This is a genomic window from Streptomyces oceani (assembly GCF_001751245.1).
Taxonomy (GTDB): domain Bacteria; phylum Actinomycetota; class Actinomycetes; order Streptomycetales; family Streptomycetaceae; genus Streptomyces; species Streptomyces oceani.
Genome location: NZ_LJGU01000112.1, coordinates 1 through 57671 on the forward strand (window position 1 = coordinate 1; position 57671 = coordinate 57671).

Below are 57671 nucleotides of genomic sequence, written 5' to 3' on the forward strand. Positions count from 1 at the left end.
GGGGGGAGCGCAGGCCGGCGGGCGGGGCGACTCACGCGGGGGCGCCGAGCGGCGGGTGCTCGAGCACGCGGGGCTTGTACTCGACCAGTTGGATGCGGCCGTCGAAGGTACGGTGCTCGATCATCTCGAGGGCGACGTCCGGATATCCGTCGTAGACGCGTTCCGCGCCCGTGGCCCCGGTGATCACCGGGAACATCACGACCCGGAAGCGGTCGACGAGTCCGGCCTTGAGCAGGGACCGGCACAGGCTCAGGCTGCCGATCGTGCTGAGGAGCCCCGAGCCGTTCTCCTTCATCGCGCGGACCGCCTCGACGGCGTCGTCGCGAACGAGCGTGGAGTTGGCCCACGTGAGTGGTTCCTCGAGTGAGGAGGAGAACACCACCTTGGACGCTTGCGTGAGCTCGTCCACGGATGCCTCTTCCTCCGCCCTGAACTCGTCTTGACCATCCGGGACCTCGCCGGCGGCGAAGCCGGACATCTGGCGGTAGGTGTTCGCTCCCATCAGGTAGGTGGCCTCGGGCTGCTTGCCCTCCCAAGCGAGGTACTCCGGACCCTCGAGGCCCCACCAACCGGGCCAGCCCTCTCCCGACGCGTTGCCGTCGAGAGAGGTGATGAAGTCGACGAGAAGCTCTGACATGATCGTGTCCTTTCCTGGGGTGTTACGAGCATGGACCGGCCGGGAGCCGCAGACTCATCGGTCGCGCTGTGGGTAAACGAGGCCAGGCTTGCGGTCCGGACGCGACGCTGGCAGAGGCCACGGAGATGCTGTCCCGAGCTGACGGGGTCTGCTCACCGAGTTGCGGGGGGTCACCCTGGTGAGGGAGAGCCCGACGGTCAGGGAGCAGTTGGCGCGGATCCTCGCCGTGCCCGGTGACCGTGAGCGCGCTGAGAGGATGGGGAGATGGCTGGGAACGTAGCTTTCGCCGAGCACGTCTTCGACGCCCTGGGGGTCGCCCCGGCAGTACACTCCGACCCGATCGGCGGCGCCGTCCGAGTGGTCGAGAAACGTACGGCAGGTGGCCCGGTCACAGTGATGACATCCGGGGCGTCGCGGCTGCCGACCGATGCGGGGGACAGCGTCGAGCTGGCCGTCGAGGTGATCGACGGCCAGCTGGGTGCGGCACGGATCGCGCTGGAGATCGTCTGCGAGGACATGGCGTCGCGTCGGCGGACGCCTCCTCTCGGGACCCCGTGGCGCAACAGTGAGCCTTTCCTGGTCGGCACCCGGATATCGGCGATCATGGTGACGCCGTCACGCTGGGGTGCGCCGTTCGACGAGGTGAGGTCCGCCGAGGGTGCTGTGCTCGGGTGGGTACGGACGCTTCGTCTGCTCACGGACGCCGAGGCGGCTTTCGCGGCGGCGAACGGCTGGGACGCGCTGGTTGAGGCGGCCGGGGCAGTTGACGCGCTGTTGGACGTCACCAGGGACGACTCCGTCGCCGGCGGGGGTGTGCCGGGCAGTGCACCAGTCTTCCTGTCGAAACTGCACGCCGAGCATCCACCGCGCTGGGTGACCTTCACCGGCACGGACCTGTGCTCGGTCACCGGCCTGGAGTCCGATGCGTACATGGACGACGCGGCCAACCACGAACTGTGGTCGGTCGACACGTTCGTTGCCCGCTTCCCGCGGGTCGCGGACTTCGTACGGCAGGCTCGGCCGGGCCAGACGGCGCTGTTCAGCGACGCCTCCGGAGCTTATGTGCTGGAAGACGACTAGGGCTCGAACGATGCGCATCGCGGGAGGAACCCGGGACCGACGGCCGTGCCGGCCCCCGAACCGGGTCCTCGTGCCCGCTACGGGACGTCGGGGCTCAGCCGACCGGGACGCGTTTGTCGGTCGTCACCGCGACCCGGTGCATCACGCGCCGATGAGGGAGGTAGTCGGCGACGGCGTAGTGCTGCGTCCCGCGGTTGTCCCAGAGGACCACCATGCCCGCCTCCCACTTGACGCGGACGTGGAAGTCGGGCCGGTTGACGAGGTCGAACAGGTAGGTCAGGATCCTGGCGCTCTCCGGAGCCGACAGACCGATCACGAACCGCGTGAACGACTCGCTCACATTGACGTACGGGCGGCCGGACACGGGATGGTGCGCGATCACCGGATGCACGGCGGTCCCAGCCCGGGTGAGAGCCTCGCTGATCCCCTCGTCACCTCCCTGCCGGTACGCGCCGGTCCGGAACGCTCCCATGTCGTGTACGGCCTCGAGTTGTTCGAGGTCGCGACGCAGCCCCGGGTCCAGGGCGTCATGCACGGCGAACATGCTCGCCCAGAGGGTGTCGCCACCGACCTCAGGGACCTCGATCGCCTGCAGGATCGAGGCGAACGGCGGTTGGCGCCGGTAGGTCATGTCGGAGTGCCACTCGGCGGCATCCGGTTTGTCCTCGCCTCCCCAGGTCAGGACGACGACGTCCGCGGAGTCCGGATGGGTCGTATAGGAGTGGTGCCGGGCGCCGAGGGTGCCCAGCGCCTCCCCGAGCCGCACCATGCGCCTCGCGTCGAGGCCGGCGTTCGGGAAGACGAGGACGGAGTGCTCGGACAGGGCGGAGTGCACCAGGTCGGCGGTCTCTTCGGAGATTTCACCGTCCTCCAGGGGCAGCGTGGCGGTCGCGCCGAGTGCGGGTGTGAGCCGCGTACAGGAAAGCTTCATGCTGGGAGGCTAGGAGGCCGACGGCGGCTCTGACAGACGTCGATTCGCTGGCCTGGCCCAACCACGGGTTGGGGTGGACGATCGAGGGGAGGTCGCTGTGCGCTTGCTGGTCCGCGACGTACGACAGTTGCAGCGGCTCGTCGTTCTCGAAGCGGTGGGCCGGCTCGGCAGCTTCGCGGCGGCGGCAGCGGAGCTGGGCATGTCCCAGCCCGCGGTCTCGAAGCAGATGAAGGCGTTGGAAGGCTCGTTGCGGACCGCGCTCTTCGACCGGGGAGCCAACCGGTCGAAGATGACGCGCGACGGGGCGTTCCTGCACCAGACCGTGACCGAGGCGTTCGACACCCTGGAGGCTCGGCTGTCCCGGTTGCGGGGGCGCGTCGACCAGTTGCGGGTCGCGGTGCAGCCGTCGGTTGCCGAGAGCTGGTTCGTACCGCGTCTGAGGGACATGCGAGCCGCCGTCGCGCCGACGGACGTACAGCTCGTCATCTTCGACTCCGAGGGCGAGCTCGCCGACACCGATCACGACGTGAGCGTGCGGTTCGGAGACGGTCCGTCTTCGGGGTTGTACTCGGAGCAGCTGGTCCCCGAGTCGGTGGTCCCCGTCGCCTCTCCCGACCTGGCCGGCAGGCTGGGGCTGACGCCGCGGTCCGAAGCCGAGGCCCTGCTCTCAGCTCCCCTGCTGCACGTCGACCAGACCGGGCGGAGCTGGCAGGACTGGCCGTCCTGGTTCGCCGGGAAAGGCCTGACGTACGTCGCCCCTGACCACGCGGTGGTGTACCCGACGTACGGGAGCGCCATCCCGCTCGCCATCAGCGGCAACGGCGTCCTGCTGAGCTGGCGCACGCTCATGGGAGACCATCTGCGGCGCGGACTGCTGCTTGAGGTGGGCCCCGTGGTCACGGAGCCCGACCGAGGCTACTTCCTGCGGTGGCCGTCAGCTCTCACGCGCGACGACGGATTTCAGCGCTTCAGGGCCTGGCTGAGAACGACGGTCTTCGACCAGGGAAAGGAGGACGTCCGGCGCCAGACGGACTGACGGCCGCCAGTAGATGGCTGGTGCCCTGCACGCCAGGATGTCGCACTACGTGCACGCGCGGACCGTTGTCGAGCGAACCGGACAACCTCCCGGAAGCGCCAGGGCGCGCGCCAGTATTCGATGGCGAGCGCGTCGGCTCGCGTGCAAGGTGACGGCCATGACTCTCCCGACCCCGACGTTGATGACCGAGCGCCTGCGGCTGCGCCCCTTCGCCGACGCCGACGCCGACGACCTCTTCGCGCTGCACAGCAACGCGTACGTGCTGCGCTACTGGGACTCCCCGCCGTGGGTCGACAGGGCCTCGGCCACGCGATTCCTGGACAGATGCCAACAGATGGCGCGGGAGGGCAGCGGTGCGCGCGTGGTGATCGAACGTACCGCCGACCAGGCGTTCGTCGGCTGGTGCAGCTTCAACGGTTGGAATCCCGAGTTTCGCAGCGCCTCCCTGGGCTACTGCCTCGACGAGGCGGCATGGGGGCACGGCTACGCGACGGAGGCCGCGCGCGCCCTGCTCCGCTGGGCGTTCGAGACGCTCGACCTCAACCGGGTGCAGTCGGAGGCTGACACCCGCAATGTGGCATCGGCCCGTGTACTCGAGAAGCTTGGCTTCGTGCTTGAGGGAACACTGCGCGAGGACTGCGTCGTCAACGGTGACGTGTCCGACTCCTGGGTCTACGGCTTGCTGAGGCGCGACTGGACGGGCTGATGGCCAGCGTCGAAGGCGCGCTCGGCCCACGGGGCCGTAGGGAACGCACCGCACCCGTACAGGCTCGTACCCGGCCCCTCCGTACGGGCGTACGCCCTGGTCAGCGGGCCAGTGCGACGTGAGGGTCGGCGCATGGAAACGGAACGCCCTCGCCTCTCCCCCGCTCACGCGACCGCCGCGAAGTCAGCCGCCGGCCCGTACCCGAAGCCCTGCACCACGCAGCTCAGTTCGACCCCTCGCCGGGCCTGCCTGTCCGGTTGCGGGTGGCGCTGGAGACGGGCAGGGGCGTCCGGATCGAGGTGACCGACCCTGCGCGGACCGTCCGCTTCCGCCGGGACCACCCGCGCCCTTTCCGCCCCTGGCCGGACCCGGAGTTCATCGGGGCCCGTGCCCGGGTCAGCGACTAGATCGCGTACGGCGGCATGATGGTCGACGGAGTGAGCGGGCAGGGACGTGGGGCCTTCCCGGCGGTGACCGCAGCGTGTGGTGGCACGTCGCGGGAACCGAGGCGCGCGAGCACTGGGTCCCCGGGGAGGGGCGGGTACTGGCGGACGGGGTGGCGCGGCTCCGGGCACAGGGGCTGCCGGAGGACGAACTGTTCGTACTCATCCCGTTCCGGATGGTATCGGCGGAGGCGGCGAAGGTGCTGCGGGGCACAGTCCCCGGGGAGCGGATCGGCACGGTGCACACGGCGCAGGGCAAGGAGTCGGACGTGGTGATCCTGGTGTTGGGCACCGCCCGCCAGGCCGTGGGAAGCCGCGCTTGGGCGTCCCAGAGCGCCAACCTCCTGAACGTCGCCGTCAGCAGGGGCCAAACGCCGGCTCATCGTGATTGGCGACCACGAGTCCCGGAACGGACACCCTTCTTCTCCACACTCTCCGAGGAGCTGCCACGCCACGCGGCCGGTGAGCCGTCCCCGTCCGCCACATGGCGTGGGGTTGACCATGTGCGTTGACCCACGCACCCTGCCCGCGGCCGTTCCTGCGCCCAGGGCGAACTCGGCGGGAGAGCATGAACACTCCAGCGATGCGAAGGGGCATCGCCATGTCCATCAGCGCCAGCGAAGCGCGCAAGACGCTGTTTCCGCTCATCGAACTCATGCCCGCCGACGGGTACGCGGCGTGGCAAGAGACCGCCTACCTGTTCCGCTCACCCGCCAACGCTCGCAGGCTGGTCGATGCCTACGAGCGTGCCCGTACGGGGAAGACCGAGGCGCGCGATCTCGATGAGGCCCGTGACCGTCGAGAACGCCCATCCGACGCCGCGGTTCCTCGCACCAGCGCGAGCAGCGGGTGGGCCTGGATCTCCAGGTCAGGGTAGCGACACGGGAAAGCGACCCGTTGGCGTGTGTCGTCCTCTCACCGACGGGGCAGCAGTTCCCTGGCGGTCTCGGTGATGGTCTCCACGGCTCGGATGAGGACGGGTATGTCCCGGGCCCCGCTGCGGGTGACCGCCATGATGCGGCGGGCGGGGGCGGGCTCACCGTGCAGGGGGATACGGGTCACCGGCCAGTCCTCGCGCAGCTGCGCCAGCCGGGGCACGAGGATCACGCCGAAGCCGTGCGCGACCAGGGCGGTCCCGGTGTCCCACTCGTCCGCGTGGTGGGCGATGTGCGGGGTGAAGCCCGCGCTCATGCAGGCCGCGAGCACCAGCTGGTGGTACGTGGTGTCCGGGTTGCCGACGATCCACGGCTCCTCCGCCGCGTCGGCCAGCGTGACCCGCGGCTTGTCCACGAGACGGTGCTCCCGGGGCACGACCAGGTCCAACGGGTCGTCCAGCAGCGGCCGTTGGTCGAACCGCCGGTCGGTCATGGGCGGTGAGTCCGCGGTGACCACCAGAAGCGCCAGGTCAGCCTCCGCCGAGAGCAGAAGGTCGAAACAGCGGTCGGGCTCGGCCTCGACGATGCGCACGGCCAGCTTGGCGTGGGCGTCCCGTAGTGCCGCGGCGGCCGGTGGCAGCAGCCGGCTGGCGGCCGTGGAAAAGCCGCACAGCGTGATCCGTCCGGTGGGCTCGCCGCCCAGGGCGGCCAGTTCGGCACGGGCCTGCTCCCACTGCGCCTGGAGACCCTCGGCGTGCTGGAGCAGCGTACGGGCCGCGTTCGTCAGGCGGATGCCCCGACCCTGGTGCGTCATCAGCTCGACCCCCAGGTCGGCGGCGAGCTGGCGCAGTTGGTACGAGACGGCGGAGGGCGTGTAGTGCAGCGCGTGCGCCGCGGCGGTCACCGTGCCGTGCTCGGCGACCATCTGGAGGATGCGGAGTCGGGAATCGATCATACGAATATTTTGCACGGTAATACTGAGGACCGTTTGATTCCGCTTGCGTTTGTTCGGATGCAGACTGGCCTCGTGATTGCTCAGCGTTATTCATGGCACCGGAGCGCGTCCGGGCTCCGCTTCGTCCTGCGGTGGCAGCCGGCCCACACGCGGCACGACCGACGGGACGAGCGTGCCGACCGCCGGGCGGTACGGACCGCGGGGCTCCTGGTGATCGTGCTGACCGCCGGCGCCTACCTCCCCAGCCCGCTGTATCCCGACTACCAGCGGCTGTTCGGCTACGACGATCTGGTGATGACGCTGCTCTTCGCCACCTTCGCCCTGGTCAGCGCTCCCGCGCTGTTGTTCCTCGGCCCGGCCGCGGACGCCGTGGGCCCCCGGCCCCTCCTGCGGCTGAGCGTGCTGATCGCCGCAGCCGGTTCGGGTTGCTTCCTCCTCGCGGACGGCCCCGGCTGGCTCTTCGCCGGCCGTGTCGGGCAGGGCCTAGCGCTGGGCGCGGCGACCGGGGCCGCACAGGCGTTCATCAGCTGGCACCGCGGTCCCACCACGCGCTTCAGCGGGCCGTTGGTGATGAGCCTGGCCTTCGTGGCGGGCACCGCCGCCGGGCCCGTACTGGCCGGCACGCTCGCCCAGTACGGGCCCGCGCCGCTGGCCACCCCCTACCTGCTCCATCTGGCCCTGCTGGCCTGGGTCTGGCTCCGGCTGAGTCGGACCACACCGACGGCGACGGCGGCACCCTCACCGAGGACAGCGACCACGCCGACGGCCGCACCGCCCACCACGGGGGCGTCATCCCGCCGGTGGCGTTTCGTACGGCCGCACATACCGCGCGGCATACGTGCGCTGTTCGCCGTCGCGGGACTCAACGGATTCCTCGCGTGGGCGGTCGTCGGCATCTTCCTGGCCCTGCTCCCGGCGCTGCTCGTCCGGGAGTTGCCCGACGCCGATCCGGCCCTGACGGGCGCGGTGCTGGGTTCCCTCCTCGTCTGGTCGCTGCTGGCCCAACTCCTCGGCGCGCGCTGCACCGTACGTACCGCGCAGCGACTCGGCGTGGTCGCGCTCACCGGCAGCCTGTTGCTGCTCGCCAGCACCGGCGGCGGCTCGCTCTCCGGCACGCTGGGCTCCGCCCTGCTCGCCGGCACCGGCCACGGGCTGGCCTTCAGCGGAGCCACCAGGGCCGTGGACGCGGCGACGCCGGTCGGACGGCGCGCGGGGGTCGGGGCCGCCCTGCACCTCCTCTTCTACCTCGGCTCCGGAGCACCGGCCGTCGCCGTCGGCCTGCTGACCGCCTGGATACCGCTCACCACCGCCGTCACGCGACTGAGTTGGGCCGGGGCCGCGCTGGGTGTCCTCGCGCTGTACGTCACCACCCGCACCACCGCCGTACGCCAACGAACGGAGCCGCTCCTCACCTCACACCCGCACGACCCGCTCGCGGCCCGCACCAACGGGACCTGACGCCCGCCGGGTCCGGGGCCGCGGCAGCAGGCGCCACCGGACACCCGAGTCCGGCAGGGCGGCGAGAGTCCGGCCCCCGCCGTCGATCAGGACACGGGAATGCCGGCCACGGCCAGAAGACGCGAGACCGTCGCCGAACGTGCCCAGCCCAGCCCAGGCCAGGCCAGCGGAACGAGCTCAGGCTATGTGCCGAATCCGCGCGTCGTCCTGGCCGGTCGGCGCCGAGCGACGTCGGCGCGCCAGTAGTACGCGGCGCTCGGCCGCGGTCAGGCCGCCCCACACGCCGTACGGCTCCGGCTGCACCAGGGCGTGCTCCCGGCACTCGCCCACCACCGGGCAGCCGGCGCACACCCGCTTCGCCGCCTGCTCGCGGGTGAGCCGGGCGGCCGTCGGTTCCTTGGAGGGCGCGAAGAACAGACCCGCCTCATCCCGGCGGCAAACGGCCTCCGAGTGCCAGGGGCTGGCCTCATCGTCACGCGCGGGTGCGCGCTGGGCGGGGACGCTGGCGGCCTGCAGTGACTGATGCGGCGATTGCAGCACAATCTACTCCTGACGACGCTGCTACGGCGGGTCGGTCTGACGCGTGGTTAACCTTCGTCGCCCCACAGCGCACAGCAGGCGGCGCACTGCCGTACGAGAGAGACGTTGCCGAAGCAATACCCGGTGTGCGCACGCTTACTCATACTGTGGCTCACGTCTGCCACCGCTGTGGCAGCCGCCAGTCAGCCGGCCGCGGAGCCCTCGGTCAGCCGCCGAGGAGGTTCCGCAGGCGCTTGCCCCGCTTCGGCTTCGCGTCCACCCCGCCGAAGACCGCCGCGCCCCGCAGCCGTACGACGGGCGCGTCGGCGTCGTCGGCCTGGTTGGGTCGCACCTCGAAGGCGCCGAAGACGCCGGTGCCGCTACCCGTCAGCGTGACGTTCTCCGGGACGCGCACGTCAACGCCGCCGAAGAGCGCGGTGACGTTGATCACCACCTCGCGCCGCTCGAAGACCGCCTCGGTCAGGTCGATCTCCACCCCGCCGAAGAGCGCGAAGGCATTCACCCGGCCACCGACCAGCCAACGCCCCTTGCGGGTCGCGCCGCTGAAGATCGCCACCACGTTGTCCGTCTCGCCGGAGTCGCCGGCACCCGCCGGGGCGCCCACGGGCCGCTGATTGGCGCTGGGCTTGCTCTCCCCACGCGCCTCCGGCAGATCCCGCACCAGGGGCTCCAACTCCCCACGGGTCTTCGCGGCGTACGCGGCGTCGATCCGCTCGGAGTGCTCATCCGCGTCCAGCCGCCCGGCCGCCAACGCCTCCCGCAGGATGTCCGCGACCCTGTCCCGGTCCGCGTCCGAGACCCGTACGTCGGCCTCGGGCGCCAGGCCCCTCTCCGGGCCCCCCTCCGAGCCCCGCTCGGGAGCGGCGCTCTTCTCCAGGCTGTGTCTCGAACTCTTCTCCTGCGGCGCGTCATTCACGCCCCCACATTACCCAGACGCGATAGATCGCGACCACACCTCGGCGCCCTCCAGCACCCCGGCACCGCCCGGTGCCCCCGCCGTTCTACGGTGGTAGGCGCTGACCCCCGAGAGGAAGTAGCCCCAGATGTCCGCCAGCCCCCGCCCCACTCGTCCGGATTTCGCGTACACCGACCTGCTGCCGCTGGGCCCGGACAGCACGCCGTACCGACTGGTCACCGCCGAGGGCGTGCGCACCTTCGAGGCGGACGGGCGGACCTTCCTCTCCGTACGGCCCGAGGCGCTGCGGCGGTTGGCGGCCGAGGCGATGCACGACATCTCGCACTACCTCCGGCCGGCGCATCTCGGCCAGCTGCGCCGCATCCTGGATGATCCGGAGGCGAGCCCGAACGACCGGTTCGTGGCGCTCGACCTGCTGAAGAACGCGAACATCGCCGCCGCCGGGGTGCTGCCCATGTGCCAGGACACCGGCACCGCCATCGTGATGGGCAAGCGCGGGCAGCAGGTCCTCACCGAGGGCGGGGACGAGGAGGCGCTCTCCCACGGCATCCACGACGCCTACACCGAGCTGAACCTCCGTTACTCCCAGATGGCCCCACTGACCATGTGGGACGAGCGGAACACCGGCACCAACCTGCCCGCCCAGATCGAGCTGTACGCGACCGACGGCGAGGCGTACAAGTTCCTGTTCATGGCCAAGGGCGGCGGCAGCGCCAACAAGTCCTTCCTCTACCAGGAGACGAAGGCGGTGCTGAACGAGGCGTCGATGCTGAAGTTCCTGGAGGAGAAGATCCGTTCGCTGGGCACCTCCGCCTGCCCGCCGTACCACCTCGCCGTGGTCGTGGGCGGCACCAGCGCGGAGTACGCCCTCAAGACCGCGAAGTACGCCTCCGCCCACTACCTGGACGAGCTGCCGGCCGAGGGGTCCGCCGCCGGACACGGCTTCCGGGACCGGGGGTTGGAGGAACAGGTCTTCCAACTGACCCAGCGCATCGGTATCGGCGCTCAGTTCGGCGGCAAGTACTTCTGCCACGACGTACGGGTGGTGCGGCTCCCCCGGCACGGCGCCTCCTGTCCAGTCGCCATCGCGGTGTCCTGCTCCGCCGACCGGCAGGCGCTCGCGAAGGTCACCTCCGAGGGGGTGTTCCTCGAGCGGTTGGAGACCGACCCCGCGCGCTTCCTGCCGGAGACGACGGAGCGCGACCTGGCGGCCGGTGCCACCACGCTGACCGCCGGCGCTGCGACCGCCGGCACGGAAGCCGCCGACGCTGCGACCGCGGGTACGGAGGATGTCGTACGGATCGACCTGACCCGGCCCATGTCCGAGATCCGCGCGGAGCTGTCCAAGCACCCGGTCAAGACGCGGCTGTCGCTGACCGGACCGCTGGTCGTCGCGCGCGACATCGCACACGCGAAGATCAAGGAGCGGCTGGACGCCGGTGAGGAGATGCCCGAGTACCTACGCGAGCACGCCGTCTACTACGCCGGTCCGGCCAAGACCCCGGAGGGTTACGCCTCGGGCTCGTTCGGCCCGACGACCGCGGGGCGCATGGACGCGTACGTCGAGCAGTTCCAGGCGGCCGGCGGCTCGTACGTGATGCTCGCGAAGGGCAACCGCAGCAAGCAGGTCACCGACGCCTGCCGGACGCACGGCGGCTTCTACCTCGGTTCCATCGGCGGGCCCGCGGCGCGGCTGGCGCAGGACTGCATCAAGCGGGTGGAGGTCCTGGAGTACGCGGAGCTGGGCATGGAGGCGGTGTGGAAGATCGAGGTGGTGGACTTCCCGGCGTTCGTCGTGGTGGACGACAAGGGGAACGACTTCTTCACCGACCCCGCCCCGCAGCCCCTGATCACCTCCATCCCGGTCGGCGGACCGGGCGCGGGAGCGGCTGCGGAAGCGGGAGCGCCGGCCGGCGGGTGACCCGGCGCAGTAGATTCGAGGCATGACGGATCACCTTGCACAGCCGGGACGGACGACCGAGCAGTCAGCGCAGCCCGCCGCTGGCGGCCACCGCGTCGAGCACGACTCGATGGGCGAGGTACGCGTGCCGGCGGACGCGAAGTGGCGGGCGCAGACCCAGCGAGCCGTGGAGAACTTCCCGGTCAGCGGACAGCGGCTGGAGCGCGCGCACATCGAGGCGCTGGCCCGGATCAAGGCCGCCGCCGCGGTGGTGAACGCCGAGCTGGGCGTGCTCGACCCGGAGCTGGCGACGGCCGTACGAGACGCCGCCGCGGAGGTCGCCGAGGGGCGCTGGGACGCGCACTTCCCGGTGGACGTCTTCCAGACCGGTTCCGGCACCTCGTCCAACATGAACATGAACGAGGTCGTCGCGACCCTGGCCACCGAACGGCTGGGCGCGCCCGTACACCCGAACGACCACGTCAACGCCAGCCAGTCCTCCAACGACGTCTTCCCCTCCTCCATCCACATCGCCGCCACCGCCGCCGTCACCCGCGACCTGATCCCCGCGCTGGACCACCTCGCGGCTGCGCTCGGCCGCAAGGAGACGGAGTTCGCGCGGGTGGTGAAGTCGGGGCGGACCCATCTGATGGACGCCACTCCGGTCACCCTCGGCCAGGAGTTCGGCGGCTACGCGGCCCAGGTGGCGTACGGCGCCGAGCGGCTACGAGCCGCGCTGCCGCGGTTGGCGGAGCTGCCGCTGGGCGGCACGGCGGTCGGTACGGGCATCAACACGCCGCCCGGTTTCGCGGCGGCCGTCATCGGGGAGACCGCCCGCGCCACGGGGCTGCCGCTGACCGAGGCCCGCAACCACTTCGAGGCGCAGGGCGCCCGGGACGCGCTGGTGGAGACCTCGGGGCAGCTGCGTACGCTCGCGGTCGGACTGACCAAGATCTGCAACGACCTGCGCTGGATGGCCTCCGGGCCGCGTACGGGACTCGCCGAGATCGCCCTGCCGGACCTCCAACCCGGCTCCTCGATCATGCCCGGCAAGGTGAACCCGGTGATCCCGGAGGCGGTGCTGATGGTCGCGGCGCAGGTCACCGGGAACGACGCCACGGTCGCGACGGCCGGTGCGGCGGGCAACTTCGAGCTGAACGTGATGCTGCCCGTGCTGGCCAAGAACCTGCTGGAGTCGATCCGGCTGCTCGGCAACGCCGCTCGGCTGCTGGCGGACCGCACGGTGGACGGCGTCGTCGCGGACGAGCGGCGAGCGCGGGAGTACGCCGAGTCCTCCCCCTCCGTGGTGACACCGCTGAACCGGTACCTCGGCTACGAGGCCGCCGCCGCCGTGGCGAAGAAGGCGCTCGCGGAGCGCACGACGATCCGGCAGGCGGTCCTCGACGCGGGGCATGTGGAGCGGGGCGACCTCACCGAGGAACAGTTGGACGAGGCGCTGGACGTGCTGCGCATGACCCGCCCGTGAGCCGGCTCCCGAGCCGCGCGCCCGAACCGGGCACCGCTCGGGCCCGCCGGCCGCGTCCCGACCCTGTCCCGACCGCCACACCACCGCTGGGCGCCCGAACGGGTGCCCAGCGTACGGCTCGGTTCAGCGAAACCCAGCCCCCCGGCGCCGGCGCGTACGATACGAACAGCGGCTGGTCCGCCGGCGGCCCACGAGGACCGGCAGGTCAGCGCCGGAAACCGCGAGGGATCCGTCCCCGTCCACAACCCCTTGCCGCCACCCCCCGCGCCGATCGTAGGATCAACGTCCGAATGTGCCACCCTGCCGCACAACTCCCGCCCCCACTCGGGTACTTGTCAGACAGCCGGAGAGGAGCCCCAGATGGGCAGCGCTGACGTACCGAGAGCGTACGACGCGTTCGACCGGTCCCTGATGGACCGGAGTGGTCAGGCCGAGGCTTTCGACGTCATCGGGGACCGGTACGACGAGGCGTTCCCACACAAGGAGGGCCAGCTCGCGGCGGGGGCCTGGCTGGCTCGGGAGCTGCCCCCCGGCTCCCGGGTGCTCGACCTCGGGTGCGGTACGGGCCTGCCCACCGCACGGCAGTTGGTTGACGCGGGACACCGGGTGGTGGGGACGGACCTGTCCGCCGAAATGGTGCGACTCAGCCGGGAGAACGTGCCGGAGGGTGAGTTCCACCGCATTGACTTCGCCGACATGGAACGGCACGATCTTGGTCCATTCGACGGCGTCGCAGCCTTCTTCTCGTTGCTGATGGTCTCCCAGGAGGAGGTGCCGTACGCCCTGCGTATGCTGCACGGTCAGCTGCGGGAGGGTGGGCTGATGGCGCTGGCGATAGTGGAAGCCGACGTAAACGATTTCTCGATACCGTTCCTGGGTAACACGATCCGGGTGTCCGGCTATCTTCGGGAAGATCTGCGCCGGCTCGTGCACGACGCCGGCTTCGAGATCCGCGGGGAGGAGGCGTACGCCTTCGCCCCGCTGAGCACAGAGGTACCTCCTGAGATTCAGCTCTTTCTGCACTGCCGACGACGCCCCTAGGACGACTTCAGGGTGCGCCCGACGCGCTGCCCCGGACGGATGGAAACCCAACGCGTGACGGAGCACGAATCGCCTGCGGCGAGCCAGGCCGAGCCACCGGGCCGGCCGACGGAGCAGGCTGCCGGAGATCCGGCGCCGATGACCGGCGGCCGGCTCGACAGTGGTGCGCCGCGGGCGCAGGGCGCTGCCGGCCGGCCAGGCACCGACGGGTCCGCGCCGCACCATCGGGCGACGGCGCACGCGGCCGTACCAGACCCGCGGGAGCAGGACGTGTCCCCAGTACGCGAACCGGACCCGACGCGCACGTCGGAACCACCGCGCGCGCCGGAGTCGCCGGGCGGCACGGCGGAGCCGAAAGCCGCCGCGGACCCGGCCGAGGGTGAGTCGGCGACTCCCGCGGGTGACCCGGGCAAGCCTCTGAACGCCATAGCCGAGGACGCCGAGCACACGGAGCGGGAGCGGCGCGGCGGCGACCGGCTCCGCTTCGTCGGTGCCGCCACCCGTCGGATCGCGCGTGGGGTCGACCTGGACGAGACCGTGTTGGGCCTGTGCCGGGCGAGCGTGCCGGCGTACGCGGACGCCATCCTGGTCTACCTGCGCGACCCGCTACCGGTGGGTGACGAACGGCCGTCGAGTCCGTTCACCCTGCGGCTGCGACGCAGTGACCGGGTGCCGAGTGCGCGACTCCACGGCGGTGACCTGCCGCTGGCCGGCGGCGTGGCCGAGGGCGCGGCCGAGCACACCGACGTACGCGCCGGCGGCCCGCTGGCGGAGGTGCTGCGCGGGGTGCGTCCGGTGTTCGCCGACCCGGACACCCCTGACTCCCCGTTGCCGGAGCTGCTGGGTCCGGACTGCGACCTGCCCGAGGACCATCACGCGGTGCTGGCGCCGCTGCGTGGCCGGCGGCGGGTCACCGGCGCGGCGGTCTTCCTCCGCCGGCCCGAGCGTCCCGCCTTCGAGTCCGAGGACCTGCTCATCGCCGCGCAGTTGGCGACCCATACGGCCCTGGGTGTGGACAAGGCGGTGCTGTACGGCCGAGAGGCGTACATCGCCGACGAGTTGCAGCGCACCATGCTGCCGGACGCGCTCCCCCAGCCGACCGGCTGCACGCTGGCCAGCCGCTACCTCCCGGCGGCCGAGACCGCGCGGGTGGGCGGTGACTGGTACGACGCCATCCCGCTCCCGGGCAGCCGGGTGGCGCTGGTGGTCGGCGATGTCATGGGGCACTCCATGACATCGGCGGCGATCATGGGCCAGTTGCGTACGACCACGCAGACGCTGGCCGGCCTCGACCTGCCACCCCAGGAGGTGCTGCACCATCTGGACGAGCAGGCGCAGCGGCTGGGCAGCGACCGGATGGCCACCTGCCTGTACGCCGTGTACGACCCGGTCGCGCATCGGTTGCTGATCGCGAACGCCGGTCACCCGCCGCCCGTCATGCTGCACCGGGACGGCCGCGCCGAGGTGCTGCGGATACCAGCGGGCGCGCCGATCGGGGTCGGCGGCGTCGACTTCGAGGCGGTGGAGCTGGACGCGCCGGAGGGCGCGACGCTTCTGCTCTACACCGACGGGCTGGTCGAGTCGCGGGCCCGTGACGTGTGGACCGGCATCGACTTCCTGCGCGGGAAGCTGGCGGACACGGCGGAGCTGACCCGGCCGGGCACGGCGCCGCCGCTGGAGCCGCTGTGCGACGAGGTACTGGACATTCTCGGGCCCGGTGACCGGGACGACGACATCGCGCTGCTCGCCGCCCGTTTCGACGGCATAACCCCCAGCGATGTCGCGTACTGGTATCTGGACCCCCGGGCGCAGACCGCCGGTCAGGCCCGCAGGTTGGCCCGGCGGGCACTGGAGAGGTGGGGCCTGGAGGAGCTGTCGGACGCGGTCGAACTGCTGGTGAGCGAGGTCGTGACGAACGCCGTGCGATACGCCGAGCGCCCGATCACCCTGCGGCTGCTGCGGACGGACGTGCTGCGCTGCGAGGTCGGCGACGACGTGCCCCAACTCCCCCGACTGCGTCAGGCCAGGGCGACGGACGAGGGCGGGCGCGGGCTCTACCTCGTGAACCGCATCGCCCGGCGCTGGGGAGCCACCCGGCTGTCCACCGGCAAGGTGGTGTGGTTCGAGGTCGCGTTGCCTTAGGCCGTGTCGTTCGGACCGGCTGCGGGGATCGCTCTGGCGGCGCCCGGCTGGCACGCGCGTCTGCCGCGTTGTCGTCGCGGGCAGTGCCGCTGCGCTCGTTTCCCCCAACCTCCGGCCCGCGGAGGCCCCACACCAGTCCCGGTCCCTGGTCCCCGAAGATCCGAATGAAACGGCCCGGGGGAAGCAGCGGCCGGTCGCGTACGGACGACGGGGCGGCTCCAGGACGTACCGGGAACCGCCCCGTCGACGTTCACTCTTCAGGCCCCAGGGCAGGAGGTTTCAGCCGGGAGGTCAGCCGGCCAGGGTGGCCTCGGCCTCCAGGGTGGCGCCCACGGCCTGCACCACCGAAGCGATCTTGACGGCCTCCTGGATGGTCTCCCGGTCCACACCGGCCTTGCGCAACACCTGTTCGTGCGAGTCGAGGCACTGGCCACAGCCGTTGATGGCGGAGACCGCGAGGGACCACAGCTCGAAGTCGGTCTTCTCGACACCGGGGTTGCCGATGACGTTCATCCGCAAGCCGGCCCGCAGCGTGCTGTACTCCGGGTCGGAGAGCAGGTGACGGGTGCGGTAGAAGACGTTGTTCATCGCCATCACCGCCGCGGCGGACTTGGCCGCGGTGTACGCCTCGGTGGAGAGGTTCTCCCGTGCCTCCGGCTCCAGCTCGCGCAGCGCGATCGGCGAGCGGGAGGCGATGGCGCAGGCGAGAACGGTACCCCAGAGCTGCTGCTGCGGGAGCTGGGAGTTACCGATCACCGAGCCGAGGTTCAGCTTCAGGTCCTTGGCGTAGTCCGGCAGCGCGGACTTCAGCTCGCCGAGCGCCACGTCACGCACCGGCCAGCAGCTGGACCGGGTCGAGCGTCTCCTCGCCCTGCGTCCAGTTGCACGGGCACAGTTCGTCGGTCTGCAGCGCGTCGAGCACCCGCAGCACCTCCTTGGGGTTACGCCCCACGGAGCCGGCGGTCACCATGGTGAACTGGATCTCGTTGTTCTGGTCGACGACGAACACGGCGCGCTGCGCGTAACCGTCGGCGCCCTCGACGCCGCAGGCCCGCATGAGCTCGTGCTTCGGGTCGGCGAGCATCGGGAAGGGCAGGTCACGAAGGTCGGGGTGATCCTTGCGCCAGGCATGGTGCACGAACTCGCTGTCCCCGGACACGCCGAGGATCTGCGCGTCGCGGTCGGCGAACTCCTCGTTCAGCTTCCCGAAGGCGGCGATCTCGGTCGGGCAGACGAAGGTGAAGTCCTTCGGCCAGAAGAAGACCACCTTCCACTGCCCTTCGTGGGTCTTGTGGTGGATCTCCTCGAACTCCTTGCCCTTCTCCAGCGACACGCAGGCGGTCAGCTCGAACTCAGGGAACTTGTCACCGACAGTGAGCACGTACTCTCCTTGCACAGAAGGAAGTCCCCTGGTGGGGGACTTCCCTGGGTTGGACAGGCCCTACGTTGCCACAGTCCGCATAGAACGTAGAAATCCGGTCACGCCTCCCTCCCGACCCACTGTCGGGAGGGTGACACGCGCCTCATCCGCTCAGGGACAGATGAGCGGATCGACCTCCACCAGCGGGAGTTGCAGCAGCGGAGCGCAGGACTCGGGCGTACCCGAGGGCTCCGCCGAGCCCTCGGCACCGCCGCGTGCGCGGTCCGGCGCCTCCGGCGTGTGGCCACTGTCACGTCGGTCCCCGGACGTGTTGCCCCCGCCCGGCTCAGTACTCTGCCGCGCCGGCCCGTCATCGTCCGTACCGGACTCCTTGATGGCCGGGCTGCTTTCGGCAGTGCGGGGACGGTCGTCCGCCGCGGCGCCGGGCCGCTCGACCGTCCCGCCAGGGTGCCGTACGGAGCCGGTGCCGGAGCTGGTGGGCTCGCTCGGATGCTGCTCCTGCGAGGGCGGACGTACCTCCGCGGGGGGCGTCTTCCGCGGACCGGAAGTCGGCGGCACCGCGTCGGGGCCGGCGACCTGCCCGGAGGACTGCGGTGCTGGGCGGGCCAGCATCCACAGGAGATATCCCAGGGTGAAGGCGGCGACCGTGACCAGCGCGCCCCAGAGGAGGAGCGAGGGCGTGCGCTGCCACGCCCGCTTGGTCCGCTGCTCCGCCGGCGCGTCCTCCGGCACGCCGGCCTTCGCGAAGCGCTTCCGCAGCAACCGCACGGCGGTGTTGCCCAGTTGCCACAGGATGAGGCTCACACCGGCGAGTGGCAGCAGCAGGAAGAGGATCTGCACGCAGGCGGAGGCCGTGCTCAGCACCGGCGTGTCGCTCACCGCGGCGACCGACATCAGGGAGTCCGCGGTGTCCCAGGCGGTGCCGGCCATCCGGGGCAGTTGGGTGAGGACGAAGCCCAACTGCAGGAGAAGCGCCGGCAGAACCGCGAGCACCCAGACCGTGACGACGATCTGCGGCCACCGCTTGAGTGCCTGGAGCCGCTCCTCGGCGGGCCTGCGCAGCACCTTGTGACGCAGGATCGGGCCGATGTACTTGAACAGGTCAGGGATACCGACGAGGTCGGAGATGATGTAGTAGCCGTCGAACCGGAGGGTCGGGAGGAGCTGTTGTACCGCCTCCAGGTTGATCAGGACGATGGCCACCAGCACCACCGGCGAGGGGCTGTGCAGGTACAGCCCCATCAGCCCGAGGATGAACAGGCCGTTGAAGTAGACCCCGCCCAGGTCCGTACGCAGTCGGCCGCTGCGACCGAGCCGGTAGGAGTTCGTCACGTCGGTGTAGAAGGCCGGCCAGACCAGGTAGATCCCGCAACCCATGGCACCGGGGCGCACCTTGCCGTACCGGCAGGCGGCGGCGTGCCCCACCTCGTGGAACGCCGCGGAGGCCAAGGCCAGCCCCACCACGATGAGGACTCCCGCCGGGTCGGCCATGACCTGTGTGACGGCGAGGCTGGTGCTCTGGGTGGTGAACATCCAGACCTCGGCGACCGTCAGCGTGCTCACCGCCAGCAGCAGGATCAGCGGCTGGAACAGCCAGGCGAACATGCCCGCGATAACCCAGGTGGTCTGCTCGGAGATCAACGCGGCCCGGTGGCGCAGGCCGAGGATCGGGTGCTCGGCCTTGGCGACCTCCGGCTGAGTGCCGTCGCTGTGCGTGCTGATACCGAGCGGGGCCAGCTTGTTGTCCAGCAGGAAGGCCACGTGCTCGGCCGCGAACGTACGACCGGTGGCGCGGGTGAGGTCCCTGGCGACCCGCTCCAGCACCCGCTCGCTGGTGGTTCTGGCGCCGATGGCCTGCCGCTCCAGGCACTTGGCAGTCTGGTAGAGCAACTGCGGCAGGTGGATCACCTGACCGTCGAACCGGTGGACGAGCTTGGGCGGGTGACGGTACCCGGACCCCGTGTACTCGCCGACGAGTTCGGTCCCCTCGGTGAGACCCGGCATCGCTCCGGGAGGGGCTGGCGGTGCTTCGCGTACGGGCGTGGGCGCTTGGGTGCTGATGACGATCTCCCGGGGGATGGAACGCACGCCCGGCTCGGCTGAACCGGCCGGGCTGCCGGTCTCTCTCAGTGGCTGGTGACCGTCCCGGGCACGCACGTGATGCCGCTGCTCGGGTTGTTGGAGCCCAGGCCCAGCGAGCCGAGGGCGCCCGGGGTGCCGTGCACCCGCTCCGACTGGCAGGCGTAGGCCACCGTGGTGCCGCCGCCGTCGCCGCCCTTGCCGTCGCCTTCGGGGAAGTTGTACGTGTGCCTGCTGTTGTCGACGTTGAATGTCACGAGGGAAAGCAGGGTCTTTCCGGGGAGCACCTCACCGGAAAGCGCGTCGAGTTCCTGATAGCTAATGCCAGTCATGGCTATGGCTTCCCTTTCTCATGGCCGGAATTGCCATGGGCACCTTCAGCCGAGGCGTCACGCGCCCGGCACCGGCGCCGCACGCCCGCACCGGGCGGGGTACGTGTGATGGGGGCGGCCGGGGAATGGCGGAAATCCCTCGGGGAGAAAGCCGTGCCATTCCCCGGCCGTCGAGGAGGGGCCTATCAGAATACCGAGGTCGCACCCGGCACGCAGGTGACGCCGGAGCTCGGGTTGTTGGAGCCCAGACCCAGCGAGCCGGTGAGGCCCGGGGTACCGTGCACCCGCTCCGACTGGCAGGCCGCGCTCTGAATGCCGTTCTGGTCGCCGCCGCCGTGGCCGCCGCCGGCCGCCGCCGCGGCGGCGGAGGACGAACCGCCGTCAGCGGCGTCCGCCCCGCCCATGTTGTTGAACGGGACAACGGTGGAGAGCACCGAACGCTCCGGGAGCATCTCGCCGGTCAGGCCGTCCAGCTCTTCGAAGCTGATCTTCGACATGGAGTTTTCCTCTCGGTTTTGCTAGCAGCACAGCTCATGCTGATGTGCGGTGTCCTATCCGGCGGTCACCAGATGGACACCGGGCTAACGGAGCCGCGAGAGGATTCGTTTCGGCTCGTCACTCATCCTGATGAGAGACGACTCCACGTGACTGACGTTTCGGAAGCCGCCGAGCCACCGTGCGTTTCCTGTAGTGAAGTCAATTCCCGGAATTTCCAGGCCACTTCGAAATGCGCCCCGAGCACCCGAGGCCGGCCGTCGAAGCGGAGCCGGTGTGGAGCGCCCGAGGTGCGTATGTGGTACGGCCGCTCGTCGGTTGTGTGCGGGCGAGGCGCGGACGTCTCCCCGAGCGCCCCGTCAGTGCGCCTTGAGCAGGCCGCACAGGTCCTCACCGTCGGTGTCGCTCTGCATGTGCACCTGGCTGAGGAGGTACTGGACCGGTTGGTAGAAGAAGCCCGCCACCCAGCGGCGTACGGCCTGCCAGAAGTGCGGTCGGCCGCCATCCGCCATCCGGATCATCCGCACGTTGAAGAGCAGCTTGCCCAGGCTGGCCCGCACCGGCACGGTCAGCAGCACGTGGTTCACGAAGGAGACCGCCAGCAGGCAACCGACCGCCGGAAGCCAGTAGTCCGGGCCGGTCTTCTCCCGCAGCAGCAGCGTGGCGAGTGTGAAGCCGCCTATCACCGTCACCAACGCGTCCACGGAACCCGCGAGGAGGCCCCGGATCTGTCCCACCTCCTCCCACTCCCCTCCGGAGGCCGTAGCGGCGGGCCGTGCCGGCTGGCACCGGGCCGCGGTCCCTGCGGCGGCCCGTACGGAGCCGGCTGACCCTGATACGGCTGCCCTTGGTATGGCTGACCCTGATAGTGCTGATGGTTCATGGCACCATCCTCCCGAGGATGCCGTGCCCCTTCCATGGCTGCCCGGTAACAGCCCGGCCACCGCCGCTCACCAGGCCGAACGGATGCGGAGACGACAGCGCCTGACTGGGCACTAGGCTTCTCCCTACCCCTTTCCCGGATAGCGTCCGTGGCGTCGGCGGCGGTCCACCGCCTCTGGGAACAACGCGCCAAGGATGCCGCCACGGTTCTCGGCCGACCGGCCATCGCCCGTCACCGGAATCCCGGGGGTCCAGCACCAGTGGTCCTTGCAGCCGAGGAGAGCCAGAACGAGGAGCCAGGGCCCGCGGCCCCGGTCACCATGTTCGGGCCCGATTTCCCCTTCCCCTACGACGACTGGCTTCGCCACCCGGCCGGGCTCGGCACGATCCCCTCGAGATGGCACGGCACCGAGGTCGCGGTGGTCGGGGGCGGGATCGCCGGCATGGTCGCCGCGTACGAGCTGCTGCGGCTGGGCCTGCGCCCCGTGCTGTACGAGGCGGAGGAGATCGGCGGCCGGATGCGCTCCGTGCCGTTCGCCGAGCATCCGGACGTACTCGCCGAGATGGGCGCGATGCGCTTCCCGCTCGCCGCGACCACGCTGTTCCACTACATCGACACGGTGGGCCTGCGGACGCGGCACTTCCCCAACCCGCTGGACCCGCACACCTCGAGCACGGTGATCGACCTGGAGGGCGAGCGGTACCGGGCACGCACCCCGGACGAACTCCCCAACGTGTTCGCCGAGGTTGCCGACGCCTGGGACAAGACCCTCCAGGAGGGGGCCGCGCTCTCCACCATGACGCAGGCGATCGCCCACCGCGACGTGCCGACGATCAAGAGCATCTGGAACCAGCTGGTGCCGCGACTCGACGATCAGTCCTTCTACGGCTTCCTCGCCGCCTCACCGGCCTTCACGTCCTTCCGACACCGGGAGATCTTCGGCCAGATCGGCTTCGGCACCGGCGGCTGGGACACCGACTTCCCCAACTCCGTGCTGGAGATCCTGCGCATCGTCTACACCGAGGCCGACGCGGACCAGCGCCTCATCGTCGGTGGCTCCAACCAACTGCCGCGCGGCATCTGGTCACACGAACCGGCGGATTCGGCGCACTGGCCGGCGGGTACCTCGCTGGCCGGTCTGCACGGCGGTCGTCCGCGCGGGGCCGTGACCGAGCTGCGGCGGACCCCGGAGGGCATCGCGGTCACAGACGCCGACGGTACGCGGCGTACGTACCCCTGCGTGGTGTTCACCGGCCAGCACCGGTTGCTGCTCTCCACGGTGCGGTGCGACCAGTCGCTGCTGCCCCGGCCGCACTGGACGGCTCTGGAGCGCACGCACTACATGAGCTCGTCCAAGCTGTTCGTGCTCACCGACCGGCCGTTCTGGCTGGACACCGACCCCGAGACGGGCGAGCAGGTGATGGGCATGACCCTCACCGACCGGCTGCCGCGGGGGGTCTACGTCTTCGACGACGGGCCGGACCGGCCAGGGCTGATGTGCCTGTCGTACACCTGGAACGACGACTCGCAGAAGATCGCCGCGCTGGACCCCGAGGAGCGCCTGGAGGTCCTGCTCTCGGCGCTGGAGGACATCTACCCCTCGGTGGACATCCGTTCGCACGTCATCGCCGGGCCGGTGGTCACCACCTGGGAGAACGAGCCACGCTTCATGGGCGCGTTCCGGGCGAATTTGCCGGGCCACTACCGCTACCAGCGCCGGCTGTTCACACACTTCATGCAGCGGGACCTGCCCGCCGAGCAGCGGGGCCTCTTCCTCGCCGGGGACGACATCTCATGGACCGGCGGCTTCGCCGAGGGCGCGGTGACGACGGCGCTGAACGCGGTCTGGGGGGTCGTACGACACCTGGGCGGCGCGTGTCATCCGGACAACCCCGGCCCGGGCGACCGGTACGACGAGCTGGCGCCGCTCGAGCTCCCGGAGGGCTGAGCGGAGTCCACGGCCGGCGGTGTCCCCGGGCCGGGCAAACCCGGGGCGCCGAGGCCGTGGTGGTGGTCCAGGGTATGGGTCGGCCCGTCGTCAAGGGCTGTCCGGGACCAGCCAGGATCAGCCGCGCCCGCGTACCCTCGGCGGCACGAGATGCACCAGCTCGAAGTGCTCCCGGGTGCTGTCCACCCGCGTGAACAGGTTGTCCGGGCCGGAGACGCACATCCGGCGGACTCCCCGCTCGCGCAGCGTCGCGACGATGTCCGGCCAGTGGATCGGGCGGTCGAAGGTGTCCAGCAGCATCCGCCGCACGCCGGCCGCGTCGGTGAGGACGGAGCCGTCCTGGTCGGCTACCACGGGCAGTTTCGGGTCGGACACGGTGATCTCGCCGAACACCTCCGCCTCCGCCTTCCGGCGCAGCCCGTCGAACGCGGGCGCGTGCACCGGCGGCCACATGGTGTACATGTTGTAGCCGCCGACGTCGCTGATCCGGCCCTTGAACCAGTCGAGCACCGGCTCCCGCAGGGACACCAGGTGGAAGCCGCGGTCGATCCGGCCGGAGATGTCGTACCACTCGCCACGCTCGGCCAGCTCGGCCAGTACCTCCTTGAGGACGTCCTCGGGAGTGTGCACCACGCAGTGGGTCACGGCCTCACGGTGCTCCTCGGCGAAGAACTCCTCCTCGCAGCGGGCCAGTCGGGCGGTCAGCAGCACCGTGTCGGCGAAGGACAGGGACTGCGCGTACGCCGCCGCGGCGCGCTGTCCGAAACTCGGGCCGGTCACCAGCTCCGGCACCGCGCCGAGTTTGCGCTCGGCGGAGTCCGCGAGGGCGAGGCACGCCACCAGGAAGGCGATCTGTGCGTACTCGGCGTAGTCGTCCGGCGCGGAACGGTAGCGCTCGTAGACCGAGTAGCCCAACACCTCGTCAGCGGTGGCCAGTCGGCGGCGGGCATGCCGGTTGGTCGCGAGGAACTCCGCCATGTCGGCGAAGCGGGTCGGGCCCATGCCGGGGAACACGAGGGCGGTGCCGCCCTGCTGCTCGGCGGTCATGCGGTGGGCGCTCCTGTCTCCTGTACTGCTGTGGCCTGTACTGCCGTGTCCTGCGCTGCCGTGGCCCGTGCGGGGGTCTCACCGGCCGCCGTGTCCGGTGCCGTCGCCTGGGCGGCCAGCGACTCCAGCTGCTTCTTGTCCGGCTTGCCGTTCCGGTTGAGTGGGAAGCGGTCCAACACGCGCACCTGGTTGGGTCGTTCGTAGTCCGGCAGCAGCTCGGCCAACCGCCCGCGCCAGTACTGCGCTTCGCGCTGGTCCTCGTCCTCCACGAAGAAGACCAGCTGACAGCCGTCCCGCTCGTCCGGTACGGGTATGATCCGGGCCCGGCAGCCCCCGGCGGCGGCCTTGTGCTCGATGATCTCCGGGTGCAGCGTGTAGCCCTTACGGTGCACCGCGAGCTTGCGGCCGGCCACGAAGAGGTTGTCGCCCGCGTCGAGATAGCCGAAGTCCCCGGTGGCGAACCAGCCCCGGGGCGTCTCCCGCAGGGTGCCGTCGGCGGCCAGGTACCCCTCCATCAGGTCGGGCGTACGAACCTGTATCTCGCCGACCGAGCCCGCCGGCAGGAAGGCGCCGGTTTCGTCGACGACGCGCAACGCCAGTCCGTCCATCGCCCGTCCGGTGCCGACCGGGTTGTCCAGCGTGGCGAAGGCGACGTTGCCCGCCTCCGTACTGCCGTAGCTGTCCAACAGCGGCAGTCCGAAGGCCCGCTCGTACTCCTCGACCAGCCCGGGGTCGAGTGGCGCGGCGCCACTGCAGAACATCCGTACGCTCCGCACGTGCGCGGCGGCGGCCGGCTTGCGGCGGATGATGTTGAGCATGCTGCGGTAGCTGGCCGGCGTGGCGTCCACCACGGTGGCACCGGTCTGGCTGGCCATCACCAGCGCCCGGTCGATGCGCCGGTACGGCGCGATCACCAGCGAGCAGCGCACCAACCAGGCGATCAGCACCATGGAGATGCCGTACTGGTGGTTGAACGGCAGCAGGGGCAGCAGCACGTCGTCCGGGCGGTGGCCCATGTGCGCGGCGTTCCGCTCGAGGTTCCCGAGGAACCGTTGGCCCTGCTTGACGACGCCCTTGGGCTGCCCGGTAGAACCGGAGGACCACATGATGATCGCGTCCGACCGCTGCCGCCAGGTGTCCAGCGTCACCCGCGACTCGGAGGGGTGGATCCCGGCTCCCGCGACGAGCAGTTCGTAGATCGGGGTCCGCGGCGTCCCGTCGGGCATCGGCGCGTCGTCGTCGACGAGGCAGAGCTTGACGCCGGACTGGGCGCAGACCACCCGGGTGTCCTCCGCCCGCTCCTGGTGGTCGACCAGCACGATCGAGGCGCCCAGGTGCATGAGGGCCAGGAGCGTGCTGAGGTAGCCGGCGGAGTTGCCGGCCTTCAGCAGCACCCTGGTGCCGTCGTTGACGCCGCGTTCCCGCAGCGCCTCGGCGACTCCCAGGATGTTCCGCTCGAATTCGGGATACGTCCACACCGAATCCGCTGCGAAGAGCTTCGGGGTCATCGAGTCTCACTCCTCCTTTCTCCGGTTGGAGACTTCACGTGCGTGGGTGGATGATCGAGTGGCCGGTCAGCCGTCCAGCGCCTCGCCCATCTTCTGGGCGAGGTGACCGGCCAGCGCGATCGGTGACTTGCTGTCGAAGACGACGGTCGGCTTCAGCTTCAGACCGGTCGCCCTGTCCAGCTGGTTGCGCAGTTCGAGTGCGGTGACGGAGTCCAGACCGAGCTCCCGGAAGGCCCGTTCGGTCTCGACCTCCTCCGGGTCGCCGTGCCCGAGCACCCGGGCCACCTGTCGGCGTACGACGTCCAGCAGGACCGTCTCGCGCTCCTCGGTGGCGAGGTCGGCCAGTTCGCCACGCAGCCGTGCGACGGACTCGCTCTCCTCCTCGCTGGCGACGTCGACCGCCTGCCCGGCCAACATCTGCCGCACCTCCGGGAGTTCGTTTAGCAGCGGGCGGGAGCGGGTCGCGGTGAAGGTGGGGAGGAAGCGCTCCCAGTCCATGGCGGTGACGACCAGGTAGGTCTCGTCGTCCTCCAGCGCCTGCCGGAGTCCCGCGATGGCCTGGTCCGGGCTCATCTCCAGCACGCCACGGCTGGCCATGTAGTCGCTGATCCCGTCCATGCTCATCAGCCCGCCGGACTGGTCCGTCGCGCCCCACGCCCCCCAGGCCAGGGAGGTGGCGGTCAGCCCGCGCGAGCGACGGTTCTCGGCCAGCGCGTCCAGATACGTGTTGGCTGCGCCGTACGAGGCCTGCCGGCCGCTGCCGTACGCCCCGGCCGCCGAGGAGTACAGCACGAAGGCGTCCATGTCCGCCCGGTCGAAGAGGGCGTCCAGGTGGGTCGCGCCCAGCACCTTGGCCGCGGCGTCGGAGGCGAAATCAGCCAGCGAGGTGTCCGCGAAGAACGGCGCGTCCTCGACGACCGTGGCCGCCGTGTGCACCACGCTCCGTACCGGTCCGTGCTGGCTCTCCACCGTCCGTACGAGCTCGGCGAGTTGCTCCCGGTCGGTGACGTCGCAGGCGGCGATGGTGACGCCCACGCCCATGCTCTCCAGCTCCGCCCGCACCTCGTCGGCACCGGGGGTGTCCGGGCCACGGCGTCCGGTCAGCACCAGGTGCTCGGCACCGCTCCCGACCAGCATCCGGGCCGCGTACCGGCCCAGGCCGCCCAGACCGCCGGTCACCAACGCGGGGCCGCTGGTCCGCCAACCCTGCTGGTCACCCTCCACGCGGGGGGCCCGTACGAGCCGCCGGGTGTACACCCCGGCCGAACGCACGGCCACCTGGTCCTCGGCGCCGGGACTGCCCAGCACCTCGCGGAGCCAGCGTGCGCCGCCCTCGTCCAGCGTCGCGGGCAGGTCGACCAGCCCGCCCCACAGTTGGGCGTGCTCCAGACCGAAGACCCGTCCCAGTCCCCAGACGGTCGACTGGCTCGGCCGGCGTAGCTTGTCGGTGGCGCCGTAGGCGACGACCGCCTCACTGGTGACCAGCCACAGCTGGGTGTCCACCTCGGTGTCGACCAGCGCCTGGCCGATCTCCAGGGTGTGCACGAGGCCCCGGCTGACCTGGGGGTAGGTCTCGTGGTCCCGTTCGTCGAAGGCGAGCAGCGAGAGCACGCCCGCGATCGGCCCGTGCTCGACGGCCTCCTCGGTGAGCCGGTCGGCGAGGGTCCGCCGGTCGTCGTCGTCCGACACCGTGAGCGGGACCACCTCGGCCGCACGTTCCCGCAGCGCCTGGCACACGTCCCGTACGAGGACGTCGTCCGTGTGCTCCGCCGGCAGCGCGACGATCCAGTTGCCGACGGCGGCCCGACCGCCGAGCCCGGACTGGCGCCGCCACTGCACCTGGTAGCGCCAACCGTCCAGCATGGTGGCGTGCTGGCGCCGCTTGCGCCAGGAGGACAGCGCGGCCAGCGGGAGCAGCCTGCTCCCCGACTCCTGGCCGTCCAGCCCGAGGGTCGAGGCCAGGGACTCCAGGTCCTCGCGCTCCACGGCCTCCCAGAACCGCGCCTCGACCGGGTCGACGGCACCGCCGCCGGCACCGACCGACGGGGCGGGCGGGGCCGGCGGTTCGGCCTCCAGCCAGTAGCGCCGGCGCTGGAAGGCGTACGTCGGCAGAGCCACGCGGCGTACCTCCCGGCCGGCGAACACCGCGGCCCAGTCCACCGGTACCCCGCGCACCCACGCCGCCGCGAGCGAGGCGAGGAACCGCTCGGGTCCGCCCTCGTCGCGACGCAGCGACCCGAGTACCACCGCCGAGCCCTCACCGACGCACTCGGAGACCCCCAGAGTCAGCACCGGGTGCGCGCTGACCTCGACGAACGCGCCGTGCCCGGCGGCGAGCAGGGACTCCACACCCTCCGCGAACCGGACCGTCTGCCGGAGGTTCGTGTACCAGTACTCGCCGTCGAGTTCGGTGCCGGTCAGGAAGTCGCCGGTCACCGTCGACATGAACGGCACCTGTGCCGCCCGCGGTTCGACGCCGGCCAGCGCCTCCCGTACGTCGGCGCGGATCTCCTCCACGAACTCCGAGTGCGAGGCGTAGTCCACCGCGATGCGCTTGGCCCGTACGTCCTGCCGCGCACACCGCTCCAGCAGGTCGTCCAGGGCCTCCGCCGGGCCGGCGACCACCGTCGACCCGGGCCCGTTCACCGAGGCGACCGAGATCCCCTCGGGACACTCGGTCAGCAGTTCCCGCACCTCGTCGGCCCCCAGCGGCACCGACACCATGCCGCCCTTCCCGGCCAGGCTCACCAGGGCCTGTGCCCGCAGGGCCACCACCTGGGCGGCGTCCTCCAGGGACAGCGCGCCCGCCACGCAGGCCGCAGCGATCTCCCCCTGGGAGTGGCCGACAACCGCCGCCGGACGCACTCCGCACGCCCTCCACAGCTCGGCCAGGGACACCATCACCGCCCACAGCACGGGTTGTACGACATCGACCCGCTCCAGCCCCGGCGCGTCGTCCGCGGCACGCAGCACCTCGGTGAGCGACCAGTCCACATGGGCGTTCAGCGCGACCTCGCACTCCGCCATGCGCCCGGCGAACACCGGGGACGACTCGAGCAGTTCCACCCCCATCCGCACCCACTGCGAACCCTGCCCGGGGAAGACGAACACCGGATCGGCGGCGCCCTCGACGACCGCGCCCTCCAGGACGTTCGTACCGGGCTCGCCCTCGTCCAGGGAACGCAGACCGTTCAGGAAGCCCTCGCGTTCACTGCCCAGGACCACACCGCGGCGCTCGAAGGCGGACCGGCCGGTCAACGACCATCCGATGTCCACCGGGCGCAGCTGAGAGGCCATCGCGACGTGCGCGGCGAGGCGTTCGGCCTGCCCGCGCAGCGCGGCGGCGGTCCGCCCGGACAGCGGCCACGGCAGCACGCCCCCCGTGGTGGCGAAAGCCGCCCCGCCCTCCGGCGCCGCGAGTACGCGTTCGCGCTTGACCCGGTTCGTGTCCCTGGGCGGCTCCTCGAGGATCACGTGCGCGTTGGTGCCGCTGATGCCGAACGACGAGACACCCGCCCGGCGCGGCCACTCGCCCGCCGGCCAGTCCCGTTCCTCGGTCAGCAGTCGTACGGTCCCCGGCGACCAGTCGATGTGCGGCGAGGGCTCGTCCGCGTGCAGCGTCCTGGGCAGCAGGCCGTGCTCCAGCGCCTTCACCATCTTGATCACGCCGGCGACGCCGGCGGCGCCGGCGGTGTGCCCGATGTTGGACTTCAGCGAGGCGAGCATCAGCGGACGGCTGCTCGGGCGCTGGCCGTACGTCGCGAACAGCGCCTGGGCCTCGATCGGATCGCCCAGCTCGGTGCCCGTGCCGTGCGCCTCGACGACGTCCACCTGTGCCGCTTCCACCCGGGCGTTCGCCAACGCCTGCTGGATAACGCGCTGTTGGGCGTGCACGTTCGGCGCGGACAGCCCGTTGCTGGCCCCGTCCTGGTTGGTCGCCGTGCCCCGCAGCACGGCCAGCACCTCACGCCCGTCGCGCTGTGCCTCGGACAGCCGCTGCAGGAGTACGACCCCCGCGCCCTCGCCCATGCCGTACCCGTCGGCGGAGGCGGCGAACGCCTTGCTGCGGCCGTCCACGGAGATGGCCCGCTGTCGGCTCATCTCGATGAAGCCCAGCTGGGTGGACATCACGGTGACGCCTCCGGCGACCGCGAGTCGGCACTCGCCGTGCCGCAGCGCCTGGGCCGCGAGGTGGATGGCGACCAGGGAGGAGGAGCACGCGGTGTCCAGGGTCACCGCCGGGCCCTCCAGCCCGAGGCTGTAGGCGACCCGGCCGGACAGCACGCTCGTCATGTTGCCGGTGCTGCCGTGCGACTCGACGTCGTCCGGCACCTGGGGGAACTGGTCGAGGTAGTCCGAGGAGACGGCGCCGACGAACACGCCCGTCTGACTGCCGCGCAGGCTCGTGGGATCGACACCCGCGTGCTCGAAGACCTCCCAGGCGGTCTCCAGGATCAGCCGCTGCTGCGGGTCGGAGGCGACGGCCTCCCTCGGTGAGACCCCGAAGAAGTCCGCGTCGAACCGGTCCGCGTCGTGTAGGAAACCGCCGCCGTGCACGTAGTGCCTGCCCGGCCGGTCCGGGTCCGGATCGTAGCTGCCCGCCAGGTCCCAGCCGCGGTTCGTGGGGAAGGGTGTGATGGCGTCGCCACCGGCCGCCACCAGCCTCCACAGGTCATCCGGGGAGGCCACGTCGCCCGGGAAGCGGCAGGCCATGCCGACGATGGCGATCGGGTCGTCGGTCGCCGAGGTGGCGGCCGTGACCGCCGGCGCCACCTGGGACTCGGCCTCGCCCGCCTCCGCACCGGTGCCGGACAGGCTGGCCTGGAGGAACGCGGCCAGCTTCACGGCGGTCGGGTGGTCGTAGACGAGCGTCACCGGGAGCCGCAGGCCGGTCGCCTCGGCCAGCCGGTTCCGGAGTTCGACGGAGGTGAGCGAGTCGAAGCCGAGGTCGCGGAAGGCCCGCTCCGGCGGCACCGCGTCCGTCCGCTCCGGGTCGTGCCCGAGCACCACGGCGACCTGTTCGCGTACGAGACCCAGCAGCGCGGCGCGTTGCTGACCGGCGTCCTTCTCGGACAGTCCCGCGACCAGCGCGGAGCCCGTGGCGGCAGCACCCGTGGCGGTACCCGCACCGCCCTCCGCCGCCGCTCGCGCCTCCGGGAGGTCGCGCAGCGCGGTGTCCGAACTGCCCGGCAGCACGCTCCAGTCCACGTTCGAGACGACCAGGAAGATCTCGTCCTGGTCGAGTGCCCGCTCCAGCGCGCCGATCGCCCGCTCGGCGTCCATAGGGAGCACACCCTGCGACCGCAGGGAGCCGGCGACCCGCTCGTCGACCATCCCGTCGCCGCCCCACTCGCCCCAGGCGATGGACGTCGCCGGCAGGCCCTCGGCTCGGCGAGCCCGGACCAGCGCGTCCAGATAGGCGTTCGCGGCGGCGTAACTGCCCTGGCCGGGCGCGCCCATGGTGCCGGCCATGGAGGAGAAGACCACGAAGGCCGACAAGTCCAGGACCCGGGTCGCCTCGTGCAGTACCAGCGCCGAGTCGGCCTTGGCCCGCAGCACCCGCGCGGCACGGCTCGGAGTGAGGAAGTCGATGGGCCCGTCGTCCAGTACGCCCGCCAGGTGGAACACCGCGGCCAGCTGGCTCTCGGCGGGCAGCTTGTCGAGCATGCGGCGTACGGCGCGGGGATCGGCGACGTCACAGGCCTCGAGGGTCACCTCCGCGCCCAGCTCGCCCAGTTCGGCGACCAGTTCGTCCACGCCCGGGGTGTCCGGCCCACGGCGGCTGGCCAGCAGCAGGTCGGAGACGCCGTTACGGGCCAGCCAGCGCGCGACGTGCGCGCCGACACCGCCCGTGCCGCCGGTCACCAGCACGGTGCTGCGGCCCCGGCGGCGCTTGGGCCGCCATCCGCCCCCACCGGCCAACCGGGGTTCGTCGGCGGCCCGTTGGACGCGGCGTACGAAGATCCCGGCGGCGCGGATCGCCAGCTGGTTCTCCCCGTCCAGTCCCGCGAGGGCCGCGACCAGCCGGCGACCGGCACGCTGGTCGAACTCGGCGGGCAGGTCCACGAGACCGCCCCAGCGCCGCGGGTACTCCTGTGCGGCGATCCGGCCCAGCCCCCAGGTCATCGCCTGCAGCGGGCTGCGTAGCAGGTCGGTGTAGTCCACCGAGACGGCGCCGCTGGTGAGGCTCCACAGGGGCGCGGTCAGCGCGGCGTCCCCCAGGGCCTGCAGGAGCACGGTGTGCAGGACGAGTCCGCCGGGCATGGTGCCGCGTCCGGTGGCGGGACGCTCGTCCAGCGCCGCCAGGGACAGCACGCCGGTGATCTCCTGGCTGTCGGCGGTCTCGGAGGTGAAGCGTTCCGCGAGCCAGCTCCGGTCGGCGCCGTCCAGCCCGCCGACGACCATCACGCGTGCCTCCGCGCCCGCCCGCTCGAGCGCATCGGACACCCGTGACACCAAGGGGTGCTCCTGGTGTTCCAGTGGCACGATCAGCAGCCAGGTGCCGTCCAGGTGGGACCGACCGGGCTCGGCCAGGGGCCGCCACGCCACCCGGTAGCGCCACTGGTCCACGGGGTCACCCGTGGCCGGTCGCGGCGCGGACTGGTCCTGTTCCAGCCAGAAGCGTTCCCGCTGGAAGGCGTACGTCGGCAGCGGTACCGTACGTCCGCCCTGCGCGGCGGCGAGCGCGCCCCAGTCGACCCGTACGCCGTGCGCCCAGACCTCCGCCAGCGAGGCGCGGAACCGCGCCGCGTCACCCTCGTCCCGGCGCAGCGAGCCGACGGCGACGGCCGATGCCTCCGCGTCCGCGGCGCACTCGGCGATGCCGACGGTGAGCACCGGGTGCGGGCTCACCTCGACGAAGGTCTGGTGTCCGGCGTCGATGAGGGCGCGCACCGACTCCTCGAAACGGACGGTGTGCCGCAGATTGGTGTGCCAGTAGGTGGCGTCGAGTTCGGCGCCGTCCGCGAACTCGCCGGTGACCGTGGAGAAGAACGGCACCCGGGCGGTGACCGGTTCGATGCCGGCCAGCGCCTTGGTCACCTCCTTCTTGAGCTTCTCCATCTGCGGTGAGTGCGAGGCGTAGTCCACTGCGATCCGCTTGGCGCGTACGTCCGCCGCCTCGCAGGCGGCGATCAGCTCGTCCAGTGCCTCGGGAGTGCCGGAGACGACCGTGGACATGGGGCCGTTGTTGGCGGCCACCGCGAGCTTCCTGCCCCACTTGGTGAGGCGCGCGGCCACCGCCGCGGCTGGCTCGGCCACCGAGACCATGCCGCCCTCCCCGGCGACGGCCAGCAGCGCCTTGGCGCGCAGCGCGACGACCTGGGCGGCGTCCTTCAGGGACAGCGCGCCGGCCACGCAGGCGGCCGCGATCTCGCCCTGCGAGTGGCCGAGGACGGCGGCCGGTTCCACCCCGTGGGAGCGCCACACCTCGGCGAGCGAGACCATCATGGCGAACAGCACCGGCTGCACCACGTCCACGCGGTCCAGTGTCGGGGCGCCCTCGACCTCCCGCAGCACGTCCAGGAGCGACCAGTCGACGTGTGGACGCAGCGCCTCCGCGCACTGTTCCAGCCGCTCGGTGAACACCGTCGAGCTGTCCAGCAGTTCGACGGCCATGCCGGCCCACTGCGAACCCTGTCCGGGGAAGACGAACACCGGCTGTTCGGACGTACCGGCGGTGCCGCGTACCGTCCGTGTGGTGCCGCTGCCGTCGGCCAACGCTTCGAGGCCGCGTACGGCGTCCTCGTGGGTGTCGGCCAGCACCACGGCACGGTTCTCGAAGGTGGCCCGGGTGGCGGCGAGCGAGCGGCCGAGGTCGGCTGGGGTGATCGGCGCGACCGGGGTGCCTGTGGCGGCGGTGTCGGTGGCGGCGGTGTCGGTGGCGGCGGTGGCTTCGACGAACTCCCGCAGCCGTGCGGCCTGGCCGCGCAGCGCCTCCGGTGTGACGCCGGAGAGCACCAGGGCGGCGGGGCCGCCGAGCGGCGTCCCGGTCCTGGGTCTCGTGGGCCCGGATGCCGCGGCTCCCTCCCCGGCCTCCCCGGTCTCGCCGGCCTCCCCGGTCTCGCCGTCCTCGGCGGCCCGTTCCGTCCCCTCGGGCGAGGACGCGGGGTCGGGGGCGTCCTCCAGGATGACGTGGGCGTTGGTGCCACTGATCCCGAACGACGAGACACCCGCCCGGCGCGGCCGCTCGCCCGCCGGCCAGGGCTGGGCCTCGTCCAGCAGCTTGAGCACGCCGTCCGACCAGTCGATGTGCGGCGAGGGCTCCTCGGCGTGCAGGGTCCTGGGCAGCAGTCCGTGCTCCATGGCCAGGACCATCTTCAGTACGCCCGCCACGCCGGCCGCCGCGGAGGTGTGTCCGATGTTGGACTTCGCGGAGCCGAGGTAGAGCGGCTGCTGCGGGTCACGGTCCTTGCCGTACGTCGCCAGCAGCGCCTGCGCCTCGATCGGGTCACCGAGCGAGGTTCCGGTGCCGTGCGCCTCGACGGCGTCGACGAGGTCCTCGTTGGTGAGCCGGGCGTCCGCCCGGGCCTGCTCGATGAGCCGGGCCTGGGCGATGTCGTTGGGCGCGGTGAGGCCGTTGCTGGCGCCGTCCTGGTTGGTGGCGCTGCCGCGTAGGACGCCGAGCACCCGATGGCCGTTGCGCTGCGCGTCGGAGAGGCGCTCCACCAGCAGCATGCCGACGCCCTCGGAGGGGCCGAAACCGTCGGCCGTCGCCCCGAACGCCTTGCAGCGACCGTCCGGCGACACCGCTCGCTGCCGGCTGAGGCTGGTGAAAAGGTCGGGTGTCGACATCACGGTGACTCCGCCGACCAGCGCCATCGAGCACTCGTCCCGCCGCAGCGCCTGCATGGCGAGGTGGATGGCCACCAGGGACGAGGAGCACGCGGTGTCCACGGTGGCCGCGGGGCCCTGCAGGCCCAGGGTGTAGGAGACACGTCCGGACAGCACGCTGGTCTGCGTGCCGGTGCCGAGGTAGCCCTCGACCCCGTCCGGGACACTGCCCAGGCGGGAGGCGTACTCGGTCGCCAGCGCACCGACGTAGACGCCGGTCTGACTGCCGTTCAGCGACTGCGGGTTGATACCGGCCCGCTCCAGCGCCTCCCAGGAGGTCTCCAGGACCAGCCGCTGTTGCGGGTCCATGGCCAACGCCTCGCGGGGGGATATGCCGAACACGGTGGGGTCGAACTCGGCCGCCTCGTGGAGGAATCCGCCCTGCTTGGCGTACGTCGTGCCGGGCTTGTCCGGGTCCGGGTCGTACAGCCGCTCCAGGTCCCAGCCCCGGTCGGTGGGAAAGTCGGAGATCGCGTCGGTCCCCGACTCGAGCAGCTCCCAGAAGCGCTCCGGGGTGTTCGCACCGCCCGGATAGCGGCAGGCCATGCCGATGATCGCGATCGGCTCGTGACCGACGGCGAGCCGCTGCCTCGCCCGCCGAAGCTCAGAGGTCACCCACTTCAGGTGGTCAAGCAACTTCTCTTCGTTGGCCATCCGGGACGAACTCCTTCGACTGATCACGTGCGGGCGTGCGGGTTCCGCGTCCGCGGCTAGGACTTTCCGAGCTCGTCGCGGATGAGGTCGAAGACCTCGTCCGCCGACGCCGACTCCAGGTCACCGCCAACGGGCGTGGCATCCCCCGTGGCCCAGCCGCTCAGCGAACTCCACTTCCACAACAGCGTCTCCAGCCGGCTCACCAGGATGTCCCGCAGGTCATCGTCCGGTTCCGTGTCGGCGAGCGCGCTCTCCAGTTGGTCCAGATGTCCCAGAAGCGGCGCGGAGGCGGCCTTGGCCCGACGCTCGGAGGCGTGGTCCGCGGACTCGCCGACGCCGAGTTCGTCCCGCAGGTGGCGGGCCAGCGCCGTCGCGTTCGGATAGGTGAAGACCAGGGTGGCCGGCAGCCGTATGCCGGTGGCCGCGCTCATCCGGTTACGCAGCTCGACGGCGGTGAGCGAGTCGAAACCGAGGTCCTTGAAGGCCCGGTCCGCCCCGATGGCCCCCTGCCCGCCGGCATGCCCGAGCACGGCGGCGGCGTTGCTGCGTACGAGGTCGAGCAGCACCCGCTCCTGCTCGGCCGCCCCGAGGCCGCTGAGCTGCCGGGTCAGCGACGAGGAGTCGGCGACCTCCGCCGTCTCCACGGCCCGTCGGGCGGGAGCCCGGACCAGGCCCCTGGCCAGGCTCGGCAGGTTGCCCTCGGCGGCGAGAGTCCGCAGCGCGGCGGTGTCCAACCGTACGGGTACCAGCAGGGGTTCGTCCCGAAGCTGGGCTGTGTCGAAGAGCCGGATGCCCAACTCGGTGGACAGCGCCGGGAAGCCGGACTTCCGCATCCGGGCCAGGTCGGCCGCGTCGAGGTGGCCGGTCATACCGCTGGCCTCGGCCCAGAAACCCCAGGCCATCGAGACCGCCGGCAGGCCGTCCGCCCGCCTGCGGTGGGCGAGCGCGTCCAGGAAGGCGTTGGCGGCGGCGTAGTTGCCCTGCCCGGGGCTGCCGAGGACGCCGGCGGCCGAGGAGAACAGCACGAAGTGCGTCAGGTCCAGCCCCCGGGTCAGCTCGTCGAGGTGCGCCGCGGCGTCGACCTTCGATCGCAGCACCCGGTGGAGTTGTTCCGCGCTGAGCGAGAGCGTGGTGGCGTCGTCCAGCACCCCGGCCGCGTGGATCACCGCGCGCAGCGGACGCTCGGCCGGTACCGCGGCCAGCTGCCGGGCCAGCGCGTCCCGGTCCGCCACGTCACAGGCGGCGAACGTCACCTCGGCGCCGTGCTCGCGGAGTTCCGCGGCCAGTTCCTCCGCGCCGGCCGCCGAGCCGCCCTGGCGGCTGGTGAGCAGCAGGTGGCGTACGCCCCGCTCGCGTACGAGATGCCGGGCGATCATCCCGCCCAGCGTGCCCGTACCGCCGGTGAGCAGCACCGTGCCGTCCGGGTCCCAGCTCCGCGGGATGGTCAGCACCAGCTTGCCGGTGTGCTTGGCCTGGCTCATGAAGCGGAAGGCCGCGGGCGCCTGGCGGATGTCCCAACCGCGCACCGGGAGCGCGCTCAGCTCCCCGGAGTCGAAGAGCGCGGACAGCGCCGCCAGCATCTCCGCGGTGCGGCTCGGGCCGGCGTCCACCAGGTCGAACGCCTGGTAGTGCACGCCAGGGTGGTCCCGGGCGACCTGCTCGGCCTCCCGGATGTCGGTCTTGCCCATCTCCACGAACCGGCCGCCGGACGGCAGCAGGCGTAGTGACGCGTCGACCAACTCCCCCGCCAGGGAGTCGAGTACGACGTGGACGCCCTGTCCTCCCGTCTCGGCCAGGAAACGCTCCTCGAAGGAGTCGTCCCGGGAGGAGCCGATATGCGCCTCGTCCAGGCCCATCGCCCGCAGGTGGTCCCACTTGCCCGCGCTGGCCGTGGCGTAGACCTCGGCGCCGAGGTGGCGGGCGAGCTGGACCGCGGCCATGCCCACGCCGCCGGTGGCCGCGTGGATGAGGACTCGCTCGCCGGGCCGGAGATTGGCCAGGTGCACGAGGGCGTAGTACGCCGTCAGGAACACCGTGGGTATGGACGCGGCCTGCTCCCAGGTCCACTGCCGGGGCACCCCGGTGACCATGGCACGGTCGGCCACCGCCAGCGGCCCGAAGGCACCGGCGATGACTCCCATCACCCGGTCCCCCACCGCGAGGTCCGAGACCCCGGGGCCGACTTCCACCACCGTCCCGGCGCCCTCGTTGCCCATGGACGCCTCGCCCGGGTACATCCCCAGCGCGATCAGCACGTCCCGGAAGTTCAGGCCGCCCGCCCGCATGGCGACCCGGACCTGGCCGGCCGCCAACGGCCGCTCGCCGGCTTCCGTCGGGGCGATCCGCAGGCCCTCCAGCGTGCCGCCGCCCTCGGAGACCAGCTCCCAGGCGCCCGGGTGACCGGCACTGCCGGCACTGTCGGGCACTGCCAGGGACTCGGCCGAGTCGGCGCGGGCGAGGCGCGGCGCCAGCAGCACGCCGTCCCGTACGGCGAGTTGCGGCTCGTCGAGCGCCTCCGCCGCGGCGACGGCCTGAGCGACCGCGGCCAGCGAGCTGTCCGCGCCGTCCAAGTCCACCAGCGTGATACGGCCCGGGACCTCCGCTTGGGCGGCGCGCAGCATGCCCCACAGGGGCGCGTACGCGAGGTCGCGCGGGCGTTCCCCGCCGTGCGCGGCCACCGCCCCGCGCGTGACCACGACCAGTCGCGCGGGCTCGAGGGCGTCCGCGCCGAGCAGCGCCTGTGTCTCGGCCAGGACGTGCGCCGTCGCCTCGTGGGTCGCCGCCGGCAGGTCGGACCGCTCGGCCAGCGGCTCGCCCAAGTCTCCCGTGCCGCAGGGCAGCAGAATCACCTCGGGGGGCTTTGACCCGTCCGCCACGGCCCGTACGAGGTCCTCGGCGGCGCTGAACGGGCCGCCACGGGCGGCGTGTCCGGCGCCGTCTTCGGTGCCGGGGGCGCCAGCCGGGGCGAGCGCGGCCGAGTCCCGCAGGCCCAGCCGGTCCTCTCCCAGCACGAGCCAGCGGGCGGGGTCCGGTTCGGGCACCGCGCCCGTGGGCGCGATCCAGTCGATCCGGTGCAGCGCGTCGCCCGTCGTGTCCGTGCTGGTACGCAGCTGGGCCGCCGAGACCGGGCGGGAGACCAGGGAGTCGACCGAAGCCACCGGCCGCCCGTCGGCGTCCGTGAGACTCAGCGCCATCCCGTCCGGGCCGGCCGGTGCGATCCGTACCCGCAGCGTGGAGGCGCCGGAGGCGTACAGGCTGACCCCGTTCCAGGCGAACGGCAGGCTCACCGACTGCTTCTCGTCCCGCTTCTCCCGCCGCTCCTCATCGGAGTCGTCCGCGGCACCCACGGCGTCCCGCGCCAGTTCCGCGTGCAGCGCGGCGTCCAGCAGCGCCGGGTGCATGCCGAAGCGGCCCGCCTCCCGACGCTGCTCCTCCGGCAGCGCCACCTCGGCGAACAGTTCCTCGCCCCGCCGCCAGACGGCGTGCAGGCCCTGGAAGGCCGGGCCGTACGCGTAACCGGAGTCGGTCAGCCGGGCGTAGAAGTCCTCCAGCACGATCGGCTCGGCGTCGGCTGGCGGCCAGGCACCGCCGAGGTCGTGCGAGTCCGACGGCTCGGGGGCGCTCGCGCTGAGCGTGCCCTCGGCGTGCAGGGTCCACTCCGCGTCCGGCTCGGCGTCCTCCGGCCGCGAGTGGACACCGATTCCGCGCCGGCCGGCGCTGTCCGGCGTGTCCACCACGATCTGCAGTTGGATCGCCGACTGGTCCGGGAGTACGAGCGGGGCGTGCAGGCTGAGTTCGTCGACGCGGGCGCATCCGACCTCGTCGCCGGCCCGTACCGCGAGTTCGACGAAGGCGGTGCCGGGCAGCAGTACGGTGCCGGCCACCGCGTGGTCCGCCAGCCAGGGGTTGCCGCGCGGCGTGAGCCGGCCGGTCAGCAGTACCTGGTCGCTGCCCGCGGGTCGTACGGCGGCGCCGAGCAGCGGGTGGTCGGGCTCGGCGAGGCCGGCCGCGGCGACGTTCCCGGTCGCGGTGTCGGCCGACGGCGCGGCCCAGTACCGCTGGCGTTGGAAGGCGTAGGTGGGCAGGTCGAGGGTACGGGCCTGCCGGCCGCGCAGCACCGTGCTCCAGTCGACCCGGACACCTCTGGCCCACGCCTCGGCCAGGGAGGTGAGGAACCGCCGCGGTCCGCCCTCGTCGCGGCGCAGCGAACCGAGCGTGGCTGCCCGCGAACCGGCCTCCTCGACGCTCTCCTGCACCCCGATGGTGAGCACCGGGTGGGCGCTGCACTCGATGAAGGCGCCGTGCCCGGCGTCCAGCAGGCCCCGGACGGTCTCAGCGAAGCGCACGGTCTGCCGGAGGTTGGTGTACCAGTACTCGCCGTCCAGGGTGTGCCCCGGGGTGAGCTGCCCGGTGACCGTGGAGTGGAACGGCACCTCGGTGGCCCGTGGTTGGATGCCCACCAGCGCCTTGAGCACGTCCTCCCGGATCTCCTCGACATGCGGCGAGTGCGAGGCGTAGTCGACCGCGATCCGCTTGGCACGCACGCCGTCGGTCTCGCAGGCGGCCATCAGCTCGTCCAGCGCCTCCGGGTCGCCGGAGACCACGGTCGACTCGGGTCCGTTCGTCGAGGCGACGGCGATACGTCCCTCCCAGCGGCTGATCCGCTCGCCGGCCCCCTCGGCGCCCTCCGCCAGCGAGACCATGCCGCCCTTGCCGGCGAGCTTCAGCAGCGCCCGGGCCCGTAGCGCGACGACCTGGGCGGCGTCCTCCAGGGACAGCGCGCCGGCCACGCAGGCGGCGGCGATCTCGCCCTGGGAGTGCCCGATCACCGCTGCCGGGCGCACACCGGCAGCACGCCACAGCGCGGCCAGCGAGACCATCACGGAGAACAGCACCGGCTGCACCACGTCCACCCGCTCCAGCGAGGGCGCGCCGGGGGCCGCACGGAGCACGTCGAGCAGGGACCAGTCCACGTGCCGGCGCAGGGCCTCGTCGCACTCCCGCATCCGTCGGGCGAACGGCTCGGAGCAGTCCAGGAGTTCGACGGCCATACCGGCCCACTGCGAGCCCTGGCCGGGAAAGACGAAGACGGGGCGGTCGGCGCCACCGAGCACCTCGGACCGGACCGTACCGGCGGCAGCAGCGGTGCCGGCACCGGCCGGGTCCTGCCGCAGCGCCTCCAGCGCGTCCAGGAACTCCTGCCGGTCCCGCGCGACCACCGCGCCGCGGTGTTTCAGCGCGGCCCTGCTGGTCGTCAACGACAGTGCGACGTCGGCCGGTTCCAACTCCGGGTCAGCGCCCGCGAAGGAGCGCAGCCGGTCGGCCTGCCCGCCCAGGCTCTCCGGGCTCGCTCCGGACAACGGCCAGGGCAGCGTCGCACCACGGATGACGGGCTCGGCGCCGTCCGCTCCGTCCACGGCGGACGAGGGCTCGGCGGACGAGGGCTCGGGCAGTTCCAGGATGAGGTGGGCGTTGGTGCCGCTGACACCGAACGAGGAGACCGCACCACGGCGCGTGTGACCGTAGTCGGGCCAGTCCCTGGACTGCCGGAGCAGCTCCACGGAGCCCTGTGACCAGTCGACGAAGTCCGAGGGCTGATCGGCGTGCAGCGTCTTCGGGAGCAGACCGTGCCGAAGCGCCATCACCATCTTGATGACCCCGCCCACCCCGGCCGCCGCCTGGGTGTGGCCGACGTTCGACTTGAACGAGCCGAGGTACAACGGCTGCTGGCTCGGCCGCCCCTTGCCGTAGGTGGCGAGCAGCGCGTGTGCCTCGATCGGGTCACCGAGGCTGGTGCCGGTGCCGTGTGCCTCCACCGCGTCCACGTCCCGGGTGGTCAGCTCGGCCTGCTCCAGGGCCTGTTGGATGACCCGCCGCTGGGCCGGTCCGCTCGGCGCGGTCAGGCCCTGGCTGGCGCCGTCCTGGTTGACCGCCGAACCACGCAGTACGGCCAGCACCGGGTGCCCGTTGCGCCGCGCGTCGGACAGCCGCTCCAGCAGCAGCATCCCGGCGCCCTCGGACCAGGTGGTGCCGTCCGCGCCGGCGCCGAACGCCTTGCAGCGGCCGTCCGGTGCCAGGCCACGCTGCCGGCTGAAGGCGACGAAACCGACGGGCGTGGCGATCACCGTGGCACCGCCGGCGAGCGCCATCGAGCACTCCCCCTGGCGTAGCGACTGCGCGGCCAGGTGCATGGACACCAGTGAGGAGGAGCACGCCGTGTCCACGGTGACGGCGGGCCCCTCGAAGCCGAAGGTGTACGACACCCGGCCGGACGCCACGCTCGAGACGGTGCCGTCGATGAGGTACGGCTCGACCTCCGCCGGAGCGTCCCCGAACTTGAAGCCGTACTGGTTGTCGATGACGCCCGCGAAGACGCCGGTGTCGCTGCCCTTCAGCCCGGTGACGTCGATACCCGCCCGCTCGAAGACCTCCCAGGAGGTCTCCAGCAGCAGCCGCTGCTGCGGGTCCATCGCCACCGCCTCACGCGGTGAGATACCGAAGAACGCCGGGTCGAACTGGTCGGCGTCGGTGAGGAAACCCCCTCGCTGGGTGTACGTGGTGCCGGGGTTCTCCGGGTCCGGATCGTAGAGCCCCTCGATGTCCCAGCCCCGGTTGGTGGGGAAGTCCGATATCGCGTCCGTGCCCTCGGAAACCAGCCGCCACAGCGCCTCCGGGGAGTCGGCCCCGCCGGGGAAGCGGCAGCTCATGGCCACCACCGCGATGGGCTCGGCGCCGCCCGGGCCCTCTCCGTCCCGTCCGGCCGCCTGGTGTCCCGACGACGCCGTGTCGGCGGAGTCGAGCCGGCCGGCCCCCTTCACGGACTTGCGCAACGCCTCGATGGCACGCTCGTTGACCGCGCGCAGCCGCTCGTTCTCCTTGAGCGACTTACGCAGCGCCTCAACGGCCCGCTCGTTCTGAGTTGCCGACATCAGGTTTTCCTCACTCCACGCCGCATCAGGACTCGGAGTCCTCCAGCACCATCCGGATCAGGTCATCGGCGTCCATCGAGTCGACGTCCACCTTCTCGGGCCGCTCGGCTTCCACCGCCGCACCGGGCTCGGCCGGCTGACCCGGGCCGGCCGAACCGCCCGGAGCACCGGGGCCGGTGGTGACGGAGACCTCCGCGCCCTCCGCCAGGCCGACGAGCGCGTCCAGCAGCCCGGAGCCGCGCAGTTTCGCCAGCGGGATGCTGGCCAGGGTGCGCCGGACCCGGGTCTCCTCCGCCTCGTCCTGGGAGGCCGGGGCTGTGGCACCGGTGTCCCCGGCGACGTCGGCCTCGGTGGCGACCTCGTCGCGCAGGAACTCCGCCAGCGCGACCGGCGTGGCGTACTCGAACACCACGGTGGGCGGCAGGTGCAGACCGGTAGCGGGGTTGAGCCGGTTCCGGAACTCCACGGCCGCCAGCGAATCGAAGCCCAGGTCACGGAACGACCGGTCCGGCTCCACCGCCTGCGGTCCGCTGTGTCCCAGCACGGTGGCCGCGCACGTACGCACCAGCTCCAGCAGCGCGTGGTCCAGCTCGGCTCCCGTGAGGCCCGCGAACTGGCCCGGGCTCGCCTCCGGAGCCGCCGCGCCGCTGTCCGCCGTACGCCGCACCTTGGCGCGTACGAGACCGCGCAGCAGCGGCGGGACGGCCGTCTGACCCTTGAACGCGCTGGTCTCCAGCCGCATCGGCACCACCGCCGCGTTGCCCGAGTGCCGTGCCTCGTCGAAGAGTTGGGCACCACGGGCGTGCGTGACCGGGGCCATCCCCTCGCGGGCCATCCGGACCATGTCGGCCTCGCCGAGCGTGCCGGTCATGCCGCCGGCCTGCTCCCACGGCCCCCAGGCCAGCGAGACGGCGGGCAGGCCGAGCGTACGCCGGTGCGCGGCGAGCGCGTCCAGGTAGGCGTTCGCGGCGGCGTAGTTGCCCTGGCCGGGGCTGCCGAACACGCCGGCGACCGAGGAGAACAGCACGAACTGCGACAGGTCCAGGTGCCGGGTCAGGTCGTGCAGGTGACCGGCGGCGTCCACCTTCGGGCGGAAGACCCGGTCGACGCCCTCCGGGGTGAGCGAGGCGACCGTGGCGTCGTCCAGCACGCCGGCCGTGTGCACGACCGAGGTCAGCGGGTGCTCCGCGGGCACCGAGGCGAGCAGCCGGGACAGCGCTTCCCGGTCGGTCACGTCGCAGGCCGCGATGGTCACCGAGGCACCGGCCGCGGCCAATTCGGCACGCAGCTCCGCCGCGCCCGCCGCCTCCTGGCCACGCCGGGAGGCGAGCAGCAGGTGGCGTACGCCGTGCTCGTGTACGAGGTGCCGGGCCATCAGCGCGCCCAGCGCGCCCGTACCGCCGGTCACCAGGGTGGTGCCCTCGGGGTCGCTGGGCACCGGCAGGGTCAGCACGTGCTTGCCGACGTGCTTGCCCTGGCTGAGGAAGCGCAGCGCGTCGGCGGAGCGGCGGATGTCCCAGGCGGTGACCGGCAGGGTGTGCAGCTGCCCGCTCTCGAACAGCTCGACGAGCTGGCCGAGCATGTGCCGGATACGGTCCGGGCCGGCGTCGATCAGGTCGTACGCCTGGTAGGCGACGCCGGGGTGCTGGGCGGCCACGACCTCCGGGTCCCGGATGTCGATCTTGCCCATCTCCAGGAACCGGCCGCCCCGGGGCAGCAGCCGCAGCGAGGCGTCCACGAACTCCCGGGCGAGCGAGTCCAGGACCAGGTCAACGCCCTCGCCGCCGGTGGCGCCCAGGATGCGGTCCTCGAACTCGAGGGTCCGCGAGTTGGCGATGTGCGCGTCGTCGAAGCCGTTCGCCCGCAGGGTGTCCCACTTGCCGGGGCTGGCCGTGGCGTACACCTCGGCGCCCAGGTGCCGCGCCAGCTGCGAGGCGGCCATGCCGACGCCACCGGCCGCGGCGTGCACCAGCACCTTCTCGCCGGGCCGCAGCCGGCCGAGGTCGACCAGCCCGTAGTAGGCCGTCAGGAACACGATCGGCACCGAGGCGGCCTGGGCGAAGGTCCAGTGCCGCGGCATTCGCGCGACCGTACGGGCGTCGGCGACCGCGAGCGGGCCGAAGGCCGCGTCGAACATGCCGAAGACCGGGTCTCCTGGCCGTAGTTCGGTGACATCGGCACCGACCTCCGCGATCACGCCGGCGCCCTCGATGCCCATCCGGGCCTTGTCGTCCGGGTACATCCCGAGCGCGATCAGCGCGTCGCGGAAGTTCAGGCCGGCGGCCCGCACCTCGACGCGTACCTCGCCGGGTTCCAGCGCGGAGGCAGCCGTCGGGTTCTCGACCAGCGCCAGACTCTCCAGCGTGCCGCCGCCCAGCGTGTCCAGCTGCCAGGCCGAGAGGGCCGGGGGAACCAGCTCGCTGCCGGCCGTACGCGTCAGGCGCGGGGTGAACAGCTCCCCGCCACGGACGGCGAGTTCGCTCTCGCCGCTGGCGACCGCCGTGATCACGGCGGGCAGCGAGCCCTCGTGGCGGTCCAGATCAAGCAGCAGGAAGCGGTCCGGGTTCTCCGTGACGGCGGAGCGGATGAGCCCCCACAGCGGGGCGTTGGGCAGGTCCGACACGGGCTCGCCGGGGCCGGTCGCGACGGCGCCCCGGGTGCCGATGACCAGCTTCGCGGAGCCGAACCGGCTGTCCGCCAGCCACTGTTGCAGCAGCTCCAGCAGCTCGCGGGTGTTCCGCCGCGCCGTGTCCGGCAGCCCGGCCGCGCCCGGCGCGGTCAGCTCCGCGGCGACCGCCGGCTCCGTGCCGTACGACGCCCACACGACGGCGGGTGCCGCGTCGCCCGCGGCCACGGCAGCGCCGAGCGCGGCGAGATCGGCGTACGGAGTGCTGACCACGCCGGCGCCGGACAGTGCCGGGGCGAGCCCGAACGTGTCGGTGCCGAGCAGCGCCCACGCGCCGACCGGCACGTCCGCGCCGGCGGAGGCCGGCACCGGCTCCCAGTCGAGGTGGAACAGCGAGCCGTCGGCCCGGTTGCGCTCGCTCGCGCCCAGGCTGTCGGTGGAGATCTCGCGCACTATCAGGGAGTCCACGGAGGCGACCGGTTCGCCGGTGGCGTCGGCCACCGCCAGAGACACCGCGTCGGGCCCGCTGGAGCGCAGGCGTACCCGCACCCGGCCCGCGCCCACGGCGTGCAGCGACACCCCGGAGAAGGCGAAGGGGAGGGTGACGGCGCCGGCCGGGGCGTCGACGAAGTCGCCGTGCTCCAGCACGTGCAGGGTCGCGTCCAGTACGGCCGGGTGCAGTCCGAAGCGTTCGGCGTCGCCGGCCGCCGCGTCCGGCAGCGCGACCTCGGCGTAGACGTCCTGGTCGAGCCGCCAGGCGGCCCGTACGCCCTGGAAAACCGGGCCGTAGCCGTATCCGCTGGCCGCCAGCTCGCCGTACAGGTCACCCAGTTCGATCTGCTCCGCGCCGGCCGGCGGCCACTGCCGCAGGTCCGTACCGGCTGCGGGGTCCGCCGCCGTCAACGCGCCGCTGGCGTGCCGGGTCCACTCGCCGTCCACGGCGTCGTCCAGCGGCCGCGAGTACACGTTCAACGCCCGGTGTCCGCTGGCGTCCTCCTCGCCGACGACCGCCTGCACCTGCACACCGCCCGGTTCGGGGATCAGCAGCGGCGCCTCCAGCGTCAGGTCGGCGAGCCGGTCGCAGCCGGTCTCGTCGCCCGCGCGCAGCGCCAGCTCCACGAAGCCCGTACCGGGGAAGATCACGTGCCCGGAGACCCGGTGGTCGGCCAGCCACGGCTGGGCGCGCAGCGACAGTTGGCCGGTCAGCACGGTCTGTGTCCCGTCGGCCACCTCCACCGCGGCCCCCAGCAGCGGATGGTCGACGGAGGTGAGCCCGGCGCCGCCGACATCCCCGGTCGTGGCCGAGGACTGCTCGAACCAGAACCACTCGTGCTGGAAGGCGTACGTCGGCAACTCCACCCGGCTGGCTTCCAGTCCGCGCCAGTACGCCGGCCAGTCCACCGGCACGCCGCGCACCTGGGCCCGCGCCAGACCCTCGGTGAGGGTACGGGTCTCCGAGCGGTCGCCGCGGGTCAGTGCCACGAACGCCGTGTCCGGGGCGTCCGCCAGGCACTCCTGGCCCATCGCGGACAGCGTCCCGTCCGGCCCCAGCTCCAGGAAGGTGCTGACGCCCTCGGCCTCCAGGGTGCCCACGCCGTCGGCGAAGCGTACGGCCTGCCGCACGTGCCGCACCCAGTACTCCGGGTCGCGCAGCTCGTCCACGCTGGCCAGCGCGCCGGTGACGTTGGAGACCACCGGGATGCTCGGCACCTGGTAGACCAGCAGTTCCGCGACCCGGCGGAAGTCGTCCAGCATGCCCTCCATCCGCGGGGAGTGGAAGGCGTGACTGACCCGCAGCCGCTTGGTCTTACGGCCGCCGGCCGCCCAACGCTCGGCGATCTCCAGCACCGGCTGCTCGTCGCCGGACAGCACCACGGAGTTCGGGCCGTTGATCGCGGCGATGGACAACTCCGCCTCGCGCCCGGCCAGTTCGGGAAGCAGTTCCGCCTCGGTGGCCTGTACGGCGATCATGGCGCCGCCGACCGGCAGCTCCTGCATGAACTGGCCACGCGCGGCGACCAGCGCACAGGCGTCCTGTAGGGACAGCACCCCGGCGGCGCAGGCCGCCGCGATCTCCCCGATGGAGTGGCCGACGAGGTAGTCGGGGCGCACGCCCCAGTCCTCCAGCAGCCGGTAGAGCGAGATCTCCAGGGCGAACAGCGCGGCCTGGGTGAACATCGTCTGGTTCAGCAGGTCACCGGCCGGCATCGTCTCGGTGCCGAAGACCACGTCCCGGATCGACTCGTCGAGCCGCTCGTCCAGGTAGCGGCACGCCTCGTCGAAGGTCTTCGCGAACACCGGGTACGCGTCGTACAGCTCGCTCCCCATCCCCGGGCGCTGGCTGCCCTGCCCGGAGAAGAGGAAGGCGACCTTGCCGCCGGTGACCCGGCCGCGTACCACCCCGGCGGCCATGCCGTCCTCCTGGGCGAGGGCGGCGAGTCCGTCCAGCAGGCCCCGCCGGTCCGTCCCGACCACGACGCCGCGGCTGTCCAGCCCGGCGCGGGTGGTGGACAGCGCGTAAGCCACGTCGGCGGGTCGCAGTTCCGGGCGCTCGGTGACGTACGCGTGCAGGCGCTCGGCCTGAGCACGCAGCGCGGCGTCGTTCTTCCCGGAGAGCAGCCAGGGCAGGATGTCCGGCGTACGGCCGGCGGGCGCGCCGTCTCCGGCCGCGGTTCCCGCCGGCTCGGGCTCCGCCGGCTCGGGCCGCGGCGGTTCCTCGACGATCACGTGGGCGTTCGTGCCACTCACACCGAACGACGAGACCCCGGCCCGACGCGGGCCGTGCTCTGGCTTCGGCCACGGCACCGGCTCCCGCAGCAGCTCGATCGCGCCGGAGTCCCAGTTGACGTAGCTGGACGGGGTGTCCACGTGCAGGGTCCTGGGCAGCGTTCCGTGCCGCATCGCCATCAGCATCTTGATGATGCCGCCGACACCGGCCGCCGCCTGGGTGTGTCCGACGTTCGACTTGAACGAGCCGAGCCACAGCGGTCGTTCCGCTGTCCGGGACCGGCCGTAGGTGGCCATCAGCGCGTTCGCCTCGATGGGGTCGCCGAGCGCCGTACCGGTGCCGTGCGCGTCGACGGCGTCGACCTTGTCCGGGCTCAGGCCGCCGTTGGCGAGCGCCTGCCGGATCACCCGTTCCTGGGCACGGCCGTTGGGCGCGGTGAGGCCGTTGCTGGCGCCGTCCTGGTTGACCGCCGAACCGCGGACGACACCCAGCACCTCGTGGCCGTTGCGCTGCGCGTCGGACAGTCGCTCGACCAGCAGCACGCCGATGCCCTCGGACCAGGTGGTGCCGTCCGCGCCGTCACCGAACGCCTTGCAGCGGCCGTCCTTGGCCAGACCGCCCTGCCGGCTGAAGGCCGCGAAGGCGAAGGGGGTCGGCACGATGGTGACGCCGCTGACCACCGCCATGGTGCAGCCGCCGTCCCGCAGCGACTGCGCCGCGAGGTGCAGCGCGGAAAGCGAGGAGGAGCAGGCGGTGTCGACCGTCATCGCCGGGCCCTCGAAGCCGAAGGTGTAGGCGACCCGGCCGGAGGTGACGCTGTTCTCGTTGCCGGTGAGGAAGTACGCCTCCAGGCCGTCCTTCATGCTGCGCAGGCCGGGGTTGTAGTCGTTCCCGATCATGCCCGCGAAGACGCCCGTACGGCTGCCGCGCAGCGAGGTCACGTCGATGCCGGCGCGTTCGAAGACCTCCCATGAGCCCTCCAGCATCAGCCGCTGCTGCGGGTCCATGCCCAGCGCCTCGCGCGGGCCGATGCCGAACAGGCCGGGGTCGAAGTCACCGGCGTCGTGCAGGAACCCGCCCTCGCGGGTGTAGGTCTTGCCGGCCTTCTCCGGGTCGGGGTCGTACACCCCGTCAATGTCCCAGCCGCGGTTGGTGGGGAACTCCGAGATGGCGTCGACGCCGTCGGAGACCAGCTCCCACAGAGCCTCCGGTGAGTCGACGCCGCCGGGGAACTTGCAGCTCATACCGATGATGGCGATCGGGTCGTCAACTCCCGCACCGGCATGCACGGGGACCCCGGTCGCGGTGTCGGAACCGGTGAACACGTCGTGCAGATGCTCGGCCAGCACGCTCACGCTCGGATAGTCGAACGCCACGGTCACGGGCAGCTCGAGCCCGGTGGTCGCGGTGAGTTGGCGGTGCAGGTTCACCGCGGCCAAGGAGTCCAGGCCGAGGTCGAGGAAGGTGCTCTGGGCGTCGATCGCTTCCGCGGGGTCGCGCAGCACCGAGGCGGCGACCGTACGCACCAGCTCACCCAGGATGCGCTGCTGTTCGTACGCGGGCAGGTCGGCGAGGTCCGCCGGGAGACCAGGCGCTTCGGCTTCGACTGGCTCGGGTTCGGGCTCGGGCTCGGCTGGCACGGACTCGGCAGCGTCGGCCTCGGTCGCCTGGGGGCCCGTCGCGGCGGCGACCGGCTCCGGGCTGACCGGCTCGGACTCGGACGCGGGAGCGGCGGCGACCGGCTCCGGGCTGACCGGCTCGGACTCGGACGCGGGAGCGGCGGCGACCGGCTCCGGGCTGACCGGCTCGGGCTCCGGGCTGACCGGCTCGGACTCGGACGCGGGAGCGGCGGCCACCGGCTCCGGGCTGACCGGCTCCGGTACGGACTCCGGTGCGGAAGCCACCGGTTCCCTGTGGAGCGATTCCTGGCGCGTCCGCTCGGCTATGGCCTCCTCCGCGGCCTTGCGTTCGGCGATCGCCGCTTCCGCGGCCGTACGCCCGGTGGCCCGCGCCGCGGCGGGTACCGGCTCGGCGTCGGCGGCTTCCGAGGAGTCCTCCAGGTCCCATATCCGCAGCGTCTGCGTCACGTTGGACTCGGGCGAGGGCTCCTCGGTGCCGCCTTCGATCGGCCCCCACCCGGCCGGCTCCGCCTCTGCGGGCTCCGGTCGGACAGCCTCTGACGCGGCGGGCTCCGGCAGGGCAGGCTCCCCCCGGACCGACTCGGCCGGCGGCTCGAAGGCACCGGCGTCCTCCTCGGGAGGGTTCTCCCGCCCCGGACTCAGTCGGGGTTCCAGGTCCGCCGGCACTCTCAGGTGACGGGTCGCCGGTTCGAGGGGCTCGCCGTCCGTGGTGTCGGGCGTGCCGGGCGGCTCCGTCGGGCCGGGCACGGAGTCGGCCGCCCCCGTCCCCTCGACGGCGGAAGCCGTTCCCGCGGAAGCCGGCTCGGACGCTCGACTCGACTCGGGCGCCGTGTCCCCGGCCGTGTCCTCGCCTCCGTCCCACTGCCTCAGCAGGTCCCACACCCGGAGGATGGTGGTCTGGCTGGACTCGGCGTCGTGGTCGAAGTGCAACGGCGAGTCGTCCGCGCCGCCGGTGGCGGTGCCCTTCGCCGGCGTGGCCTGGCCGGGCTGTTGGTCGGCGTCCGTGCCGCCCGTCGTACCGCCGGCGGCGACCCGTTCGCCGGTGGCCGCGGGCTCGCGCACCGCGTCCTCCAGCGGATCGCCGTCCCACACGGTGAACACCCTGGAGTCACGGCCGGCGTTCGGGTCGGCCCGCAGTTCGCGCGTCGCCTCGATCGCCTTCATCATGCCTTCCGGCGACTCGATGTGGACGACGGGCAGGGCGAACTCGACGACACCCTCGGGCAACGCGGGCCCGAAGACCAGCCCGAGCTTGGTGCCGTCCTGCTTCATCTCGGACAGCACGTGCTCGACGCTCACCGGCCGGAGCATGTTCTCCCGGAAGAGATCGCGCACCGCGTCCGCGGACAGCACCGGCTCCCGGTGCAGCGAGGAGTAGACCGGAACCTGGGGGTCCCGGATGTCCAGCCCCTTGACGACGGGTTCGATGAAGTCGGAGGCGTGCTGGGCCAGCGGGGAGTGCAACGCCATGTTCACGTCGTCGAGTACGGCGACCACGCCGGGCGGGGCCTCCGCCTCCAGCTCCTTGAGCGCGCTCTTGTAGCCGGCGAGCATCGTGAGCCGCTTGGAGCCGTTGACCGTGGTGCCGAAGTCGGCGGCGAGGTACACGCCCTTGCGCCGCTTGCCGTAGTAGTGCGCGAGGTCGTGCTCGACCGGGATGAAGGCGAGCGCCACACCCGTGGGGGGAAGGTCCTCCGGCGGTCCGGGATAGTCCCGGATGCGGATGAGCATCCGGAACAGCTCACGGCGGCTGAGCGATCCGGCCACACACGAGCCGACCAGGTCGCCGAGGCTGACGCCACTGACCACGGTGGGACGGATGCCGTGCTCGGCGAGGACGTCGTGGATGCCGAGGGCCATGGCGGCCTCCCGGATGACGGCGATGCTGTCACCGAGGGAGGGGTCCTGCTCGTGCGGCAACTCGTCGTACAGGATCTGGTCGATGGTGAGACCGGTGTACTCGGACACCTCCTGGTAGCACCTGCGGACCACCTGGTAGCGCTCGTACAGCCCCACGCCACTACTGGTCTGAGGGGCTATTCCGCCGCCGAGAATATAGCCCAGTGTCATGAACGTCCCCTTCTGCTGCCCAACGCCACGCGCATTTGGGCCCCGCGTACCGGGACAGCCACACACGTCCGCCAGCTGACAAGTGAAACGCACGGCCGACGCGGAAACCCCTAGTCTTGCCCGCCGGTCGCGCTCCCCTGCTCCGCCGACGGTCGGTCCACGCCGCCCGGAAGGCCCTACGACCCGTACGGCCGCCCCGCACCACTTTCCAGGATCCAGCGGCCGACGATTCGCGTCCCATCCTCCCGGCGCCGGGGCCCAGCTCCGCACCACCCGCGGCGTGGTCTGGGGATATCTCCAGAAAATCGGCGGGACTCCGCCGACCGTTCGGACCCCTGAGCGCCGCTGACGGGCCGACACCTCCGCCGCGCGACGAACGGCCAGCTCAGCGTGCCCGATTGAGACCGCCCAGGACCTCGAGCGCACTCTCCACCACGTCTATACATCGAAGGTATACACATGGTGTAGAGTCCTTCGCATGTCCATCAGTCACACCCTGCTCGGCCTCCTGGAGGCAGGTCCGCGGCATGGCTACGACCTCAAGCGGGCCTTCGACGAGCGCTTCGGTCACGACCGCCAGCTGCACTACGGCCAGGTCTACTCGACGATGTCCCGACTCCTGAAGAACGGCCTCGTGGAGGTCGACGGCGTCGAGGCCGGCGGCGGCCCGGAGCGCAAGCGATACGCCATCACGGACGCCGGGGTCACCGACGTGCAGACGTGGCTCACGACGCCGGAGAAGCCCGAGCCGTACCTCCAGAGCACCCTCTACACCAAGGTCGTGCTCGCCATGCTCACCGGCAGGGACGCCGGCGAACTGCTCGATACCCAACGCGCGGAGCACTTGCGGCTCATGCGGGACCTCACCCGCCGCAAGAAGGGCGGCGACCTGGCCGACCAACTCATCTGCGACCACGCGTTGTTCCACCTGGAAGCCGATCTGCGCTGGCTGGAAACCGCCGGCAGTCGGCTCGAGAAACTCGCTAAGGAGGTGCTGGCATGACCGCACCAGCCACCACCGTCACACCCCCCACCGCCACGACGGCACTGCTCGCCGCCAGCGGCCTGCACAAGACGTACGGCAGCACCGCCGCGCTGGCCGGCGCGGACCTGTCCGTGCGCGCCGGCGAGGTGGTGGCCGTCATGGGCCCGTCCGGCTCCGGCAAGTCGACCCTGCTGCACTGCCTCGCGGGCATCGTGCCGCCGGACTCCGGCACGGTGCACTACCGGCAGCAGGAGATGTCCAGCATGTCGGACGCCGAGCGCAGCGCGCTGCGCCGCAGGGACTTCGGCTTCGTCTTCCAGTTCGGCCAGCTCGTCCCCGAGTTGACCTGCACGGAAAACGTCGCGCTGCCCCTTCGGCTCGCCGGCGCCAAGCGCAGGGCGGCGGAGGAGCGGGCCACTCACTGGCTGGAGCGGCTCGAGGTCGAGGACGTCCGCCACCACCGGCCCGGCCAGATCTCCGGAGGCCAGGGGCAACGCGTGGCCATCGCCCGCGCCCTGGTGGGCGACCCCAGCGTGATCTTCGCCGACGAACCGACCGGGGCACTCGACTCGCTGAACGGCGAGCGGGTGATGGACCTGCTCACGGACTCCGCCAAGGAGTCCCGCACGGCCGTCGTCCTGGTCACCCACGAGGCCCGGGTGGCGGCGTACTCCGACCGCGAGATCGTCGTACGGGACGGCAGCGCCCGGGACATGGCGGCCCTCGCATGAGCGGCACGAGGACCGAGCCACGAGCGGCCGACGGCGCGGCCGAGGCCGAGGCCGGAGGGACGCCCGGTTCGGGCCCCGACAGCCGGACGGCACACGACCCGGCACGCCGGCCCAGCCTGCGCGGATGGTTCGACGACATCGCCATGGGGCTCCGCTTCGCCTTCGGCGGCGGCCGGGAGGGCTGGCTGCGCACCTGCCTGACGAGCGTCGGCGTGGGAGTCGGCGTGGCGGTGCTCCTGTTCGCCGCCTCCGTGCCGCACATGATGGAGGCGCAGGACGCGCGCAAGGCCTCCTGGACGCCGACCAGCACCTTCCAGGAGGAGCCCCGGAAGTCCGACCAGACGCTCCTCAGCGACACCGCCAACACCGAGTTCCGAGGCGAGAGCGTACGCGGCCGGATTCTCGACCCGGACGGCGAACAGCCGCCCGTACCAGCGGGGTTGGAGGCGATTCCCGAGCCCGGCGAGGTCGTCGTCTCGCCGAAGCTGCGGGAGCTCCTGCGATCCTCCGAGGGGGACCTCCTGAAACCCCGCGTCCCCGGCGAGATCACCGGCACCATCTCCAAGGAGGGGCTGGCGGGGCCGCAGGAGTTGGCGTTCTACGCGGGTTCGGACGACCTGACGAGCGACACCGCGTCTCGTGTGGACGGGTACGGCCCGCAGGAGGGGGAGTCCCAACCGTTGCCGGCAGCACTGATGCTGCTCATCGTGGTGGCGTGTGTCGTGTTGCTGTTGCCCGTGGGCGCGTTCATCGCCGCCGCGGTCCGCTTCGGCGGGGAGCGACGGGACCGACGCCTGGCCGCGCTGCGGCTGACGGGCGCGGACACCCGGATGACGCGCAGAATCGCGGCGGGCGAGGCCGCCGGAGGCTCGCTGCTCGGCCTGGCGGTGGGCGGGGTGTTCTTCCTGTTGTTGCGCGAGTCCGCTACCGCGGTGCGTGTACAGGGCCTGAGCCTGTACTCCTCGGACCTCCTCCCGCATCCGGGGCTCACCGCGCTGCTGGCGATCGCCGTGCCGGGCTGCGCGATCGCCGTGACGCTGCTCGCGCTGCGGGGGGTCGTCATCGAACCGCTCGGCGTGGTGCGCCAGACCCCGACCCGGAAGCGCCGGCTGTGGTGGCGGGTGCTGCCCATGCTCCTCGGCGTGGCACTGCTACTGCCCTACCTCGGCGGCTTCGCCGAGGGGGAGACGCAGAGCGATGTCGACACGTTCCAGCTCGCCGCCGCCGTCGTACTGATCCTGGTAGGGGTCACCGCGCTGCTGCCCTGGCTGGTGGAATCGGTCGTGCGCCGGACCCGTGGCGGCCCGGTCGCGCTACAACTGGCCGTGCGTCGGCTCCAGTTGGACAGTGGCACGTCCGCGCGTGCGGTGAGTGGGGTCACAGTGGCCATCGCCGGGGCGATCGCGCTACAGGTGCTCTTCGGCGCCGTGCAGGAGGACGAGACGACACTCTCCGGAGGGCCACGGTTCGACAGCCAATTGCTGGTGTCCACCCCCGCCCAGGAACACGCCACGGCGGAGGCACTGCGTGCGGATCTGGACCGGTCTCAGGGCGTGCGCGAGACGATCGCGCTGACCTCGAGCTTCGCCATCCCCGCCGACGCGGGCCCGGATGGCATGGAGGACTCGGTCACCGTGGGCGACTGTGCCTCGCTACGCACTCTCGCGAAGATCGACTCCTGCGAGCCGGGTGACACCTTCGTCGTCACGGACTCCGACCCCGGGGCCACGCCGAAGCCGGGCACCACGTACGCCATGGACGACCCCGCCGGGGACGCGAAGTCCGGCGACAAGGGACGGGCCGAGCGGTGGAAGCTGCCCGAGGACGCTCGACCGGTGTCCTCTCACCAGGCCCACGACGACTTCAGCGTCACCTCCGGAATCCTGACGACCCCGGAAGCCGTGGACGACACCCGGTTGACGCAGGGATACTCCGACGTCCACGTGCGCACCGATCCGGGGAACGAGGACACGACTGAGCACGTACGGAACACCGCGGCCCGCTTCTCCATGGCGGCCGACACGTTCAACCAGACGGACACCCGCGTCTCGCAGGAGTTCGCGGCGATCAAGCGCGGTATATACGCCGCGTCAGCCGCTCTGCTGCTGCTGATCGGCGCGAGCCTGACGATCTCCACGCTGGAGCAGTTGCGGGAGCGCAAGCGGCTGTTGTCCGTTCTGGTGGCGTTCGGCACCCGACGCTCGACCCTCGGCTGGTCGGTGTTCTGGCAGAACGCCATCCCGATCCTGCTGGGCGTGGCCCTGGCGGCGGCCACCGGTGTCGGGCTCGGCCTGCTGCTCCTGCAGTTGGCGGGGGTGCCGATGAGCGTCGACTGGCTGGCGATCGGCGGTCTGGCCAGTCTCGGTGGCCTGCTCATCCTGCTGGTGACGCTGCTGAGCGCGCCCGTGCTGTGGCGGATGATGCGGCCGGACGGGCTTCGTACGGAATAGCGCGCGCCGCCCAAGCGGTGCGGTGGCCGGCCCGGGCACACAGGGGGTGCCCGGGCCGGCCCTCACATCCCCGAAGGACTTCGGGCTGTTCGGACAACGGCTCGTACGATAAAGTGATATCACTTTGCTAATGAGGCCGTGACCGCGGCCGTAAAGGATCGGGGGACTCCCATGAGCGACAGTCGACCCAGCGACCCGACCACCCAGACCACCCAGAAGGCAGCCACCCCCGGTGAGCGGGACACGTCCGGAGGCCGGGCGCCCGAACCGCCCGGAACCCCCGCGCCCCAGGTGCGGGAGACCACGGCCACCAGCGCACCCGGCGCGCTCGCACTGTCCCTCGGGCTGCTCGGCGTGCTCCTCGGCGCTGGGGTGACCGTCTTCGGCGCCGTCCTCGCCAGCGAGAGCGCGCTGGGCATCGTCCTGATCATCGTCGGTGCCGTCACCCTGCTGGGCTCGGTCTTCGCCATGTGCGGACTCAACATGGTGGCGCCCGGGGAGGCCCGGGTCGTACAGCTTTTCGGGCGCTATACCGGCACCCTGCGGGTCGACGGCCTGCGCTGGGTCAACCCGCTGACCACCCGGACCCGTATCTCCACCCGGGTGCGCAACCACGAGACCGCGGTGCTCAAGGTCAACGACGCCTACGGCAACCCGATCGAGCTGGCGGCGGTCGTGGTCTGGCAGGTCACCGACACCGCGCAGGCCACCTTCGAGGTGGACGACTACGTCGAGTTCGTGTCCACCCAGACGGAGGCCGCGGTCCGGCACATCGCCATCGAGTACCCGTACGACGCGCACGACGACGACCAACTCTCCCTGCGTGGCAACGCCGAGGAGATCACGGAGAAGCTGGCCGTCGAACTCACGGCACGGGTACGTTCAGCGGGCGTCACCATCGTCGAGTCCCGGTTCACGCACCTCGCCTACGCTCCGGAGATCGCCTCCGCGATGCTGCAACGGCAGCAGGCCGGTGCGGTGGTGGCCGCCCGGCAGACCATCGTGGACGGCGCGGTCGGGATGGTGGAGGACGCGATGCGGCGCCTCGAGACGGAGGACTTCGTCGAGTTGGACGACGAGCGCCGGGCCAGCATGGTCAGCAACCTGCTGGTCGTGCTCTGCGGCGACCGCTCACCCCAACCCGTCATGAACACCGGCACGCTGTATCAATGACGGACGCGGACGAGCCCAGCGAGCGTGGCGAGCCCCCCGGGGCCGGTGCGGGGCCCGCCGGGTGCGACTCGGACGGCGAGGAGGGGGCGGGCCCGTTCGGGACGGACACGACACCGGCGGAGTCCGCCGCCCGGACCCGCGCTCCCCGACGACAACGCAAGCAGGTGCTGCTCCGGCTCGACCCGGCCGTACACGACGCCCTCGCTCGCTGGGCGGCCGGCGAGCTCCGATCGACCAACGCCCAGATCGACTACCTGCTTCGACAGGCCCTACGGGACGCGGGCCGGCTGCCCGGGGACACCGGGCCACCGGCGAAGCGCGGCCGTCCGCCACGGGAACGGGAGTGACGGCGGACCGTACTGGCTGTACTGGCCGTGCCGCAGGTGCCGGATGCGCCGGATCACGCTTCCCGCGCCGGCTGTGAGCCTCACACGACGCCCGATCCGTACGCCGATCGCCCCGCGTGACGGCACCTTCCGAAATACCGCGTACCTCACCTTGGTCTGACTCAACCCGCTGTCCGGCAGTCGCGTCAGCGACAGGGAACGCCAAGCCGAACCAGTCGGTGGCGGGCACGCGACAAGGATCCAGGAGGGCGGTGCTGTGCGGCGAGGACCGGAGCGTCGTCCCGACGGGCTGAGAGTCCGACACAGCATCACCGGCACCGGTGGCCCGACGAGTCCCGCACCGGAGCGCTCGCGACACGGCGGTACGGACAGCGCGAACGGACGGCCCCGACCAGTGACGGTGCCGGTCGAGCCGCCGGCGTCAGCCGCACCGCCCGTCCAACCAGCACCTGTCCGACCGCCATCCGTCGAGTCGGCCGCGGACCACCACGGTCCGCTCCGGTCCAGGGCACGCTCCGCCCGGCGGCTCCTGCTGCGCTTCGTGCGACGGCCCTACCTCACGCCCGCCGATCCGTCGTACGTCGTGCGCCGCTGGCCGGACCTGACGGCGCTCTGCGTGGCCACCGTGTTCTTCTGGCTGTCCCTCACCCCGTCGTTGGTGCCCCGGCCGTGGTATCTGCAGGGCCT

The 57671-nt window shown here is 71.9% G+C and carries 32 protein-coding genes and 1 pseudogene (1 of these 33 running past the window's edge); 17 read left to right on the forward strand and 16 right to left on the reverse strand.

The features are described from left to right. Positions 1–31: 31 nt before the first annotated feature. On the reverse strand, positions 32–637 hold the full coding sequence (locus AN216_RS05485) for a dihydrofolate reductase family protein (protein WP_070195458.1): 606 nt from the start codon (positions 635–637) through the stop codon (positions 32–34). A gap of 264 nt (positions 638–901) precedes the next feature. Between AN216_RS05485 and AN216_RS05490 the strand changes: the two genes are divergently transcribed. Then, positions 902–1717, forward strand: coding sequence for a suppressor of fused domain protein (locus AN216_RS05490; protein ID WP_070195459.1), 816 nt, complete (start codon positions 902–904; stop codon positions 1715–1717). Positions 1718–1811: 94 nt separating this feature from the next. On the opposite strand, the gene AN216_RS05495 is transcribed toward AN216_RS05490, so the two are convergent. After that, positions 1812–2648, reverse strand: coding sequence for a TauD/TfdA dioxygenase family protein (locus AN216_RS05495; RefSeq protein ID WP_070195460.1), 837 nt, complete (start codon positions 2646–2648; stop codon positions 1812–1814). A 97-nt stretch (positions 2649–2745) separates the two neighbouring features. Here AN216_RS05495 and AN216_RS05500 point away from each other — a divergent pair, with 97 nt between their 5' ends. From AN216_RS05500 to AN216_RS05515, 4 genes are all read left to right on the forward strand, one after another. Further along, a complete protein-coding gene (locus tag AN216_RS05500) occupies positions 2746–3684 on the forward strand; it encodes a LysR substrate-binding domain-containing protein (protein WP_070195461.1) in 939 nt (312 codons plus the stop codon). 157 nt (positions 3685–3841) lie between these two features. Beyond that, positions 3842–4390, forward strand: a complete 549-nt coding sequence (locus AN216_RS05505) for a GNAT family N-acetyltransferase (protein ID WP_070195462.1) — start codon at positions 3842–3844, stop codon at positions 4388–4390. A 481-nt stretch (positions 4391–4871) separates the two neighbouring features. Continuing rightward, on the forward strand, positions 4872–5345 hold the full coding sequence (locus AN216_RS05510) for a DNA2/NAM7 family helicase (RefSeq protein WP_070195463.1): 474 nt from the start codon (positions 4872–4874) through the stop codon (positions 5343–5345). Positions 5346–5434: 89 nt separating this feature from the next. Then, the gene (locus tag AN216_RS05515; protein ID WP_244502333.1) at positions 5435–5710 is read left to right on the forward strand and encodes a type II toxin-antitoxin system Phd/YefM family antitoxin; all 276 of its coding nucleotides are present in this window, start codon (positions 5435–5437) and stop codon (positions 5708–5710) included. A gap of 38 nt (positions 5711–5748) precedes the next feature. Here AN216_RS05515 and AN216_RS05520 read toward each other — a convergent pair whose 3' ends face one another. After that, on the reverse strand, positions 5749–6663 hold the full coding sequence (locus tag AN216_RS05520; RefSeq protein WP_070195464.1) for a LysR family transcriptional regulator: 915 nt from the start codon (positions 6661–6663) through the stop codon (positions 5749–5751). Positions 6664–6735: 72 nt separating this feature from the next. Between AN216_RS05520 and AN216_RS05525 the strand changes: the two genes are divergently transcribed. Further along, positions 6736–8121, forward strand: coding sequence for an MFS transporter (locus AN216_RS05525; RefSeq protein ID WP_244502334.1), 1386 nt, complete (start codon positions 6736–6738; stop codon positions 8119–8121). Between the two features lie 177 nt (positions 8122–8298). Here the strand turns inward: AN216_RS05525 and AN216_RS05530 are convergent, their stop codons facing one another. Beyond that, complete coding sequence (locus tag AN216_RS05530; protein WP_070195465.1) at positions 8299–8661, reverse strand: WhiB family transcriptional regulator; 363 nt, start codon at positions 8659–8661, stop codon at positions 8299–8301. A gap of 205 nt (positions 8662–8866) precedes the next feature. Next, a complete protein-coding gene (locus tag AN216_RS05535; protein WP_070195522.1) occupies positions 8867–9538 on the reverse strand; it encodes a DUF1707 SHOCT-like domain-containing protein in 672 nt (223 codons plus the stop codon). Between the two features lie 166 nt (positions 9539–9704). Between AN216_RS05535 and AN216_RS05540 the strand changes: the two genes are divergently transcribed. The 4 genes from AN216_RS05540 (at position 9705) to AN216_RS05555 (ending at position 16146) form a co-directional block, all read left to right on the forward strand. Continuing rightward, positions 9705–11498, forward strand: a complete 1794-nt coding sequence (locus AN216_RS05540) for a fumarate hydratase (RefSeq protein WP_070195466.1) — start codon at positions 9705–9707, stop codon at positions 11496–11498. Between the two features lie 22 nt (positions 11499–11520). Beyond that, the gene (locus AN216_RS05545; RefSeq protein ID WP_079166294.1) at positions 11521–12963 is read left to right on the forward strand and encodes a class II fumarate hydratase; all 1443 of its coding nucleotides are present in this window, start codon (positions 11521–11523) and stop codon (positions 12961–12963) included. Positions 12964–13323: 360 nt separating this feature from the next. Continuing rightward, a complete protein-coding gene (locus AN216_RS05550; RefSeq protein WP_070195467.1) occupies positions 13324–14004 on the forward strand; it encodes a class I SAM-dependent DNA methyltransferase in 681 nt (226 codons plus the stop codon). Between the two features lie 39 nt (positions 14005–14043). Beyond that, positions 14044–16146, forward strand: a complete 2103-nt coding sequence (locus tag AN216_RS05555) for a SpoIIE family protein phosphatase (RefSeq protein ID WP_070195468.1) — start codon at positions 14044–14046, stop codon at positions 16144–16146. A 291-nt stretch (positions 16147–16437) separates the two neighbouring features. Here the strand turns inward: AN216_RS05555 and AN216_RS05560 are convergent, their stop codons facing one another. The 6 genes from AN216_RS05560 to AN216_RS29085 all read right to left on the reverse strand — a co-directional run bounded on the left by AN216_RS05560 (position 16438) and on the right by AN216_RS29085 (position 21170). After that, complete coding sequence (locus tag AN216_RS05560) at positions 16438–16971, reverse strand: alkyl hydroperoxide reductase (RefSeq protein ID WP_070195524.1); 534 nt, start codon at positions 16969–16971, stop codon at positions 16438–16440. A gap of 1 nt (position 16972) precedes the next feature. Next, a complete protein-coding gene (locus AN216_RS05565; protein ID WP_070195469.1) occupies positions 16973–17527 on the reverse strand; it encodes a peroxiredoxin in 555 nt (184 codons plus the stop codon). A gap of 150 nt (positions 17528–17677) precedes the next feature. Further along, on the reverse strand, positions 17678–19615 hold the full coding sequence (locus AN216_RS05570; protein ID WP_139140863.1) for a hypothetical protein: 1938 nt from the start codon (positions 19613–19615) through the stop codon (positions 17678–17680). 38 nt (positions 19616–19653) lie between these two features. Further along, positions 19654–19938 (reverse strand): hypothetical protein, encoded by a 285-nt coding sequence (locus AN216_RS05575; RefSeq protein ID WP_070195471.1) that lies wholly within the window; start codon positions 19936–19938, stop codon positions 19654–19656. Between the two features lie 185 nt (positions 19939–20123). Next, entirely contained in the window at positions 20124–20435 is a 312-nt protein-coding gene (locus AN216_RS05580; RefSeq protein ID WP_070195472.1) for a hypothetical protein, read from the reverse strand. Between the two features lie 357 nt (positions 20436–20792). After that, positions 20793–21170, reverse strand: coding sequence for an RDD family protein (locus AN216_RS29085; RefSeq protein ID WP_070195473.1), 378 nt, complete (start codon positions 21168–21170; stop codon positions 20793–20795). Positions 21171–21635: 465 nt separating this feature from the next. Between AN216_RS29085 and AN216_RS05590 the strand changes: the two genes are divergently transcribed. Next, positions 21636–23264, forward strand: a complete 1629-nt coding sequence (locus AN216_RS05590; RefSeq protein WP_079166306.1) for a flavin monoamine oxidase family protein — start codon at positions 21636–21638, stop codon at positions 23262–23264. Positions 23265–23381: 117 nt separating this feature from the next. On the opposite strand, the gene AN216_RS05595 is transcribed toward AN216_RS05590, so the two are convergent. The 5 genes from AN216_RS05595 to AN216_RS05615 form a co-directional block, all read right to left on the reverse strand. Continuing rightward, positions 23382–24311 (reverse strand): ACP S-malonyltransferase, encoded by a 930-nt coding sequence (locus AN216_RS05595; RefSeq protein ID WP_070195475.1) that lies wholly within the window; start codon positions 24309–24311, stop codon positions 23382–23384. After that, positions 24308–25819, reverse strand: a complete 1512-nt coding sequence (locus AN216_RS05600) for a class I adenylate-forming enzyme family protein (protein WP_070195476.1) — start codon at positions 25817–25819, stop codon at positions 24308–24310. Before AN216_RS05600 ends, AN216_RS05595 begins: the two co-directional genes overlap by 4 nt. Before the next feature lie 66 nt (positions 25820–25885). After that, entirely contained in the window at positions 25886–35305 is a 9420-nt protein-coding gene (locus AN216_RS30615) for a type I polyketide synthase (RefSeq protein WP_070195477.1), read from the reverse strand. A 56-nt stretch (positions 35306–35361) separates the two neighbouring features. Beyond that, positions 35362–42234 (reverse strand): type I polyketide synthase, encoded by a 6873-nt coding sequence (locus AN216_RS05610; RefSeq protein ID WP_070195478.1) that lies wholly within the window; start codon positions 42232–42234, stop codon positions 35362–35364. Positions 42235–42259: 25 nt separating this feature from the next. Continuing rightward, on the reverse strand, positions 42260–51298 hold the full coding sequence (locus AN216_RS05615; RefSeq protein ID WP_244502335.1) for a type I polyketide synthase: 9039 nt from the start codon (positions 51296–51298) through the stop codon (positions 42260–42262). 478 nt (positions 51299–51776) lie between these two features. Between AN216_RS05615 and AN216_RS05620 the strand changes: the two genes are divergently transcribed. The 6 genes and pseudogenes from AN216_RS05620 to AN216_RS05645 form a co-directional block, all read left to right on the forward strand. Continuing rightward, positions 51777–52301 (forward strand): PadR family transcriptional regulator, encoded by a 525-nt coding sequence (locus AN216_RS05620; RefSeq protein ID WP_070195480.1) that lies wholly within the window; start codon positions 51777–51779, stop codon positions 52299–52301. Further along, positions 52298–53014, forward strand: coding sequence for an ABC transporter ATP-binding protein (locus tag AN216_RS05625; RefSeq protein WP_070195481.1), 717 nt, complete (start codon positions 52298–52300; stop codon positions 53012–53014). Before AN216_RS05620 ends, AN216_RS05625 begins: the two co-directional genes overlap by 4 nt. Next, the gene (locus AN216_RS05630; protein WP_079166296.1) at positions 53011–55464 is read left to right on the forward strand and encodes an ABC transporter permease; all 2454 of its coding nucleotides are present in this window, start codon (positions 53011–53013) and stop codon (positions 55462–55464) included. The genes AN216_RS05625 and AN216_RS05630 overlap by 4 nt, the downstream gene beginning before the upstream one ends. Positions 55465–55635: 171 nt before the next feature. Beyond that, entirely contained in the window at positions 55636–56637 is a 1002-nt protein-coding gene (locus tag AN216_RS05635) for an SPFH domain-containing protein (RefSeq protein ID WP_079166297.1), read from the forward strand. A 125-nt stretch (positions 56638–56762) separates the two neighbouring features. Then, positions 56763–56984 (forward strand): annotated as a pseudogene (locus tag AN216_RS05640) (type II toxin-antitoxin system antitoxin); the annotation flags it as partial. 541 nt (positions 56985–57525) lie between these two features. Next, positions 57526–57671, forward strand: the 5' end (the start) of a protein-coding gene (locus tag AN216_RS05645) for an alpha/beta hydrolase (RefSeq protein WP_244502336.1). 1660 nt of this gene lie beyond the right edge of the window; 146 of the gene's 1806 nt are visible here — the first part of the coding sequence; it begins with the start codon at positions 57526–57528; the stop codon falls past the right edge of the window.

What these genes read in the sequence shown, in the direction of transcription:
- AN216_RS05610 (WP_070195478.1), bottom strand. Translation starts at nt 42,234, where the DNA reads ATGTCGGCAACTCAGAACGAGCGGGCCGTTGAGGCGCTGCGTAAGTCG.
- AN216_RS05620 (WP_070195480.1), top strand. Translation starts at nt 51,777, where the DNA reads ATGTCCATCAGTCACACCCTGCTCGGCCTCCTGGAGGCAGGTCCGCGG.
- AN216_RS05630 (WP_079166296.1), top strand. Translation starts at nt 53,011, where the DNA reads ATGAGCGGCACGAGGACCGAGCCACGAGCGGCCGACGGCGCGGCCGAG.
- AN216_RS05600 (WP_070195476.1), bottom strand. Translation starts at nt 25,819, where the DNA reads ATGACCCCGAAGCTCTTCGCAGCGGATTCGGTGTGGACGTATCCCGAA.
- AN216_RS05635 (WP_079166297.1), top strand. Translation starts at nt 55,636, where the DNA reads ATGAGCGACAGTCGACCCAGCGACCCGACCACCCAGACCACCCAGAAG.
- AN216_RS05625 (WP_070195481.1), top strand. Translation starts at nt 52,298, where the DNA reads ATGACCGCACCAGCCACCACCGTCACACCCCCCACCGCCACGACGGCA.
- AN216_RS05555 (WP_070195468.1), top strand. Translation starts at nt 14,044, where the DNA reads ATGGAAACCCAACGCGTGACGGAGCACGAATCGCCTGCGGCGAGCCAG.
- AN216_RS05540 (WP_070195466.1), top strand. Translation starts at nt 9,705, where the DNA reads ATGTCCGCCAGCCCCCGCCCCACTCGTCCGGATTTCGCGTACACCGAC.
- AN216_RS05505 (WP_070195462.1), top strand. Translation starts at nt 3,842, where the DNA reads ATGACTCTCCCGACCCCGACGTTGATGACCGAGCGCCTGCGGCTGCGC.
- AN216_RS05545 (WP_079166294.1), top strand. Translation starts at nt 11,521, where the DNA reads ATGACGGATCACCTTGCACAGCCGGGACGGACGACCGAGCAGTCAGCG.
- AN216_RS05575 (WP_070195471.1), bottom strand. Translation starts at nt 19,938, where the DNA reads ATGACTGGCATTAGCTATCAGGAACTCGACGCGCTTTCCGGTGAGGTG.
- AN216_RS05590 (WP_079166306.1), top strand. Translation starts at nt 21,636, where the DNA reads ATGTTCGGGCCCGATTTCCCCTTCCCCTACGACGACTGGCTTCGCCAC.
- AN216_RS05515 (WP_244502333.1), top strand. Translation starts at nt 5,435, where the DNA reads ATGTCCATCAGCGCCAGCGAAGCGCGCAAGACGCTGTTTCCGCTCATC.
- AN216_RS05580 (WP_070195472.1), bottom strand. Translation starts at nt 20,435, where the DNA reads ATGTCGAAGATCAGCTTCGAAGAGCTGGACGGCCTGACCGGCGAGATG.
- AN216_RS05520 (WP_070195464.1), bottom strand. Translation starts at nt 6,663, where the DNA reads ATGATCGATTCCCGACTCCGCATCCTCCAGATGGTCGCCGAGCACGGC.
- AN216_RS30615 (WP_070195477.1), bottom strand. Translation starts at nt 35,305, where the DNA reads ATGGCCAACGAAGAGAAGTTGCTTGACCACCTGAAGTGGGTGACCTCT.
- AN216_RS05485 (WP_070195458.1), bottom strand. Translation starts at nt 637, where the DNA reads ATGTCAGAGCTTCTCGTCGACTTCATCACCTCTCTCGACGGCAACGCG.
- AN216_RS05615 (WP_244502335.1), bottom strand. Translation starts at nt 51,298, where the DNA reads ATGACACTGGGCTATATTCTCGGCGGCGGAATAGCCCCTCAGACCAGT.
- AN216_RS05550 (WP_070195467.1), top strand. Translation starts at nt 13,324, where the DNA reads ATGGGCAGCGCTGACGTACCGAGAGCGTACGACGCGTTCGACCGGTCC.
- AN216_RS05495 (WP_070195460.1), bottom strand. Translation starts at nt 2,648, where the DNA reads ATGAAGCTTTCCTGTACGCGGCTCACACCCGCACTCGGCGCGACCGCC.
- AN216_RS05595 (WP_070195475.1), bottom strand. Translation starts at nt 24,311, where the DNA reads ATGACCGCCGAGCAGCAGGGCGGCACCGCCCTCGTGTTCCCCGGCATG.
- AN216_RS05490 (WP_070195459.1), top strand. Translation starts at nt 902, where the DNA reads ATGGCTGGGAACGTAGCTTTCGCCGAGCACGTCTTCGACGCCCTGGGG.